Genomic DNA, 57,671 nt, shown 5'->3' with positions numbered 1-57,671 from the left:
TCCGTCAGCTTTCCTTTGAAAAAGTTCATTGCCGGTGATCCGATAAAACCGCCGACAAACACATTTTCAGGGAATTCGTATACATCCTTCGGCGTCCCAATCTGCTGGATTTTTCCGTCTTTCATGACCACGATCCGTGTCGCCATCGTCAGCGCTTCTGTCTGGTCATGCGTCACGTAAATCGTTGTGGTTTGCAGTCTCTGGTGGAGCTTGATGATTTCCGCCCGCATTTGCACCCTCAGCTTCGCGTCAAGGTTTGACAAAGGCTCATCCATCAGGAATACCTTTGCATCCCGCACGATCGCACGGCCTAGCGCGACCCGCTGTCTCTGTCCGCCTGAGAGCGCTTTCGGTTTACGGTGCAAATATTCCTCCAGCCCGAGAATTTTAGCTGCTTCCTCTACCCTTTTTTTGATTTCAGGCTTTGGCATTTTCCGAAGCTTCAGCCCGAATGCGATGTTATCATAGACCGTCATATGCGGATAGAGCGCGTAGTTTTGAAAAACCATCGCGATATCCCTGTCCTTTGGCGCTACATCATTTACCCGTTTTCCTTCAATATAAAAATCGCCTTTTGTAATTTCCTCAAGTCCTGCCACCATCCGCAGCGTCGTTGATTTTCCGCAGCCGGACGGGCCGACGAATACGATAAATTCCTTATCGGCAATGTGAAGGTTAAAGTCATCAACAGCCGCTTCCTTCTGATCATAATATTTAAAAATGTGCTCCATCCGCAATTCAGCCATCTTATATCCCCCTTGTAATTGTAAACGCTTTCTTAATTCGAGTGTAACAGCATTTCCATATCGTTGAAATGGGCAGGGTTCATAAAATCAGCAGCCATTTTTCGTGCAGATTTCCAATTTATTCTGAACCTTCGCTCTGCAAGCAGATAAAATAAACGACTAGCGCGCCTTTATATGTTTTAATGTCTATCCCCGACCGCTCAATAAATCTATCAATTCGATATTGCAGGCTGTTGCGGTGCAGATGCAGCTGTTTCGCCGTTAACGTCACATTTGAGTTGTTTTCAATATAGAGCTTGATGGTCTTTCTCAGCTCAGGCTCATTTTCAAATAAAAGCTCAGCTTCTTCTGAGAGCTGCGTTTTCAGCTTTTCTTTTTCTGTTCCCAATAATAAAATGGGGAAAATGACCTCAAAGGTCATACTCTGCATCTGAGGCAGCCGTTTTTCTGCAAAGAGAAAATACGTCTGTTCGCGGGTGTAATGTGTACGAAGGCTTTCATCCGTTTCATAAAATCTACCAGCGTAAAAACGGACACTGAAGTAGAAATCACTCTCGAGGACCTTAGCAAGCGATTCCAGTTCATCCTTCCCCGCCGCCGCTTCACTTTCCTGCTCGACAATCACGCCTCTGTCCTCATGCATCCACACAATCACAAAAGGCACCGGCCAAAAATGGCGAACCGCTTCCGCAAATGACGTCCGCTCTATTTTGCCGATCAAATGAAAATGAACAAATCTCGTCCGCTTCTTGGTATTCGCCGGCACTTCCCCTCTCGAAAATAGAAATGCTAACCACTTGTTTTCTTCCGGCGACTTCAAAGACATTTGATTGACCTCATCCGCAGGCGTCAAAAATGACTGAAGCAGCAATAACTCTTTTTCGCTAATTTCTGTTTTCGGAATGGAAATATATCTCTGGTTGTTCTCATCAAAAAAACAGAGACAGCCATCCTGTACGCAAAGCTCTTCAGACACAATCGAACCGGGATAAATAGACAGCAGCGATTTCATATGGTCTCCTCTCTTATGTAAGGATCTGTATTTCCAGTATAAGGCGAAACACACAAGTTCTCCAATAAAAAAGCGTATATCCGGCACAGGAAGACGAGAAACTGAAAGGGAAAGCCGATTCGTTTACATATCGGTCTCAACGGAAATAGAATAGTAATGCAGGACAAAAGGAGGATGATCATCAATGGCTTTAGAAGCGTTAAACAAAAGTTTTATCAATGGAAAATGGACAGAAGGGGAAAGCGGACGTACGGAGGATATCTTGAATCCATACGACCAGTCTGTGATTACAACAGCATCTCTGGCAACAAACAAGCAGCTGGAGGATGCGTTTGACATTGCACAGCGATCGCAAAAAGAGTGGGCCAAGAGCACAACGGAAGACCGAAAAGCAGTCCTGAAAAAAGCACGCGGTTATTTAGAGGAAAATCGTGATGACATCATTATGATGATCTCCCGCGAAACGGGCGGAACCATTATTAAAGCGACAATTGAGCTTGAACAAACCATTGCAATTATAGATGAAGCCATCACGTATACCGGTGAATTAGGCGGTATCAAAGAGGTTCCATCTGACATTGAAGGGAAAATCAATAAGATTTACCGCCTTCCGCTCGGCGTGATTTCATCGATTTCTCCATTTAATTTTCCGATGAATTTATCAATGAGAACAATTGCTCCCGCAATCGCGCTAGGAAACAGCATTGTTCACAAGCCTGATATTCAAACCGCTCTTTCCGGCGGAACGATCATTGCGAAAGCGTTCGAACACGCCGGTCTTCCTGCGGGTGTCCTTAACGTCATGTTGACGGACTTAAAAGAAATCGGTGACGGCATGCTGACAAATCCAATCCCTAGATTAATCAGTTTTACGGGATCAACCGCGGTTGGACGCCACATCGGTGAAATCGCCGGGCGTAACTTTAAACGAATGGCCCTTGAGCTCGGCGGCAACAACCCATTTGCCGTCCTTTCAGACGCGGATGTCGATCGTGCTGTAGACGCAGCAATTTTCGGGAAGTTTATTCACCAGGGACAAATCTGCATGATTATCAACAGGATCATCGTTCACCAAGATGTGTATGATGAGTTTGTTGAAAAATTCACCGCCCGTGTCAAACAACTCCCGTACGGCGATCAAACCGATCCGAAAACCGTAGTCGGCCCGCTGATCAACGAGGGCCAAATCGAGAAAGCGCTGGAAATCATTGAACAGGCAAAAGCAGACGGCATCGAGCTTGCGGTTGAAGGCAAACGCGTCGGAAACGTACTCACACCGTATGTTTTCGTCGGTGCTGACAACAACAGCAAAATTGCCCAAACCGAGCTGTTCGCCCCGATCGCCACCATTATCAAAGCCTCCAGCGATCAGGAAGCGATTGATATGGCAAATGATACTGAATACGGGCTCAGCTCGGCGGTCTTCACTTCTGATTTAGAAAAAGGTGAAACATTCGCTCTGCAAATTGACAGCGGCATGACCCATGTCAACGATCAGTCTGTCAATGATTCGCCGAACATCGCCTTTGGCGGAAACAAAGCAAGCGGTGTCGGCCGCTTCGGAAACCCTTGGGTGGTCGAGGAGTTTACCGTGACAAAATGGATTTCGATTCAGAAGCAATACCGCAAGTATCCGTTCTAAACGAACAAATCCCTCTGCTTCACCCGCAGAGGGATTTTCTTTATTTCGATATATCAACAAACCCTTCGCCAAACACATCGCGTACGTCATGAACGATCACAAACGCTTTTTTGTCGCAGCTTCTGATGATTTTCTTCAGCATGGACAGCTCCTGTTTGTTAACGACGATATACAAAATCTCTTTTGACTGGCCCGTATAGCTCCCCTTCCCTGATAAAATCGTCACGCCCCGATCCATCAAGGTATTTACTTGCTCTGAAATCTCACTCTTATGTTCCGAAATGACCGTAATCGCTTTCTTCGTATTCAAGCCTTCAATAATGAAGTCCATCACTTTCGTACCGATATACAGCATCACGATCGTAAACATCATTTTTTCCGCGCCAATAATAAAATAAGAGCTGAATACCACAATTAAATCAAAGAACAAGAGCGCATAGCTGATATTCCAGTCTAAATATTTATTAGCGATTCTCGCCAGAATCGCAGAACCGGCTGTCGTCCCGCCGACACGAATAATCATGCCAATACCGATTCCCGCAAATACACCCGCAAAAATCGCATTGATGATCAATTCATCAGACGGCGTGCTCCACCCATGTGTCAGATGGAGGAATAGCGAATTCGCCGCTACGGCAATGATGGTATAGACAGTGGTTTTACCGTCCAGAAACTTGTAGCCGATTAAAAGCAGAAACGCATTTAAGATAAAGTTTGTTATCCCAGGAGACCATTCAAATACATAATACAAGATCAGCGTAATCCCTGTGACCCCGCCTTCCCCAAGGTCATTGGGAATCGCAAACAAATTCACCGCAAGCGCGAAGAAAAAAGCGCCAATTACAAGCATAAGCACATCCAGTATTCTTTTTTTCATCACGAAAACACTCCTTCTCCAGATAGTATCAACAAAAAAACCCAGGAGTACGCTCTCGCAAAAAGAGCAGAAACTCCTGGGCTTTTATCCCACCGTGTCATAACAGCAAGGCTGTTATGTGTTTTCTCTCGGTCACAGTCCAATATGCATTGCGGAACCCTAGAAAACCACTGTTTTTATCATATCTTCTTTACTTTCCAATATTAGCATTATAAGGGACGGTGTGAATTGGTTCAAGGGGTATTTGCGATGATTTATTCATTAGATTAAGAGAAACAAAAAAGATCATTATCTGTTAATAAATGAAAGATTCGGCCGATATGATAAAAAGTGCCTTTTTAATAAGATATAAATTAAAATATTTTTTCCGATTTATCATTGACTACATGAAAATATATAGGCAAAATAGAACATATGTTTAAAGAAATTAATTACATAGGAGGAAATATAATGTCAGGAAAGCTACTACACTGTAAAGCTTGCGGCCAAGAGATCGCAAAAGGTGTTAAGAAATGTCCCAATTGCGGTAAAGATCAACGCAACTTTTTTATGAGGCATAAAATCATTACATTTATTCTAGCGATAGTAGTCATTATCATTCTTGCAAACATCGGAAACAGCGAAGACTCTCAAGCTTCTACTACAACTGGCTCCGATTCTAAAAAGTCAACAAAAACAGTACAAAAGGCTGATATAGAAAAACTATATACTAATGCCGATCAATTTAAAAATTATAAAGTCGATCTGTATGTAAAGGTTTTTGACGTTGAACAAGACGACGATGGCACATACCTTCAAGGCTATAACAATCCGGAAAAGTTAAGCAAGAATACACTTATTATGAGCGACGACTCTGATTTAGATATTAAAGATGACGATATTATTCATGTAGTCGGTACCGTGAAAGATAAATATGATGGTGAAAACGCATTGGGTGGTTCTGTTTCAGCGCCGAGAATCATTGCCGATTCCATTGAAAAAAGCGACTATGCAACAGCTTTCGCCCCAGCTCAAAAAACAATTAACGTGGATAAAACACAGAACCAGCACGGATTTGCACTTACGCTTCAAAAAGTTGAACTTGCGGAAAAAGAAACTCGTCTTTATGTTAAGATAGAAAACAAATCACAAGATGAAATCAACTTTTATGACTTCAATGCCAAAATCATCGCTGATAATAAACAGCTTGAGCGTAAAGACGACCTATCAAGTTATCCTAAAATTCAAAGTGAAATCTTACCAGGAGTTAACACTGAAGGGGTTATTGTTTTCCCTAAAATTGAAAGCAAAACAGCAAAAATTATGTTAGAAGGATCTTCCGAAAATTACGATATAACAATCAATCCATTTACATTTGAAGTAAACTTAGATCAATAGAAAGAAGGACTGGGGGAACCCCCAGTCCTTTTGTTTATGATTTTACACTCTTATACCCATTCACATTAGAAGACTGCCATCTCCAGGAATCGGCGCACATTTCCTCAAGGCCGCGTTTTGCTTCCCAGCCCAGATCCCGCTTGGCTTTTGCGGGATCTGCGAAGCAGGTCGCAATGTCTCCAGGGCGTCGGTCCGCAAAACGGTACGGAACCTCTTTTCCTGACACTTTTTCAAAGGATTTGACCATTTCTAGCACGCTGTAGCCTGTGCCTGTTCCGAGGTTGTATGCTTCGGCTCCTGTGGTGTTCAATACTTTTTCCAGCGCTTTGACATGGCCTTCTGCGAGGTCAACGACATGAATATAATCGCGTACGCCTGTCCCGTCTTTTGTCGGATAGTCATTTCCGAATACGCTTAATTGCTCCAGCTTGCCTACCGCTACCTGCGCCACATATGGCATGAGGTTATTCGGAATGCCGTTCGGGTCTTCACCGATCCGTCCGCTTGGATGAGCGCCGAACGGATTAAAGTAACGAAGCAACGCAACGCTCCACTCATTGTCGGCTGTATATAGATCACGCAAAATTTGTTCCAGCATAAGCTTTGTCTGTCCATAAGGATTGGTCGCGCCTAACGGAAAGTCCTCCGTAATCGGCGATGTTTCCGGAATGCCGTAGACTGTCGCGGACGAACTGAACACGATTTTCTTAACACCGTATTTCTCCATGACCTCACATAACATAAACGTTCCTGTGAGATTATTATGATAATATTTGAGCGGAATCGCAACAGACTCACCGACCGCTTTTAACCCCGCAAAATGAATCACAGCTTCAATCTCGTTTTCCGCAAAGACTGTTTCTACCGCTTCCCGGTCCAATAAATCCGCTTCATAGAACGTTACATCTTTTCCTGTAATCTCCTTGACGCGGTTCAGCGCCTCAGCCGAACTATTCGACAGATTATCTAGAACGACAATCTCATAGCCGATATTTAATAATTCAACACATGTGTGGCTTCCGATGTAGCCCGCGCCGCCTGTAACAAGTATTGCCATGAAGTATAACCTCCTAAAGAGAATGTATTGTTTACTATTATAAAGTTTTCAGAAGCTTTCCACATCCATTTTCAAGAAGTTTAATCGTTTATTAATCATTTGTTCATATTCTTCTTACACCCTTGCCAGTATTTCAATAGAGATCTCAGCGAGAATGTGCCCCTTCATTTCCTGATAGAGATGATTCATATAAAAGCCCTGCTGAAGATTCAGCTCTGTGTCTAAAGCATAGACCGTCAGCGTGTAAGCATGATCCTTGTCAGGCGGTGTCGGCCCGCAATACTGATGAATCACCTTTGGATTGCAGCTTCCCGCAAGCGGTGAAGCAAAGCTGTTTTGCCCTTGTATCATCAAGTCCTGTCTTTCCTCGCTCGCATGCTCAGGAAGTTCTGCGATGCGCGCCGGAATGTTTGCCGCTGTCCAGTGAATCCAGCTGAATCCGCATACGGGAATGGCGTCATGATCAATGAAAGTAAGCGCGAGCGTCTTTGCGCCGGGCGGGACGTCCTCAAAACGAATCGGAAAGGATACAAATGGATTCCCTTCTCTTTTATATTTTTCATCAGTGTATTTTGAAAACTTGTCATGTAAATACGGATTTGCTTCTACGTATATGTTCATATATGAATCCCTCTCTCTATTTTCTCATTCTATAGGTATACTAAACGAATGGATGTATAATCAGTGAAAAGCAAATGCGTATGTTCACTTAACAATTTGTTATTGATTACTTGCAGTGAAGGAGATAAGTTATGGATTTAAAATGGCTGCAAACCTTTATCGTCGCAGCGGAATCAGAGAACTTCAGAGAAACGGCTGAGCGTCTTTACCTCACCCAGCCGGCTGTTTCTCAACATATACGAAAATTAGAAAATGAACTGGACATGCGGCTGTTTTTGCATCCCGGGAGACGCGTCGTCCTGACTGACGAAGGCAGGCTGTTTCTGCCTTATGCCAAAGAAATGATCCATGTATACCAAGCGGGAAAGCAAAAAGTCAGCCAATGGAAGCAGGGATACAGCCGTTCACTTACACTGGCCGTCCATCCCTACATTGCGTCCTATATCTTGCCTCGTTTTCTCCCGACTTATATCCAAAAACACCCGCATGTTGAACTTTCAACTCATGTGGCTGGATCTGATGAGATCAAAAAAGCGGTGGAACAAAATGAAGCTGATATTGGTTTGTCGCGGAAAGATCCGAACGCAAACACGCTCTATTATCAGCACATATGCGAAGGCACGCTGTGTCTGGCGGCTCCTTTCCAGGAAAACACGACTGCTGATGCTGCTTCTGTCTTCAGCCATTATCGGCTTCTCACGCATGATCATCCTGCATATGAGGATGCTTTTTTATACAACATCCGTTCACATTACCCTCACCTTCAAACGATGGCTGCCGGGCAGATTGATGCGGCTGTCCATATGATAAAAGCGGGAATGGGGGCATCATTCCTCCCCACCTACATCATCAAGCAGGAAGAGGCAGAAAAAAAGCTGATGGCTGTCAGCACGCCCCCGCAACTTAAATTGCCGGCGTCCCAGACGTTTATGATGTGGAAAAGAAACAGCGAGGACATTCAGCACTTTCACGCCATGTTACATGACTTTATGCAGCGCGAACAAGTATAGCATCTGAAAAATCAATCTGCCGGTTGACGTTTTCTTTTCCAATATTCGCTATGCTTCATACAGAAAGGATTTGATGACATGGCGATGAGCCCCTATATTCCAAGACCGGACACAGGCAGTCGTGTTTGCCATTCGTAACGGTATTGTGCAATAGAAATCTCTCGTCCCGCCATGATAAGATAAGACAAAGGAGATGATTGGAAATGAAAGAAGAAATCATGAAACGGTTTACTACATACGTAAAAGTCGACACGCAGTCTGATGAATCGGTCGACACCTGCCCTTCCACACCCGGCCAATTGACGTTAGGAAATATGCTTGTTGATGAATTGAAATCAATCGGCATGCAAGAGGTAACCATTGATGAAAACGGCTATGTCATGGCGACTCTTCCTTCCAATACAAATAAAGACGTGCCGACAATCGGCTTTCTCGCCCATGTTGACACCGCCACAGACTTTACCGGCAAAAATGTCAATCCGCAAATCGTTGAAAGCTATGATGGAAAAGACATCGTTCTGAACGAAAAGCTGAAGGTCATCCTGTCACCTGATCAATACCCAGAGCTAACTGGCTATAAGGGCCACACACTCATCACCACAGACGGCACAACCCTGCTCGGCGCGGACAATAAAGCCGGGATTGCCGAAATCATGACAGCCATGGATTACCTCATCAAACACCCTGAAATCAAACACGGCACCATCAGAGTGGCCTTTACGCCTGATGAAGAAATCGGCAGAGGGCCGCACAAATTTGATGTGAAACGATTCAATGCGTCCTTTGCCTATACAGTTGACGGCGGCCCGCTTGGCGAGCTTGAATACGAAAGCTTCAATGCCGCTGCCGCAAAAATCACAGTTAAAGGCAACAACGTACACCCCGGCACTGCAAAAGGAAAAATGATCAACTCCGCGAAAATCGCGATGAAGCTCAACAGCCTGCTGCCTGCAGACGAAGCACCTGAGTATACAGACGGCTATGAAGGATTCTACCACCTGCTGTCCATTCAAGGAGATGTAGAAGAAACAAAGCTTCACTACATTATCAGAGACTTTGACAAAGAGAACTTCCAAAGCAGAAAACAAACGATGAAGCGTGTCGTTGAGGAATTGCAAAACGAATACGGGCAAGACCGGATTCAGCTTGATATGAACGATCAATACTACAACATGAGAGAGAAAATCGAACCTGTCATCGAAATCGTCAACATTGCAAAGCAAGCGATGGAAAACCTCGGCATCGAACCAAAAATTTCTCCTATCCGCGGCGGAACGGACGGTTCCCAGCTGTCCTATATGGGACTCCCGACGCCAAACATCTTTACCGGCGGAGAAAACTTCCACGGCAAATTCGAATACATTTCAGCCGATAACATGGTCAAAGCCGTCAACGTCATCATTGAGATTGCAAAGCTGTTTGAAGAACAGGCATAATGCCTAATGCCAAAGCCAGTCCAAAAAAGGACTGGTTTTTTACGTGAAAATGAAACATTTCTCATGCGTCCTCCGTAAAACAAATATCAACGGTTGAGGAGGAGAAACAATGACAAAACATGCAATCGCTGCAAAAAGTCTATTAAAAAAATGGTTTATGACCCGTCCGCCTATCATCCAAAAGAAATCAAGCGCATTTCAAAAAATCAGAAAAATGTTCAAACGCTTCTTCTAATCAGTCATCCCATTCCCCAAAACCACTATCTGCGTTTCCTCGTACCACCCAAATGCTCCGTGATTTGGGTTTTTTGTGTTCAATTGCGTAAAATAGGGTATACATCAAACAAGCACGAAAAAAACCATCCAAAAACAGGAATTTTGAATCACATAAATTTAGGTTAAAAGTAATATAAAGGGATTTATTTTTCTGTCGATAGTAACGATAGAACCAATCACCAACAAGAGAAATCACCATGATATAAGACTATTTTCAGGCTATCAGGTTAGACTGTTTTAGAGGGGCAGCTATGTAATACTGGATTTATTTTGAATTTTTTGAATACTTTTTGACCATCTATCCGTACAATAGAGAATACCAAAACTTTTTTGGGAGGTATGTAACATGATCCTAGTTGTTATCATCGCATTATGCGGCTATCTTCTTTTTTCTTTCAGCAAAGACAATCGCCGCAAACCGCAAAAGACAAGCCCTCAGCCAGCAGCCGCACCTCATCAAAACAACCTAATCGACCTTGACGCCATCCGCCAAAAGCGCCGGATGAATCTTTCCTAACACGATATTTCAACTGAAAAGGCTGCTGAATCACGCAGCTTTTTTTCATTTCATGAACAGAGAAAGGATGTCTGTCATTAAAACGCTAATATTCGCGCCAGAAACTTTCAATTTGGCTGAAACAACCCGAGCCATCGAAACCGCTAAACATTGCAGAAATCACTTCCGGTGTATTTTTATGGGGTACTCTACAACATATTCGTATCTCATTGAAGAAGCCGGTTTTACATTTCACCTGTTATCGCCGCATGTAACAGATGCTCAAGTTGAACTCATCATGAAAGCCGATCAAATGAAAACGATCAAAAATCCTTTCACCTTTAAAATGGTGAAGCAGAGAGTTGAAAGTGAGATTGAACTCATTTCTCTATATAAACCTGCCGCCATCGTGATTGGAACGACATTAAGCTTATTTATCTCAGCAAGAGCTTGTGATGTAAAACTCGTTTATATAAAGCCTTTCGCATACACAAGAACCCACCTTTCATACGGCAATGTAAAGTTACCTGGTTTTTTAAGTTGCTTATCAAGATTAATGCCAGAGAAAAGGCTTTTATCGATGTACCGAAATATGATTTTACATATGCGCTACATCCCCCGTTCATTTTCCAAAGTTAGTGCGATGTACAACGTTCAATTCCCAAAATACACGATAGATATGTTAGACGCTGATTATAACTTGATTACAAACATCCCTGAAATCACAGGCGTGAGCAGATTACCGGAAAGCGATCGATACGTTGGCCCCATTTTTGCTAAACTGGACACTGAAATACCGCGCGAACTCACTCGTTTGAATCGAGATAAACCTCTTATCTATTTTGCAATGGGAAGTTCAGGCGGAAAAAAGCTGGTGTCTGCTATCCTTCATATTCTTAGCCATTTAAATGTAACCGCGATTTGTCCTATGAAAAAACTGTTAGGAGATCGTGTAAGAGAATATCAGAACGATCCACATATTTACATTTGTGATTTATTGCCTGCACATGAAGTTTCTAAAATCGTGGATTTATCTATTATTCATGGCGGTGAAGGGACTGTACAAACCGCCTGCTTATCTGGCAAACCATTTATAGGCATTGGTTTGCAGGCTGAACAAGAAGCAAACATTGATGATTGCGTGTCGTTCGGAAATGCAGTGAAGCTACACAAAAATAAAGTAAATAAAAGACATATAGAACAAGCCCTTCATTCGTTATTAAACAACAAAAGTTATCAGGAAGGTGCTGCTGCCATGGAACAATTATTACGCGGAAAAAACGGTGCTAAAAACTCAGCAGCATTTCTGATCAATAAATTTGGAATTTGAAATCCCTTGCCTCTTGTCCGTGATCAGGCAAATTCAAAAGTATTTTTCTGATTGTGCAAACGAGGTGGATGCTGAATTACACGCCCATCGCTAACTGCTAATATCGTATGATGAGCGACAAAGCCGAAAATTTTTTCTGAAAAAGTGTTGACAATTAATCCAAAAGTAATAATATTAAGATAATTGAAATGTAAATATGACGTTTTACCTTATCAAGAGAGGTGGAGGGACTGGCCCTATGATACCCGGCAACCGCTGTTTCAAACAGAATGGTGCTAAATCCTTAAGAACATTGCGTTCTTGCAGATGAGGCGGAGATTTGATTATTCAAGCTCTTCCTTACTCAAAGGAAGAGCTTTTTTCATGCTTACCATATATCAGAAAAGAGGCGAATCACATGGCTCAACAAACAAATGTTGCAGGACAAAAAACAGAAAAACAACGCAAAGCCCCTTTCCGCGCCGATCATGTCGGCAGTTTACTGCGCTCCGCTCCGGTGAAAGAAGCCCGGTTAAAAAAAGCGGCCGGCGAGATCACGGCGGAACAGCTTCGTGAGATCGAAAACAAGGAAATCAGCCGCATTGTGGAAAAACAAAAAGAAATCGGACTCGATGTGGTAACAGACGGTGAATTCCGCCGTTCCTGGTGGCATTATGATTTTCTCGAAGGGCTTGACGGTGTGGAGCCGTTCATCCCGGCTGAAGGGATTCAATTCCATAATGTGAAAACAAAAGCACGTAGCATCAAAGTGACGGGAAAACTCGATTTTACGAACCATCCAGCGCTTGCCGATTATCAATTTTTACATAAGATTGCCGGTGATGCGACACCAAAGCTGACGATTCCGAGCCCGAATATGCTGTTTTTCGGTGAAAAGGCCGATAAAGGAATTTATGACGACCAAGAGGAATACTTTCATGATCTGGCCCAAGCGTACAAAAAAGCAATCAACGCTTTCTATGACGCTGGATGCCGCTACCTTCAGCTAGATGACACGTCATGGTCTCTCTTCTTTGAGGAAAAAGGCAGAGAGGTCGTTCGTGCCCTCGGCGGCGACCCTGAGACATTGCCTGCCTTGTTCGCCAAAACGATTAACGATGCAGTGGCTGACCGGCCTGATGATTTAACAATCACAATGCACATTTGCCGCGGTAACTTCAAGTCGACTTGGGCGGCATCAGGAGGCTATGACGCTGTAGCGGAAACGATTTTGGACGGCTTACACTTAGACGGCCTGTTCTTGGAATATGATGATGACCGCTCAGGAAATTTTGATCCGCTCCGATTCGTGAAACGCAAGGATCTGCAAATTGTGCTCGGCTTGATTACATCAAAATACGGGGAGTTGGAAAATCCCGAGGATGTGAAGCGCCGAATCAATGAAGCGGCGCGCTTTGTCAGCTTGGACCAGCTGTGCCTCAGCCCGCAGTGCGGTTTCGCCTCTACGGAAGAAGGCAATCTGTTGACAGAAGAGCAGCAATGGGCAAAGCTGCGCCACGTCATCGATATCGCCAACGATGTGTGGAGATAATCTTTCATTGACAGAAACAGAAAATGTGTGAATAATAGATATCATCAGAAAATTTCATAAAAAGGTTTTCCTTATCAAGAGAGGTGGAGGGACTGGCCCTGCGATACCCGGCAACCGCTGTTTAACAGAATGGTGCTAAATCCTTTAGAGCAAAGATTGCTCTTGAAGATAAGGTTGAGATTGTCACACAAGCTCTTCCTTATCCCAAGGAAGAGCTTTTTTATATTCAAATGGAAAGAAGGAATGGACAACATGCCACAACAAACAACACACACAGAACAAAATACACTTCAAAGAAAAAAGCCGCCGTTTCGCGCAGATCAAGTTGGAAGCCTGCTGAGGTCTGAGCCCGTCAAAAAAGCGCGTCTGCAAAAAGCGGCCGGCGAGATTACGGCTGAGCAGCTCCGCCAAATTGAAAACGATGAAATCATCCGCATTGTGGAAAAACAGAAGGAAACCGGCCTGAACGTCGTGACTGACGGTGAATTCCGCAGGGCGTGGTGGCATTTCGATTTCTTGGAAAATCTGGATGGGGTTGAGCCGTTTATTCCTGAGCAAGGCATTCAATTCCATAACGTACAGACAAAAGCACGCGGCATTAAAGTCACAGGTGATATCGACTTTTCAACTCACCCAATGCTTGAAGATTACTCTTTCCTCCATAGCATTGCCGGTGACGCGACACCAAAAATGACGATCCCAAGCCCAAATATGCTGTTTTTCCGCGGAAAGCTTGAAAAGGACGCATACAAAAACGACTATCAGCTTTTCCAGCACGATGTATCGAAAGCATATAAAAAAGCCATTCAAGCGTTTTATGACAGAGGCTGCCGCTACCTGCAGCTTGATGATACGGCATGGGCTGTTTTCTTATCAGAAACAGGCTTGAAACAAATCGAAGCATTCGGAACAACACCTGACGAACTTCGCCAGCTGTTTGCAAAATCCATTAACGACGCGATTGCGGACCGCCCGGATGACCTGACGGTGACCATGCACATTTGCCGCGGCAACTTCCAGTCCACTTGGACAGCGGAAGGCGGTTATGACGCAGCAGCTGAAACCATCTTTGACGGCTTGAACCTTGACGGCCTGTTCTTGGAATACGATGATTCACGCTCAGGAGGATTTGAACCACTCCGTTATGTGAAGCGCTCCGATCTTCAGCTTGTCCTTGGCTTAGTAACCTCTAAATTCGGTGAGCTTGAACATCCGGACGATGTGAAACGCCGTATCGAAGAAGCGTCCCGCTATGTGAACTTAGACCAGCTGTGCCTCAGCCCTCAATGCGGATTCGCTTCCACTGAAGAAGGCAATAAGCTGACTGAAGAACAGCAATGGGCGAAGCTGCGCCATGTGGTTGAAATCGCGAACGATGTTTGGAAATAAGCAAAGAAAAACACACTTGATTCCCTGGCGGAGCAAGTGTGTTTTTTCATATCAGGCGTTTGATTTGAGCACAGACTGGCTGACAGCAAAATTGGCTTCTGTTTTTTCATAAACCTCATCCATTGTGACACCTTCCTGAAGTTCAGTCAGTGTCATGCAGCCGTGATCAAAATCAAACACAGCCAAATCCGTAATCAGCCTGTGAACAACTTTCTGCCCCGTCAGCGGAAGAGAGCATGTCTTTTTCACCTTTGGCTCGCCATGCTTATTGACATGCTCCATGATGACAACGATCCGTTTCGCGCCGTTGACGAGATCCATGGCGCCTCCCATCCCTTTGACCATTTTGCCGGGGATCATCCAATTGGCCAAATCCCCCTGCTCAGAAACCTCCATGCCGCCAAGGATAGCCAAATCGATATGCCCGCCTCTTATCATCGCGAATGATTCAGCGCTGTCAAAATAGGAAGCGCCCGTGACTTCAGTGATTGTTTCCTTTCCTGCATTGATCAAATCCGCGTCTTCCGTTCCTTCCACAGGATACGGGCCGATCCCGAGCAAGCCGTTTTCTGACTGAAGCATGACGTGAACGCCAGCTGGTATTTCATTTGCGACAAGCGTCGGCATTCCAATCCCAAGGTTGACGTTCATGCCATCCTTGATTTCTTGTACAGCCCGTTTGACCATTCGTTTTCTCGCCTCTTTCATCTCGCCTCACCCTTTCCCGCCGCTTGTCGAACTGTCCGCTTTTCAATCCGTTTTTCATGGCTCGCGCCAAGCACCACATGCTGTACGTAAATGCCCGGCGTATGGATGTGATCTGAATCGAGCTCTCCCGCTTCCACGATGATTTCCGCCTCGGCAATCGTGATCTTGCCTGCCATGGCGGCAACGGGATTGAAATTTCTCGCCGTTTTCCGAAAAACCAAATTTCCCATAGTGTCTGCTTTCCACGCTTTGACAATCGCCACGTCGCCGGTAATGCCTTGCTCCAGCACATACGTCCGGCCGTCGAACGTCTTGTGTTCTTTTCCCTCAGCTATTGAGGTGCCGACCCCTGTCGCCGTGTAAAACCCCGGTATGCCCGCGCCGCCTGCGCGCATCCTCTCGGCGAGCGTGCCTTGGGGAACGAGCTCGACCTCAAGCTCTCCGCTTAAAAACTGCCGCTCAAAAATTTTATTTTCACCGACATAAGATGAAATCATTTTCTTGATTTGCCTGTTAGCCAAAAGCAAACCGAGCCCCCAGTCATCGACTCCGCAATTATTGCTGACCACGGTTAAATCCTTGACTCCCTGATCTCTGATCGCCAAAATGAGCTGTTCAGGAATGCCGCACAGCCCGAATCCCCCTGCGATCAGTGTATCTCCATCTTGAATCAGTTCCGCGGCTTCCTTGCTTGAAGACAGTACTTTCCCCATATTGATGCTCCTTTCGTTTTCTCCATCAACTTTAGGAACGAAAGCGTTTACAATTTTTCGTTGTTTTCTTCCCCTTTCCATATGTACGGGGAGCCGCGGCCAACTATTCCGAATAAAAAAGGAAAGCTCTTTTTTCGGAGCTTTCCTCTGCCTAATAGGATATCGACATCTACCGTTTCTCTATTTTGCTTCATGGCGTTTCCCGCCCCTGTATAAAATTATTATTCATAAATGGGAAATAGATGTTCAACGATTGCTTGTTCTCCAAATTCATCATGAGTCAGAAAATGAATCAATGCGTCTGCGGTTTCTTCAGGAGACTGTAACCTTCCTGCTTCCTTTAACTGAATGAATTCATCAACATAAGGAAAATCTTCTTTGCGGACCGAGCGGATTTCGGTTTGCAGCTGTGTATCAATCACTCCGGGATAAACCGCTGCGATTTTCACTGGATTCTGCTGATTCTCCTGTTCCAATTTGATGCTTTTCGTAAATGAATCCAAACCAGCTTTTGACGTGCTGTAGCAGCTTTGTGAGGGCAATACATATTTGGCTGAGGCTGACGAGATATTCATGATTCGCTTATCCGTATCGATGAGCTTTGTGTGCTTCACAAATTGGGAGGTCATGACCATCGGAGCAATTAGATTCACCTGCATATGCTGAAGAATGTCCTCCGCTTTATTGTGTTCAATCGGCCCCACAGGAGACAGCATGCCGGCATTATTGATCAAATAAATACCTTCCGGATGTGGATCTCGTTTGATATGTGCAAACAAATTTTGAAAAAGTGCTTCAATTTTGTGAGTCTCTTTGATGTCGAACGAGAAATATTGCATATGGGTATCCTGATCAATCAGATTTTGATTAGGCTGTCTTGATATACAGTACAGCCGATGGTTAGAATCGATGAGCTTTTGGGCTAAGGCTCCGCCAATTCCTCTTGACGTGCCCGTAATGATAATATGCTTCATTTTTCCCCTCCTGATTTCCTAATCATCATTTCAACATAACAATCCAACATGTCCTGCTTTTATTTTCTCATTCCAAAATATAAATTTTATTATTGTGAAAATAGTTAAAAAGGTTGATTTTCAAAAAGTGAAAGGATAAAATACTGCTATCATCTTAGAAATAGACATTCTTGTATATGATCAGAAATATGGTCTGATTGTTTCTACCTAGTAACCGTAAAAAACTAGACTACAAGAAAGTTTGAATAAATTTGAACGAGTTGAAAAGGACATGTTCTTTTCTGTTTGCTCTTATTTTTCACACTTTCTGCATTTCCAGAATTTGTGAAGGATAAGAGCTTTTTTCATTTCCAAAATAAACCTCATAGGAGTTGCTATCATGTACTTTTTATTAAACCTTGTCGGTCTCATTGTGATTATGGCAGTTGTATTCCTATGTTCTCCGCAGAAAAAGAAAATCAAGTGGCGACCGATCATTACGTTAATTGTTCTGGAATTGCTGATTACTTGGTTTATGCTGGGAACAAAAGTCGGAAGCTGGACCATCGGTAAAATTGGCGAGTTCTTCACTTTTCTGATTGCTTGCGCCAGTGATGGTATCGCGTTTGCCTTCCCGTCAGTGATGGCAAATGAAACAGTAGACTTTTTCTTTAGTGCACTTCTTCCAATTATCTTTATCGTCACATTCTTTGATATTTTAACATATTTTGGCATTTTGCCTTGGCTGATTGATAAAATTGGCTGGGTGATTTCAAAGGCTTCCCGCTTGCCGAAATTAGAGAGCTTCTTCTCTATTCAAATGATGTTTTTGGGAAATACAGAAGCACTTGCGGTCATCCGCCAGCAGCTTACGGTATTAAACAACAACCGCCTGCTCACATTCGGCTTAATGAGCATGAGCAGCATCAGCGGCTCCATTATTGGATCTTACCTGTCAATGGTGCCGGCGACATATGTGTTTACAGCGATTCCATTGAACTGCTTAAACGCGCTGATTATCGCAAACCTGCTGAACCCTGTTCACGTGCCGGAAGATGAAGATATCATCTATACGCCGCCTAAAGAAGAGAAGAAAGACTTTTTCTCTACGATTTCTAACAGTATGCTTGTCGGCATGAACATGGTGATCGTCATTTTGGCAATGGTAATCGGATATGTCGCGTTAACGTCAGCGGTCAATGGCATTCTTGGCGTTTTCGTTCACGGCCTGACCATTCAAACGATTTTCGCTTATCTCTTCAGCCCGTTCGCATTCCTGCTTGGGCTGCCGGTACACGATGCGATGTATGTCGCTCAGCTGATGGGAATGAAATTGGCAACGAACGAGTTTGTTGCAATGCTTGATTTAAAAGAAAATCTCACATCCCTTCCGCCTCATACTGTTGCGGTGGCGACGACATTCCTGACGTCATTTGCCAACTTCAGTACGGTCGGCATGATTTACGGCACGTACAACTCGATTCTTGACGGCGAAAAGTCAACGGTCATCGGGAAAAACGTGTGGAAGCTGCTCGTCAGCGGAATTGCGGTATCTTTACTAAGTGCCGCGATTGTCGGCCTGTTTGTGTGGTAAAAATATGGAGCCATATCCCTTTGCGGATATGGCTCTTTGATTATAGATAAATAGAGGAAGGCACATGCACATCCCCGATGCCGGCTGTATATGGCCCTAAGTCCATAGTGGCCGAAGACGATGGGATTCTGTTTTAAACCAAATAAAAAAAGAGACAGGATGCCTCTTTTTTTTACTGTTTACGCCCCAAAATCGCTTCATGAACCGCTTGTGCCAAATCTATATTTCCAAACATCTCTAACACTGCAAGGACGGTCTGGTCCGGGATGTGCTCTGATTCGTGTTTCGGCACGACCAGTTCATCCATGGTTTTTTTCAAACTTTCATTGAGTTTTTGCTGCGGATACGCTTTGGTGTAGAGCTCCAGCGGATCGAGATCATGGTTCACGCACCATTGGGCAAATACCAAAATCATCATATTTTCATCGCGTTCGTAAGCTTCAGCGAGCTGTTTTTCGTTCATCTGTCATGCTCCTTATGAAAAGTATCTTCCTTTAAGATACAGGAGCGGGTCACATTCGTCTATCCCAATGGCGATGAGCGGCGACCGCCTCGATAAATGCCTTGCTGAAGGCAGTATAGTCAGCTTCATCTTGAGCAGTTACGATGCCCGACCCCTCTGTTGTGCCGACAGCTGCTTGGAGAAGATCAATTCCTTCATTTGCCGCACCGACCGCTTTATAGTGATTGTAAGCTTCTTTCATAAACGCCATCGCTTGTTTGTTGTCTTTTAACGCTGGCCCTCCCGCGGCATAGACGGCATCATACAAAACAGAGTCAGCCGTCAGGAACGTGCCGCCGACCTCAAGCTGCTGCCCATTTCCGCCTGTGATGTATCCCAGCGTTTCGCTGATAACATCCGCTGTGATTCCTTCTTGCTTTAAAGCGTCCAGCACCGTTTGCAGCTCTTTTTCATGAAATCCGTTTCCGGCGAGAACAGCGACTTTTCTTGATGATGCTGTTTTCACTGTATGGGCTTGGCTTAACGCAGGTGAGGTCATCATTTCGTTAGACGCTTTACGTTTCGATGGCGGCGCCACACCTACTCCTTTGGCGATTTCCTCCGCCAAGCCTGCATCCACATTGCTGAAGACGTCAACGACTTGCCGCTGCACGTCTTTGCTTGTCACCTTCCCGACCTCGAAGCAAAAAGCGGAAATCATGTGCTTCTTCTCAACCGGGGACATGCTGTTCCAGAACAGCTTCGCCTGTGAGTAATAATCGTTGAAGCTGTCACTCCGCTGGCGGATTTTTTTGCCCTCAACTTTTTCCTGATAATGGACGTAGCCGCCTTCTTCAGCTGTCGCAGGGGACGGGTCGTTGTTTTGCAGAGAGTTTTTATGATAAGCGACCTGCCCCTTATTGATCGTCATCCGGTGATGGCCGTCGTATTGGTTGTTGTGGAACGGACATACCGGACGGTTAATCGGAAGCTCATGGAAGTTCGGGCCGCCAAGACGGATGAGCTGCGTGTCTGTGTAGGAGAAAAGCCGTCCCTGCAAAAGCGGGTCATTTGTAAAATCAATGCCCGGCACGACATTTCCCGGATGGAATGCGACTTGTTCTGTTTCCGCAAACACATTGTCCTGATTGCGGTTCAGCGTCATTTTCCCAATGATTTTCACCGGCACGAGCTCTTCAGGCCATAGCTTGGTTGGATCGAGAATATCAAAATCAAATTTGAATTCATCTTCTTCATCAATCATCTGTACGCCGAGCTCATATTCTACCGTGCCGCCGTTTTCAATTGTTTCCCACAGGTCGCGGCGGTGGAAATCAGGATCTTTCCCGGCAATTTTCTGCGCTTCATCCCATACGAGAGAATGCACACCGAGCACTGGCTTCCAGTGGAATTTCACGAAACGCGCCTTTCCTTGTTCATTGACAAAACGAAACGTGTGAACGCCGAAGCCCTCCATCATTCTGTAGCTGCGAGGGATGCCCCTGTCAGACATCGTCCACATCACCATATGCGCTGACTCAGGATTATTGGCGACAAAATCCCAAAACGTATCATGAGCGGTCGCGGCCTGAGGCATTTCATTGTGAGGTTCAGGCTTAAACGCATGAACCAAATCTGGAAACTTGATCGCGTCCTGAATGAAAAACACCGGGATGTTATTTCCTACAAGATCATAGTTTCCTTCTTCCGTATAAAATTTCGTCGCAAACCCTCTGGCATCCCGCACCGTGTCTGCGGAGCCTTTAGAACCCGCGACTGTAGAAAATCGGACAAATACCGGTGTCTTCACTGAAGGGTCCTGAAGAAATTTGGCCCGCGTGAATTCTGTCATCGGCTCGTAAACCTGAAAAAAACCATGCACGCCAAATCCGCGCGCATGCACAACACGCTCCGGAATCCTCTCATGGTCAAAGTGTGTCATTTTTTCCCGGAAGTGAAAATCCTCCATCAGCGTCGGGCCGCGAACCCCCGCTTTTAACGAGTGCTCATCCTCTGACACCCGCAAGCCTTGGTTGGTCGTCATTTTCTTCCCGCTGTTATCAACCCTGTACTGTTCAAGCTGCTCGTCCTTTGCGTGTTCATTGACACGTTTGTTTTGATCATCACTCATGTCCGTTCCCCCTTTTATTGATTTCCCAAAGTGAAACATTCTACAGCACATTTACCCGCTGCATTCTTCAGATAAACTACTGATTCGGCTCATTAGGATTTTTGGTCTGCCTATTATGATAGGGACATACATATAAGAAATGAGCCTTCCGCCGCTTGGAAGCGCTTACTAAAAATCAATAGAGAGGGAGGTCATATTGTGCTTGCCATACTCGGTTTTGTAATGATCATTGTCTTTATGTACTTGGTTATGTCTAACCGGCTTTCCGCACTTATTGCGTTGATTGTTGTCCCTGTTGTGTTTGCCCTGATCAGCGGATTTGGAAAAGACCTTGGCGAGATGATGATTCAAGGGGTAACAGACCTCGCTCCGACCGGCATCATGCTGTTATTCGCCATTCTCTATTTCGGGATTATGATTGACTCAGGTTTGTTTGATCCTCTCATTGTAAAAATATTATCAATTGTTAAAGGAGACCCGTTAAAAATCACCATCGGCACAGCGGTTTTAACGATGACCATTTCGCTGGACGGGGATGGAACAACCACCTACATGATGACCATTGCGGCGATGCTTCCTCTGTACAAACGGCTTGGCATGAACCGTTTGGTATTAGCGGGCATTGCGATGCTTGGTTCGGGGGTGATGAACATTATTCCGTGGGGCGGGCCGACGGCGAGGGTTTTGTCTTCTTTAAAATTGGACACATCGGAGGTTTTCACGCCGCTGATTCCCGCTATGATTGCCGGCATTCTTTGGGTGATCGCCGTTGCTTATATCCTTGGAAGAAAAGAGCGAAAGCGTCTCGGCGTCATGTCGATTGAACACGCGCCGTCCTCCGATTCAGATGCAGCACCGCTCAAGCGTCCCGCTCTACAATGGTTTAATCTTCTTCTGACTGTCGCTCTCATGGCTGCACTGATCACCAGCCTGCTTCCGCTCCCTGTTCTTTTTATGACGGCCTTCGCCATCGCCTTGATGATCAACTATCCAAATATGAAAGAGCAGCAAAAACAGATCTCTGCTCATGCGGGAAATGCGCTAAACGTTGTCTCGATGGTGTTTGCGGCAGGTATATTCACAGGCATTCTTTCAGGCACGAAAATGGTGGATGCGATGGCCCATTCTCTCGTATCACTCATCCCCGATGCTTTGGGCCCGCACCTGCCATTGATCACAGCTATCGCCAGCATGCCATTCACCTTTTTCATGTCGAATGACGCCTTTTATTTCGGTGTCCTTCCCATCATCGCAGAAGCCGCCTCCGCTTACGGAATAGACGCAGCCGAGATCGGCAGGGCCTCATTGCTGGGCCAGCCAGTGCATCTGCTCAGCCCGCTTGTGCCTTCCACCTATCTATTAGTCGGTATGGCAGGGGTCAGCTTTGGCGACCATCAAAAATTCACCATCAAATGGGCAGTGGGGACAACGATTGTGATGACGATTGCGGCGCTTTTGATTGGGATTATTTCGTTTTAATGAGAAAACGATTCCGCTGGCTGATTCCCTTTTCTCCTGTATAATCCGAGACCTTAAGATCATACTATGAAAAAATCAAAACAAAAAGGTGATCGCATGAATTTTGCTTGGCAAGCACTCATTTTAATTGTATCCGGCATCATATTACTCAGAATTTCAGGGAGAAAGTCAATCTCTCAAATGACGTTGGCACAAACTGTGGTGATGATTTCCATTGGTACAATTATTGTCCAGCCAATAATAGAGACAAGTCTATGGAAAACCCTTGTGGCAGCCAGTATTTTTACTGTTGCTCTCATCCTCATGGAATGGTTCCAGGTGAAGGCCAATTGGATGGAAAAGTTCTTAACCGGCAAAGCGAAATTAGTGATTGAAGATGGCAAACTCCATGTAGAAAACATGAAAAAACTGCGGCTGACCGTTGACCAGCTTGAAATGCGAATCAGGATTCATGGAGTTTCCAGCATAAAGGACATTAAGCATGCAACGATTGAAGCAAACGGCCAAATCGGATATGAATTACAAGATGACAAGAAACCGCTCACGATGGGCGATTTTAAGAAACTGATGAACATGCCGGCCGAGACCACAGTTCAACAGCCTGAATCAGAACAACAAGAAAACATTTTTCAAGAAATTAAAAACGGCCATTCCACGCCATCTGGCAAACTAAAATAAGGCTGTTCCTTGTGCAGAAACAGCCTGAGTGATTGAACTTATTGGATATATGAAATGACCGGCAAGCTTTCTACACCCGATGCATAGTAGTAATTTAAAACACTGAAAAAATCGATTGCTTTGCCGGTTTTTGTATCTACGATTAAAATATGGTCTCCGTAAGTTTGATCATCCGCATCTAGCCTTCTAGGGGTTTTTTTGCCCAATGTATCAAGAAAAGAGTCTTCGTAACCTCCCCCTGACTGATACGCTGATACATGGTGCATGAACAAAGTGCCTGTATCTAAGTAAACCATTATTGCCGAATTTGAACTTGCATAACTTGATTGATAGGTAACAGGAGCCGAAACACTTTTCACTTTGACATCCGAAATAGAGTGGGTACGCTGATTATACCCGCCGCCATGCGAAAAATAATATTCTCTTTCCCAGCTTAATGAAGATGTTTTTGTGCCGGTATTGTATAACAATGACCCGTTTGCATAAACAGAACCGTCTGCGTACTCAGCTACAAAGGTTTGCAGATTAGAGGTGATCGACTGCACGCTCGTGTAATTTGCAGGGTTTTTTGCATTTAACTGAATGTCATATGAATCGCCCAGCGTTCCTTTAGAATACACCCGAATCATATAATCGCCGGCCGGAAGCTCTTTTAAAAGCACTAGGTTCCCCGCATCCATTTCGATTGTAGTCGGCTGTGCTTCACCCGTATCCCAATTGACCACATACAATGTTAAATGATACTGGCTGTTGGCAGACAAAATTCGTGTAATCAGCGTTCGGTCTGACGACGTACTGAAAAAGTACATATCGTCCGGGTTACTTTCGTTAAGTACAGAGGAAGTATCAAATACCTGGTCTTCGGAGTTGTACATGGAAGCTGTCTTAAACACATTCTCATTAGCCGGTTTCTTTACTTTCATGGTTTCTTCATGTTGATCCATTTTAAGGCTTCCTGCATCTGCTTGCTTTAAAGAAACATCCTTCATTTCCTTATGGTTTTTCAATGTTTCCTGCTGCTTCATGATCGCCTTCTCTTTTGGAACACTTTGTGCAGCAGCATGTGAATTCAGGCAAAAGCTAAAGGCCACAATCAAGACCGTACACAAAAAGGGCAATGACAATCTTTTTTTGTTCTTCATATACAAACTCCTTCCAGATTTTATACAGTACATATCGGCAGGGAATGTTAACTTATTTACATTTATAACTCAATATTCATAATTTGTATACAATTAACTATTTTTCAGTGCCTCGCCATTTGAAGCAATCAGCTCTTTATACCAATAAAAGCTTTTCTTGCGGATGCGGCGCAGGTCCTTCAGGTCAAATTCGTCCCGGTTGACATAAATGAAGCCGTAGCGTTTCGAACAGCCTTGGTGTGTAGAAATCAAGTCAATAGCTGACCATGGAGAGTAGCCAAATACATCGACGCCGTCTGTGATCGCCCATTGAATTTGTTCGATGTGCTGTTTTAAGTAGTCAATGCGGTACTCGTCATTGACCGTATCATTTTCTTCCAATTGATCAAAAGCGCCAAGCCCATTTTCTGTGATGATCAATGGCAGCTGGTAACGGTCATAGATTTCTCGAAGTGTGGATCGGAAACCGACCGGATCAATCTCCCAGCCGAAGTCATTTTTCTTTAAATGCGGGTTGCTGCTGCCGCGGTAAACGCCGTCTTCTCCCGTTTTCAAATGCTGGTCTCCTCCGCGTGTCGATTCATCCGATCCGTCGCCTTTGCTTGCTTCCGCTGTTTGGGAGGTGTAGTAGTTAAAAGCGATAAAATCAGGCTTCGCGGATTGCAGAATCTCCATGTCACCATCTTCAATAACTGGCGTATAGCCTTTTTCTTTCATATAAGCCCACGCCGTCGTATTGTAGCGCCCGTGAACGGCCATATCTAAATAGAGCCAGTTTCGAATCGCGTTATAATTGAAAGCAGCCATAATATCCTTCGGTTTCGAAGACGCCGGGTAGATGAGCGCGATATTTGGGGCAGGGCCGATTTTCGCGCCCGGCAGCATGTCGTGGCAGAGATTCATGGCCTTTGCCTGCGCCACCAGCATATGATGGTTTTGCTGATACAGCTCTTTTTTCGGGTTTTTGAGATTCGGGTCAAGTGTGCCTAAAGCGCTGCCGTGCAGGATCATCATGTTTTGTTCGTTGATAGTCAGCCAGTACTTCACACGGTCGCCGAAGTGCTCAAACAATACCTTGGCATACCGTTCAAACGCGTCAATTGTCGCCCTTTGCGACCAGCCTCCTTTTTTCTGCAGGGCATTCGGCAGATCAAAGTGATACATCGTGACGATCGGCTCAATCTTATATTTGAGAAGCTCATCAATCAGATTGCTGTAAAACTCAATTCCCTTTTGATTGATGTCACCGTCGCCGTCAGGAATAATTCGCGTCCACGCGATGGAAAAACGGTACGCTTTAAAGCCCATTTCAGCAAACAAGGCAACGTCTTCTTTATAGCGATGGTAATGGTCACTGGCGACTTTAAAGTCAGTCGTTCCCTCAGGATAGCTGTCGCGCGCGTCAATCACTGACGGACCTTTCCCCTCTTCGTTCCACGCCCCTTCCACTTGATAGGCTGAAGTCGATGCCCCCCACAAAAAATGCTCTGGAAATGCTGCAAGTGTTTGATAATTCATCGTCTATTCCTCCAATGGTTTTAGATTAAAGAGAAAATTCGTTCTTCTATTTTGACATGCTTTTGATCTGTTTGAATGACGTCAGTATCATGCTCTGCGTTTGTGATGACGATCGGCGTATTCATATCAAATCCCGCCTTTAACAAGTCATCAAGGTCAAACTCAGCAAGCAAATCACCTTGTTTGACGGCTTGCCCCTGCACGACTTTAGGATAAAAATGTTTTCCTTCCAGCTTTACCGTATCAAATCCGAGGTGAATAAGGATTTCTGTACCCTGATCAGTCACCATGCCGTATGCGTGGCCAGTCGGGAAAACGGTTGATATTGCGCCATCCGCTGGCGCGACAAGTCTGCCTTTTACCGGCAATATCGCGATTCCCTTTCCGAGTGTCTCAGATGAAAACACTTTATCCTTCACTTCTGTTAACGGAACCACTTTTCCTTCTAACGGGCTGCTGATCTCTTCACGGCGAATGGAAGGTACAGATGGTTCCGCTCTGGTTTCTGTTTGCTCCGCGGGATCGTCAAACCCGACAATGTACGTGAGGATGATTGATAGAATAAAAGATACTGAGATTCCCAAGATAAACCCGGCAAAGCCCTGTCCGTAGAAAATGGGAATTGTCAACAGACCCGGTGCTCCAGAAGCAATGGCGACGCTGTGGGCCTGCCCGATAATCGCTCCGCCAACGGCTGCGCTAATGACACCGCATACAAAAGGTTTTTTTAGTCTGAGCGTCACGCCGTACACGGCCGGTTCTGTAATGCCAAAAATCCCTGTAACAGCGGCGGAACCGGCAAGCGCCTTTAATTTTTTGTTTTTCGTTTTCAGCATGACACCGAGAGCCGCTCCTGTTTGTGCAAATACGGCCGCGGCAGTAGCCGGTTTGATCGAATCCTGCCCATTGACCGCAATGTTATTTAAAATAACCGGCACAATCCCCCAGTGGATGCCGAAGATGACAAGAATCTGCCAGAGTGCCGCGATCACAGCACCGGCCAGCATCGGGTTAAAGCTGAAGATGGCCAGAATCGCAGACGCGATGGCATTTCCCGCGTTTACACCAACCGGGCCAAAGACGATTAGTGTGAGCGGCACAATGGTTACCAGACAAATCAGCGGGGTGATGAAGGTTTTCACACTGTCATGAATCACCCGGTTCAAATACTTCTCAACATAACTCATCACAAAAATCGCCAGAATGATCGGTATCACAGTTGAGGTGTAGTTCATTAACACGACTGGAATTCCGAAAAAGTCCGTTTCCGCATTGCCGTTCTTCAGCTCAATGATCGTTGGATAAATAAGCGCTCCGGCAACTGTGACAGAAACAAAGAGATTCGCGCCAAACTTTCGGGCAGCGGTGACAGCCAGCAAGAGCGGAAGAAAGTAAAACAGGCTGTCCGCAGCGGCATACAGGATGGTATACGTCGTTTCCTCTGTTTTAAGCCAGCCGGCATTTGTGCATATCATCAGCAGGCCCTTTAAAATTCCCGCTCCCGCCATCACGCCAAGCAAAGGAGTGAAAATGCTTGATACGATGTCCACAAGCCGCCCGAACAGATTCCCTTTCTGGGCAGAACGTTCATCTCGGTCGTCATTCAGCAGGTTAGATATTCTTCCAATCTCTTGATATACCTCTGAAACACGATTGCCGATCACGACCTGAAACTGCCCGCCGCTTTCCACGACCGTTACGACATCGTCCAAAGCTTCAATTTTATCTTTGTCTGCTTTCGACCGATCGTTTAACGTAAACCGCAGGCGTGTCGCACAATGTACAAGAGAACGCACATTTTCTTCCCCGCCGACCATATGTAAAATGTCTTTTGCCGCTGCTTGAACCCCCATTTCCCTCTCATCCCTTCTGTTAAAAAATAAAAAACCTAAACTACCCCTACCGCAATAGGAACAAGTAGTTTAGGTTTTGCCTGCCTGACCAGTAACAATCCTATGATACACTCTCATTCGTTTTTTTCTGTAAAACGCTATGATCACCATCCCTCCGAAAAAAATAAAAACCTAAATTACATCAGCACAGACAGAGATCATCCGCACTTATTGTAATTTAGGTTTTGCCTGCTTATCAGTAACAATCCTAATAACATCATATAAGAATGTAAGAAAAAATTAACATAAGGAAATAAAATTGTCAACGCTTTCATTATGCTTGTTTGACGACCCTTTCTATGTGAATCGTTACATACAGCAGCTCGTCACTGGTGAGTTTGTGTTTGTACTCCCGCTCAATATAAGTTTGAATTTTCTTCGTGCATTCATACGCGCGATGGTACTTTTCTTTTACTGTCTCCAGCAAAAAATCATCCTGGCTTTCGATGTGTGTGCCGTTAAAAAGACGTTGGGCGAAAAACTTTAAGTGGGTGACAAACCGATAATAGTGAAGCGATTCTTCGTTGAATTCAATCTTAAAATGGTATTTTACAATACTCAAAATCTCTTGCATGACTTTTGTAATGTTGATGATATTAGGCATCTCTTCATTGAGCTCGGCGTTTACGATATGCAGTGCGATAAAGCCTGCTTCATCCTCCGGCAGAGACACGCCAGTCTTGTTTTTCACCATCTTCAGCGCTTCTTTGCCGATCGCAAATTCGTCTTTATACAGCCGCTTTGTTTCCCACAGCAAGGCGTTTTTGATATCAAGCCCTTTCTGATTGCGCTGGATCGCGAAGTTAATATGGTCGGTCAGCGACACATAGATGCTGTCATTGAGCTTTTTGCCAAGCTTTAATTTCGCATAGCTGATAATCTCTTCGGATACTTCCATACACTCGATCGGTATATCATACAAAAGGGTTTTGAATTTTTCTGATACATCTTTGTTATCGAGCGTGAACACCTTTTCAATGCGGGCCTCATCGACATCATCGCCGGTCTTTTTCTGGAATGCGAGCCCCCTACCCATAATGACCAATTCTTTTCCCTGTTCATTGACCACGCTGATGACATTATTGTTGATCACCTTCGCAATTTTCATGATATGTTCCTCCAATCAACTAAGAACAGACTACACCTTGATTGTACATTCTTTTTGTACTAGGTCAATATCATCAGGGAAAGAGTCGGGTTGGTCAATACAATCCACTCAGCACCGGCTGTCCGGGGTGTTTCTGAAGCAGCTCCTCTAGATGGCGCTCAAATGACGCCTTGTCTGCTCCCTGCTTTTCGACAATGCTGTTCATGATTTTCACGCTTTCAGCGCTGTATTGCGTATATTGTGTTTTCAGCTGATCCAGCTGCCGTCTTGTCTTCTTCGCGTTTTTCGATGTGACTTGGCTGATAAGTGTGATCATACTGTCTGTGACCTCAAAAAAAGCGGCTCGGTTTTCTTTCAGCCGCTGCACTTCTTTGCGGCTCATTTCTTGATTGCGGCTTTTTTGAATCAAAGCGATTGACTCGCTATTTTGTTGTTTGAGCGATTTATTTTCGAGTTGAATCGATTCAAGATTCTGCCTCGCAATGTTTGCTTCTTCCTCCGTCATGCCGCTCCGGACGAAGTATTCAGGATTGCCGATTCCATAATCAAATGCTTCGCTTACACGTATCATGGAACTGAATACAATGGCCAGCTGCATATCGTTTGGGAGGGTCTGGAAGTCCCGCTTATTCTTATTGCTCATCGGTTTGGTTGTGGTTTGTTTTACTGTCTCTTGACCACAATCGGCAAACGTCTGAGCCTCATCTTCACTTTCGCATGCGCTCATCACAAGAACTGTGATCAGCAGGCTTATGCATAAGCCTATTCGCCTCATGCTCTGTCTCCTCTCTGATGAATCCCTGCTGGAAAATACGGCAAAATATAGTTAAATGGTACCAGATACACCTACACCCAGCAATAAACCAAAAGTATGATTTAAAGCACAAAAACATAAATATTTTGTAAAAATTGACGTGCATTCCATTCTTTTCTGTCCCATTTCTCGTACAATAGAAATATCGTTACCGGAGAGGGGCTCTGATGATGAAACGTTTTACGAAACAAGAAAACAGCTGGATGTTATATGACTGGGCAAATTCCGCTTACTCGATTGTCGTAACCACCGCGGTGTTTCCGTTGTTTTATAAAGCAGCGGTTGCACAAAGCGGCGTCGGAGCCGCTCAATCGACTGCCTATTTAGGATACACCATTGCGATTTCAACATTTATTCTTGCCATGCTCGGACCGATTTTAGGCACGATCGCCGACTATGAAGGATGCAAAAAAAAGTTCTTCGGTTTCTTTGTGTCAGCCGGTGTCGCCAGCACCGCGGCGCTTGCCTTTATTCCAAGTGAACATTGGCTGCTTTTATTGCTGTTTTATACGATATCGGCGATCGGTTTTTCCGGCGCCAACGTGTTTTATGATGCCTTTCTCGTTGACGTCACGTCGGAAAAACGGATGAATGTCGTCTCTGCGCGGGGTTTTGGTTTGGGTTACATAGGAAGCACGATTCCATTTATCATCAGCATTGCTGTAATCCTGCTTGCACAATCAGAGAAGATACCGATGTCTGTATCTGCCGCAAGCCAGCTATCCTTTTTCATAACGGCTGCCTGGTGGGGGCTGTTTACCATTCCGATGCTTAAACATGTCCATCAGCGCTATTCCATCAAAAGAGAGCCGCATATCGTCCTCAACAGCTTTAAGCGGCTCGGCCAAACGATGATGCGGATTAGGCAGTATCGGGCGTTATTCCTTTTTTTGCTTGCTTATTTCTTTTATATCGACGGAGTCGGCACGATTATTACGATGTCGACCTCCTATGGGTCTGATTTAGGGATCAGTCCCACCAGCCTCCTGATCATCCTGTTTGTCACCCAGGTGGTCGCCGCGCCGTTTTCTATTGTATACGGGAGGCTTGCGGAACGCTTTACAGGGAAAACAATGCTGTACGTTGGGATCGTCATTTATATGATCGTCTGTGTATATGCTTACTTTATGGAAACAACGCTTGATTTCTGGATACTGGCTATGCTTGTCGCTACCTCACAGGGCGGCATTCAAGCCCTGAGCCGATCCTATTTCGCCAAGCTCGTGCCAAAGCGCCACGCTAATGAATTCTTCGGCTTCTACAACATTTTCGGTAAATTCGCCTCCATTATGGGGCCGCTGCTCATCGCCGTTACCGCTCAGCTGACTGGAAAATCGTCAACCGCGGTATTCAGCCTGATTGTTTTATTTGTGATCGGCATTGTGATCCTTGCTTTCGTTCCGGAGGAGACTGGCGCCGATGTCAGCCAGCAAAAAAATGACCTGCCCCTTTAACTGGGAGCAGGTCACTTTATCATTTATTCGCTTTATTCACCTTGAGCTTTTTCCCTTTGACGGTTGTATCCTTCATCACTTTGAGAACATGAGGGCCTTTTCCGTTTAAAATCTCCACGTAGGAGGCGTTATCCATGATCGTGATAATGCCGATGTCATCAGCTGACACACCATCAATTTTGGCAATCGTTCCTACAAAATCAACGGCTCTGATTTTCTTTTTCTTTCCGCCGTTAAAATATAGCTTCATAATCTCTTTATTCAGCTCTTCGCTTTTTTCCTTTTTGAATGCCGGACGGTCATTTAGTTTAGCTAGGAAATCAGGTTTCTTCTTGGCCACTTCTTCTTGAGAAGGGGCTTTTATTTTTTGAATCTCAAACCCGATATACCCTTCAATGTCAGCTAAAAACCGTTTTTCAAAAGCTGTGACAAATGAAATGGCCTTTCCTTTGTTCCCTGCGCGCCCCGTCCGGCCCGTACGGTGGACGTAGCTTTCCTTTTCAAGCGGCAGATCATAGTTGATGACAAGGGAGATATTTTCAATATCAATCCCGCGCGCGGCGACATCTGTCGCGACGAGGTACCGATATTCGCCCCGTTTGAATTCATTCATGACATCGAACCGGTCCTCCTGAATCATTCCGCCGTGAATTTTATCGCATGGATATCCTAAGTCATCCAATTCATCGGTCAGCTGATTGACATGCTCTTTCGTCCGGCAGAAGATGATGCAGCTGTCGGGGTTCTCCGTTATCAGCACATCCTTCAGCAAAGAAAACTTATTCTCTTCTCTTGCTTGAATTACCGCATGTTCAATATTCCTTGTCGTTAGCCCGGCCGCTTTAATTTCGATATGCTCGGGGTTTTGCATGTATTGACGGCTTAATTTCTCAATATCTTCCGGCAGCGTCGCCGAAAACAGCATTGTCGTGCGCTCAGTCGGCAGATGCTTGATGATCGCCTCTACTTGCTCGATGAAGCCCATATTCAGCATCTCATCTGCTTCATCAATGACCAAATAGGAGAGACGGTCTAACGGCAGCGTGCCCTTTTCAATATGATCCAGAACACGCCCCGGCGTGCCAACAACGATGTGGCTTTTTTGCTTCAGTTCAGCTTTTTGTTTGTCAAAGGATGACTTTCCAAACACAGCGGTCGCTTTGATCCGTTTAAAGCGTCCGATGTTTGTGATATCCTCTTGTACTTGCACCGCAAGCTCCCGGGTCGGTGTTAAAATAAGCGCCTGCGGCTTGTTTTCATCCCAATCCGCCAGCTCACAAAGAGGAATCCCGAATGAAGCCGTTTTTCCGCTTCCCGTCTGTGATTTGACGACAAGATCTTTTCGTTCAAGGGCTGCGGGGATCACGCTCTGCTGCACCTTGGTCGGTTCTGTATATCCCAGTCCATCTAATGCTCGTAAAATGTCATGGCTGATTTGATAGTTTGTAAAATGACTCATGTATAAACTCCTGTCTCTTGCAGATGTTCTCATTATACTCTAATTGGCGAGGGCATATGTGTTTTGTCGAAAAATCACGTATTAAAAGCCATCGATTCCCTGACGTTTTAACTCCTGAACGGCTAATCGCGCCAGTGCGTCGGCTCCCGCGCGGTTTGGATGCAGCGTATCTCCGTCCATGTATAGCGCGAGAGTTTTTTCCGGGCCGATTGATGTAAAGTAAGCCGAGCTGAGGACATTTAAGTCAATGAGGTGTGTGTTTTCCTCTTCGGCCAAGGCCAAAATAGAAGCCCTGTACCAGCGGTTGACAGACGAATGGATGCCTTCAGGCGTAAAATCTGTCGCCCGTCCCTGTGGTGCGGAAAGGATGACTTCCGCCCCCTTTGCTTTCACCTGGCGGATCATATCACGCATCAACTCCTTAAATTCCGCTTCAGATTCATTATGCTTCGGATTTGTGTCATTAATGCCAAGCTGCAACATAAAATAATCCCCTGGCTTGATATACTTCAAGATCGCCTCAAGCTGTCCGTCATTTCTGAATCCTCTCGCGATCTGCCCGCCAGACGCCATGTTTCTCACTTGAAAGGTATGTTTATCGATATAGTGAGGCAGCATCTGCCCCCAGCCCGCCTGCTTGCTGCTGTTGAGCGGATAATAATTGCACACCGTCGAATCACCGCCGACATAAATGGTTCGATTCGTCACAGGCTGATCAGACAATTTCTTGATTTTCAAGGCGCTGAGCGTAAAAGCGGTGCCTGCTTTCCCCTCTGTCACCAGCAGATTCAACTGCCCGTCAGTGACAGGGATTTGGAACGTATCCTCCGCGCCGTCCCCCGTCATATTGATGACCTGAAACACACCCTCCGCCGCCACACTGGCCCTTGCTGTATTGCCAAGCGTCACCTTCACCTCATAAAGGCCGTTCGGAAGATCCACGTTAAACGTATTGTCGCTTTTCGTCCCATACGCCAAAAACTGAACCGCATCACTCTTCACACCAATCCCGGATGCCGCCACATCCTTCATATTCTCCGGTGTTTGAAAACCGTAACCCTTTGACCGGTCATACCGATCAGACGCCCTGACACCAATGTAACCAGGCTCAACCGAACCGCTCCCAAAGTCAAACTGATACACCTTCGGCTCCGCGGCCTTCACACTCTTAACCCCGCCCAAACCAAGCATCAACATCATCATAAAAACCGCAGCCATCCATTTTTTCATTAAGATTCCCCCTCTATGAAAACGCATACATTAATGCATACTCGGTGATTGTTTCTTTATGATGATTGTAGGGAGAAAAAAATTGCGTTGACAAATAAAATTGATGTGCCATTTTTCAAAAAGGTGGGTCTCAAGCAAAAAAGGCGAAAATCAGTGTGACTTCTTGCCACACTTGATCACATCCCATCCTCCGCAATAGAAACTCATTTGGTTTTCTTGATCATACACATAATAGCGGAGCCTTTCCCATTGATCATCAGTCGGTTCAATCTCCAACTCAACCCCATCGATGGATTCAAGATCATCCAGCTTCGATGCACTGATGTCTTCAAACCGCAGATGAATGTCACAGGTTTGAGCTGATAGTTTTAATTCAAACACAGGAATTTGAATATAACGTTCATCAGCTTTCATATAGAAAGTAAACTCATTGAATGTAAATGGGCCTGTATGCTTTTTCACTATATTGTGTGATATTCATATGGTACCCCTTTATCGTTAGGATAGTACGCTGCAAATCTCTTGTCTGACTTGCTCATACAAGAGAATGTGATGATGCAGAGCGATATCGTTTTTGATCATATCCGGCGGGATTTCAGGATACAGCTCAAAAAAGCTTTTCCCCAACAAACGTCGCTGATGCCGGGGCATCCTTTTATTCGCCATCACATAACCCAAACTGCCGGCGATAAGCATAAAAAACTCATACACTTCCGCTTCAAAGCCGTACAAGTCATCAGGATATGGCGTTTCTTCAAGCTCTTGCTTTCTTTTTCTCAGTTTTTGAAGCACGCTGATCCTCTCCCTTAGCGATCTTGAAACAGGATAGACGGATATTTATCAATCGCCTCTAACAGCTCTTTCCCAAACACAGGATTGTACATTTCTACGGATCACCCAAAAGCCCCCAAGAAAAATCCTGATAAAAAAAGAAATAATAGTCTCCATTTGGAAATACGGGAACAGGCCATTCGCCAAATTCATCCTTAGGCATTGCCTGGTGAGGGCTAAAGGTATATCCGTCATGCTGCCAATCTAAAGCGTACATCACATCGTTCTTTCCAGTACATGATTGAAATGCTTTTAAAATAGAAGTCTTTAAATCACTCAGCTCTCCGCTCACATCATTAAGATCAGCTTTACTGCTCATCCAGTTTGAGATATCAAACACTCGATAAGGTTCAGGCGGGATGATATGATGACATCTGCTTCCGGGTTTCCATTTTATGAGCTTGTTCACTTCTAACCAGATGCGGTCTTGTTTTGTCTGACTTAAAACACGCCAATTCATCATCATCCCACCCCTACACATTATTGGATATCCTGCTTATAAACACCAGAAGAGGTCACTGCGTAAACAGCGTTACTTGTCAGTTTCAGCTGTTGAACGTCTAGGGCTTCATCGTTCGAATCACAGCATGTGATCTCTTCCATCTCTTGACTCACATCGGCAGAAATCAAACAAAGAGACGGCTTAAGGTCTGCACTGTAACAGTTGACCGTCCCGATCCAAAAACCTTCTTTTGATACTATAAGCTGATCAAATGCTTCTAATTCAGGTGCTTCATCCGACTCAGCATGGAAAAAATAATCTTGGGTGTCCATGTTGATGATTTTATTCATTTTTAATTTTTTTCATTTGTTACGCTTCCAGGTTAGAAATGAAGTGATAAGAATAAGCCATTTATTAGCTATTAGTAACGGACAGCCTAGTTTATTAATCGTTTTGATATAAAGCTACTTTCCAATTCAGTCTTAAATCCCGATGACGTTGTGTTTTACATTTCGTCTGGCTGCTGTTATGTTCTATAGGAAAAGAGAGGCTGACAACCTCTCTTTTCTTATTTAGTGTTTAATTGGTATGCATAAAACGATTGATCATCAAAGCGAACTGTTTCAGCTTCTATAGCAATCAGCATTCTGTTCATGTCAATGAGAAAGTTAGCATTTGATTGATACTCTGGAATTTCAGGATTTGATAGATTCCCGATTCCTTCTGGATGATAACTCATCTCAAATACTTGCCAATTGTATTCTTCCGGATCTATTTTTTCCAATCTCATGTCACCAACATCTGCACTATAATAAGTGGATGCCACATTTTGAAATAATATCTTATGCGCATATTCACCTTCACCATCAAAAACCTTGATATTAAGTGTGAGCTCTTTTTTAAACACATTAAAATCTAAATGAAGGACACTGCACCCCTCATCTATATAATCAACCCAATCATTAATTGTTTTGTACATTGTCATCTCCTACCTCGTTTTAATCAATAACGCCTTGCAACAAGCAGAAAAATTAATTACTCCGTATATGGTTTGATCCAATCATTTAAATCATCTGTTGAATGCAAATAAGCATCAGGAGAATCTTTCAAATCAATCCCGCTTAGAAGGATTAACATATCCCAGACTCTATCGTCTTCTACCTCGGGATCATCAGCATAAACATAAGTGCCCGCCCAATCTGACACTTCTTCTCTTGTTGTTTGTCCATTTAAGACACTTTTGATTTTATTTATGCATTTTAGCTCGCTCAATTTGATCACCACGTATTCAAAGACTGTATGACATTTGTTAACAGGATTCGGTCACCGTACGTAGATTTTGACTTTATTATCTGTGTGTTGTTTCATAAAATATAATCATCAAACCCGTCTCTAAACTATAAGCTAAGTACTATCCTAAATACTCCTCAACGGTTTTTACATTTGGTAATAGCCTTTTTAGAGTACCTATGAAATCGGGGCATCCAGTGAATACAATATCTGACGAGTCAAAAAATCCGATTTCAAATACAGCTCCTTCAACTGGTGAGCAATAGTTCTTATTCCAGTAAGCCGCATTCTCATTTATGAGAGGTATCGAGGATAAAGACACCTTCTCCAATGATTGTGGGACAGCTGTAAATACTCCAAAAGCGGGAATGATGTCATAAATACTGAGTATTTCCTTTAGATTTTGACCTTTTATGTACATGAATTCTATTTGTCTCGTGAATAATTCATGCTCAATGTAATCTTTGTTTTTGAAAACTGCTACATCAGATAGATCACTGATCAGCCAGTTATACTCCTCAACCTTCAACTCGATCCTGTCAAACAAGAGTTTTACATTAAAGAATTGATCATTATGTTCTAAGACAAGTCTCATTTTCCCCACCTCCTTATACAGTCATAAGCCGTAAACCAGCATTATTCGCTAGCCATACCCATGCCGATATGCTTTCAAAAGCGTGCCCCTTCTGACAACATGGACATGACAAAGCAACCGGGCTGATACCAACATGAAATTACATCGCACTGCCCTTCAGATATTTTTGTAACTCGCCCAAATATTGACCTGATACAATGTCTAACTGAATAGCATGGATAGCCGTGAGCGGCTGCATTCGCCAGATGGACGTCTGAGCCAGCAATTTTCAAGAAAATCCAATTTGAAATTCCTTCTTCTATAAAATGGCCGGGCAAATCGATCGGCAAAGCTTCCCCCTCAAAAGCCCGGCTGTTTTGCATGAGCATTTGAACCAGTACTTCTGTATCAATAAGAGGATGATTCTTAAATCGCAGCACATATGCCTGATGCAGGTAAATGTTCAAATCATATTCGTGTTCGAGGGAGTCCATTTCAATGTACATTGTCTCCTTCAAGATGTTCAGCGGGGCAATGTCGATTCCGGTTTCATTACCTTGCAGTACGCTTAAGAAAATGTAAATTTCTTCAACATATTTTTCGCTGGCTATCAATTGAAACTGATCGTTTTCCCCCAATCATCCACAGCGCTTTCAGCAAGTCAGAGCGACGGATTTTCATAAGGCCAAAAAAATGATGGAGCTCACCCGTTTTATAAACATGTTCAGCCCCTTTTTCTGCATCTGCAAAATCAATACCTTGTAGTCCATTCCACAGCTTGCGATGCAATTGAACACGGGTCGGGGATTCATAGGTGATCTGGGCAAACAGATAGATACCGGCCTCTCCGGGCAGGATCTTATAGATAAATTGGCAAGCACGTTTAAGGTATGCCTCATATTCACAGTCCATAAAAATTCTCGAACCGCGCAAACACACTTTAGGATGGGTGCCGTCAAGCACAAAATCAGACCAAACGTCCATTTTCCACTCTCCTTCAAAAACACGTTTAAATGCTTTGAGCTTCAACTTTAAGAATATGACATGCCCCGCATAGGGAAAAATAAAGGATCATCTCTCCAAAAAACAAGTCGCCATATTTTCCATCGAAGTCATTCTCACCGGTTATCAAAGCGACAAATGTCATGTCTTGTCCGCATTCACAGCATGTCAAATCAAGCTCATTTTCTGCGAGCAAAGGCTTGCCAAATACGCGGCCAAAATATGCGGTTCCGAGTGCTGTAAAAATCTCATCGTACCTTTCTTCAGACGTAGGATAATCTTCAGCTTCCATCTCGACAAGCGAAACCGGGACGAGCCGCAACGGAACCGGAATTTGATCTTCGGCATCAGCCTTTTCAAACTCTTCCTGTTCTTGTTTGATGACAGCCGCAGAGCGGTTTCGAAAGTCGATCTTAAAGAATTGCTCCTCCCAGAGCATTGAGCAATTTAAGCATGAAAACAAAACCAGTTCTTCACAGTGCTCCCCTCTCAACACGCTCAGCCGGTCATCCTTTACATCAAGACAAACAAGCTGATGCATTGGAGTCCCGCAAAGCCTGCAATTCGGCAGAATCCACTCATCCCCTCCGACATGATGATGATCCTCTCCCGGTGACTCTTCAAACATAATTTTATAGCCGATCGGTTTGATTGAAGCTTTTTCCGTAAAAAATATGTTCCAAAAGGTTTCCTCCTCAGAAAGCAATCTACCAATAAACAAGCTCGCACCCGTATTCCGTGTGCACTATACATAATCCAAACTGACCCTTAGGCTCAACCAAAATAAAACTATGATTGAGTAGCCCTTCGTCGAACTCAATACATTTCAATAAGCCATCAAGGTGCTCGAGACATTTTCCAAAGGTACAAACTAACGCACCAATTTCGCTGCTGTATTGATGAAACAGCAGAACGTCCCTATCATCATAGGCAACATAGGACTAAGATGTTTTCAAGATCAGCTGTTTCGCCTCCGTTTTTCCGAGAGCTTCAACCTCACGGGTGTTGGCTGGTATTGAATTTGATAAAAACAGCTCAAGCAACTGCTTGCTTTTCGCCAGATCAGCAAAACGATAAGTGAAGCCTCTTTCTGCACAAGGGACTAGTTTTTCTTTGGTTTCACTCTTCAACAAACGTCTTTTATTCACGGCGAGTTTTTCGATCAATCTGTTTTGCATGAGTCGCATTCCCTTCGCCGTTAATTTCTCAAGTTCTATTAAATTGTTTCATCATTCTCTTGTCTTCTTTGTCATGTATCCTTCAGATTTGTTCTAAAAAAGCTTGTATCGCTTATTGATACAAGCTTCATATTCTATACTACTTAAAACTCACCCAGCGGATTTTCCTCAAAACGCTCCCACAGTTTTGGAAACCTTTGAGGCAAATCTTCCTCTTCCCAATCCAATTCAATACCGTCCGATTCAGCAACTCCCTTTTGTTCAAGCGCATCTAAAAGCTCGTCGTGTACTTCATCATCCCATTCATCGTCGCCAGTCTTCATATATGTCAACGCCTCAATTGCCACTGACAGCAAGTCTTCATTTTGTGGATAACCTTCCTCGTCAAGCGTTTCCTCCGCGATGTATGCTGCCAAATACTCGTGATCATCCAGCACTTTTTCGAATGTCTCTTTGCCCTGGGCAATCAGCCATCCGCGGAAATAATCAAATGTATCGTCCGAACAACCGTCCATTAGGATGTATGCTGCCGCCCATAGTGAGGACAGATAGCTTTTTTGCATGAATGTCTGAAGCATAAATTCAAAATCAACGATCTCATTGATTTCTTTTTTCAATAATGCATCACGCAGCCACTCATTAGGTTCTTCCTGGCTGCCAGCTTGGTCAATAAGCTGCCAAAAAGATGTTTCATTCATTTGTTTTCCCCCCTCTGATATCCCTCTTATAGATCCCTGAGTCTGATAGTGCATAAATAGCATTACTTGTTAGTTTCAGCTGTTGTATGGAGAGCTCCCGCCCGTCTTGATCACAGCATTTCATCTTTTGCACCGGCATCTGACATCAGCCGGAAGGAGGGACAGTGAATGTTCATCTTTGCATATCCAAAACCCGTCATCTGAAATCGCAAGCTGGTCATATACCCCCGAACATTCTTTATCAGAAACAATCCACACTCGTCTCACGTCCGTCTCATCAAAGGCAGCAATGACTGTATAAGAGTAATACAGCATGTATATCAGTCCGTCTTTTTCTGCAAGTGCATAGCAGTCATCTACCACGGGCGCATATATTTCTGAAAGCTGTTGATCAAAGTGAGTTTCCTTTAGTTGTCCGTCTAAAGTGAAGCACAGCACACTTTGTCCATTCGAGTTTTCATCATCATAAATGCCTTCATCACTTAAACCGACCCATAGGTTTTGTTTCCCATCCAAAAGACAGCAGGAAACCCCGGAAGGCAAGTGAAAAACACTTTTCTCCCTTCCCTCTTCTGAAAAAACCTTTACTTTCGGCTCATACGATTCGTAATAAACCAAAACATAGCAATTTACACTTTGTTGAAAGAGCTGAATATCGCTGTATGCAATCTGCTCTTTTACTTTAAAATCCTTAACAATCACCAGAAGGATCATAGATTGAAACAGTGATATCACCTTTCACACCTTTTCCAATGTAGACACGTCCCTGTGCATCGGCATGAAAAAAACAATCGTGGGTTTTCGTGTTGATGATTTTATTCATTTTTAAGTTTTTCATTGATCATGCTCCCGAGTTAGGAGTTAGAAATGGCTGAAATTTGTTCTCTTACTCGTTAACCTTATACGCATAAAATTGTTTTGAATCAAAAGAAACAGTCTCAGCCTCTACAGCTATCAATCTTCTGTTTATGTCAATGAGAAAATTAGCATTTGAATGATACTCTGGAATTACAGGATTTGATAGGTTTCCGATTCCTTCCGGGTGATAACTAATCTCGTAAATTTGCCAATTGAACTCCTCCGGTACAACCTTTTCCAATCTGATATCACCATCACCTCCATTAAAATAAACAGAAGCTACATTTTGAAATATAATATTATGCGTATATTCAGCTTTATTTTGAACAACCTGAATCTCAAGTAAGAGTTCTAGTTTAAAGAACTGATAATCGATCTTTAAAACATTGCAACCCCCGTCAATATAATCTATCCATTGTTCAATTGTTTTGTACATTCTTCCTCTCCTGACTAATCTCTGTTTATATACCAACAAATCCGTATATAAAAGGGGCTTGATGATAATCATAATTTCTCATCAAGCCGAAAAAGTATATACCTTTTATCCAATCATTAAATCATCTGTTGAAAACAAATAAGTACATGAGAGTCCTTAAAATCAATCTCGCTTTTGATTTTAATTATGCATTCTATTAGCTTTACCGCGGTTAAATTGATCACCACGTATTCAAAGTTACTAAGAGGATGGTTCTTGCAAAATAAAGCTAATAGAAAGTAATTGACCTTCAAATTCAATAAAATTAATAAACAGTCTAGATGCGCAATTTCTTTCAGGGTACTCTTGATAGCTCCCACTTCATCACTATGTGGATTAAATAGATAGACAATATCATTTATGCTCTAAAACCCAAGATAAAAACGGTTTCTTTTAATAACTGTTCAGCCTCCTTTTTGCTATTCACCTTGAATTTTCGCGCAACATACATTCAATAGAATTTGATAAGACTACTTCCAACAAATCGCGGCTTTGCCCTACATCAGCGAATTGGTAGGCAAAACCTCTTGCCGTATTTTTTTTAATAGACTTTCTATGATTTCCATTTAGTTTTTCAGATATTTTTTCATAAAACACTACCTTTTTTAGTTATTGATAGAAAAACTCCTTTCACAGTTAATTAAATTAAGAGAGAGCGAAGATTGTCTGTCTTAAAAAGTGTTTAATTAATAGTTTTCTAATTCATCCTCGATATCAGAGTGAACTTGAGGAATTGGTATTGAAATTGAATCATTATTATTGAAAAAAATAGAAATGCCGACTTTATCTTCAAGCATACCAGGAAGCCAGTTCTCTACAAAATCCTCTAAACTTATTGATTCCGGGTTTGTATCTTTCCACTTCTCAATTGCACAATATTTTGCATGCTCTTTTGTTGGCCAAAAATGAAGTTGTATTTTTCCATTATCGTCTTCAGATGTAACCCATCCTTTCTCATTACTTAATGACCAGACTTCTTCATAATCAACAACTTTCTTAATAAAATAACGATATCTTTTATTAGGATCTAACCTTAACGTCATTTCAAGTTCTTTTTCATTCATTTTTTATTCTCCTTATTATCTTCTATATTTCCATCGAGTACTTTTATTTTTTCTACCTTTACCGTAACCATCGTGAAAATGCTGCAACCTATGATTTCTTATTACTTGTAAATTAGAATGCTTATAGCTCGAACCTTTTCTTGCCTCATATCCTCTTTTGTGAGCTAGTTCATATCCTTTTGGGACACGTATAGATTTCCTATTTTTGTATTTTTTATGCCTGATTTCATTTTTTATCCACCCTCTAACATGCCTAGGTTGTTTAGGATCCTTTAATAAAGATTTTAACTTAGCTTGTTTTCCTTGTCTGCCTGCAATTTTTGCAAAACTATAAACCCTCTTAGCACCCTTAAATATCTTCCCAGGACCAAAGTTAGAAGCAGCTGCCCAAGCAACACCTTTCCATCCTTTACCTGATTTATATGCCTTATACCCATCATAGGCTGCAAATCCGGCATTTACCACAAGCCATACCCAATGCCCATCCGGATCAACATTCATCACCGGGTTATTATTTCCATAAGCATACCCATTTTGATCCAATGAGTCGCCGTCGCTGCCCGGGTCTGGGTCGAGCGATAGGAACACGCCGTTTCTTAGCTCGTAGTAGCGGGCCATGAGATAGTACAGGCCGGTTTCTTCGTCGTATTGGTAGCCTGCGTAGCGGTAGCGGTTGTCTTTTACTTCGTCGCTTGCTTCGGTTTTTGTTGGATTTCCCCATGCGTCATATTGATACTTGGCAACGGTTTTTCCCGTGCTATCTGAGATTGCAATGACGTCACCTTGTGCGTTGTAGTGATAGAAATATTTCTTGCCATTTTGCGTGAATGCTAGCAGTTGTCCACTATCACCGTATGTGTATGCTTTTGTGACTTTGTTGTCCGCGTCCGTTTCATACAAGACGTTCAGGCTGTCTCCGTCGTAGAAGTAGTTCGTGACGTTTCCGTTGACGGTTTTTTGGATTCTGTTTCCTTTTTCATCAAATTTGTATGTTGCGAACGGCTTGTCTTCGCCTTTTTTTGTAACGGCAGTCAGGTTATCCTCTGCATCCCACGTATATGTGAATTTGCCGTCGGATGTGCGGTTGCCGTTTTTATCGTAAGAGATGCTTTCATCATTGACTTTTGTCAGCTGGTTCATGATGTTGAAGGAAGCATTCACCGTTTTGCTTGTACCGTCTTTTACAGTTGTAACGGTTTTCCGGTTCCCGAATCCATCATATGTGTATTCAATGACAGTACCGTCTTCATGGGTTTCTTTGACAAGCTGATTCAGCTTCCCATACTCATATTTCACCTTGTCGCTTGCTGAGCTGTTTATCGTTGTGCGGTTGCCGTTCGCATCGTATTCATAGCTTTCTGTCAGAATGCTTCCGCCATTTTTGTCGCCGATATGCAGCGAGCTTACAAGGTTTCTTTCGTCATATGAAAAACTTGTTCCGCCGCCGTTGCCCGTAATAAAGGTTTGGACGTTGCCATTTTCATCATAATCAAATGAATATGCAGATGTGCTGTCTTTCATCTCAACCATTTGATCAAGTTTGTTATACGTAAATTGATTCGTTCCTTTTTGGTCCCCATGAGTCCACGAGAAGGTTTTCAGCTTATCGGAGTCACTAGGATATGTCCAAGTTTGGCTGCCGCCGCGGTCGGTCAATTCGGTTAAACGGTTTTTGTTGTCAAATGTCCGTTTCTTTGTGGTGTTCTGCTCTTTATTGACGACCGACGTTTCATTTCCATTTTTGTCATACGTGAAATTGTACTTTTCTGTACCGTTATACGATTTTGATTTTACCCGGTCTGTTCCATCATAAGAAAGAGACACTTCGTTGCCATTCGGTGAAATGGTTCTGGTCAGGTTGCTGTTGGCGTCATATTCGCTTGCTAGCACATTGCCCAGAGGGTCAGTTGTTTTGACAAGCTTGCCCATCACATCATATTCGTATTGATAGGTTTGATCTGCTCCCGCCCGGATGGTTTTGCTTACCTCATTGCCTTCCTTATCATAGCTGTGAAGGAGAGACGTGCCGTTGGAGAGCGTCATGTTTGTCAATTGGTCTGCCTGATCATACGTATAGGTTGTTTTGTCGCCTTTTGCATCCGTTTCAGCTGTTTTCTTACCCGTTTCATCGTAATCAGTTGAAGTGGCGTAACCTAGTTCGTCCTCTTCCTTGGTCACATAGTTACCATTGCTGTCATACGTGCTTTTGGTTAAAAGGCTTCCTTCAATCAGGCGGATATCATCAAACCAGACTGTGCCTGTCGCACTCTTTTGAAACAGAATGCTGATATCGACTTTATTGATCGGTTTTGTTTTTGGTATAACAACAGCTGCGCGGTTCCATTCCTGTGTTCCAGAAGGGAATTTCGCATTGTATACACCTGTGCTGCCGTCCGCGTAAGTGACATTCGCTTGCAGAGAATAGTCTTTTTCATCTGTAAACTTGACGCTGCTGGCTTTCGACATTCCTGTCAGTGTGAGATAAACCGGTTTGTCGTTTGCGCTTTGCCCTAAGACAACGGTTTGTTTTGTTACTGATCCGGCTTGGGACGCACTGGTTCGGGCAGCTTTTAATGATACATCATCATTAAATCCTTCCTCAGAATCAACGGATGCCCCGCTTACGCTCCAGTTTTCCGTTGCCGATGTGAAACTGCTGTTTTGAACTGGGTTATAGCTTGACGATACTTCGCCTTTTTCCAGCTGGACTTCATCAAACCATGCTTTTCCTTTGCCATCTTTATCTCTATGATCGACTTCCATGTACACTACAGCTTTTCCTGCATGAGCTGGAGTCGTAAAAGTGATTTGCCGTTTGGTCCAATCATTTTTCCCAGCTAATGCACTGTATTCATTGTGAATCCATTGAATTCGTTTTTGATCTTTGTCTCGCAAATCAATGTTAAAATAGGCTCTTGATTTCGATAGATCTGTTTTGATTTTCCCGCTTAATGTATAGGTTGTATTCGGCTCCAGTTCCACTGTTTGTGTCGCTGACGAATACCCGAGATCTGTTCCGGCAGTCGTTGATTGGCTCAAGACTTCCAATGCCTTTGATCCGGAAAGGACTCCGCTTTTAGCGGCGACGACTGAGATTTTGCCGCTGTCTTTAGATGCAGTCAAACTCCAGGCGGATTTTTGCGCTTCAAAGCTTCCGTCTTTTAGAATATTGGTTGAGGCTGATAAATCTTTGCTAGATTGAATCTGATTTCCGTATTGATCATAAACAGCTGCTGAAGATGATTTTCCGCTCTGATCGGTTTCGGATACAGCATCCAGTCCGTCATAGGCAATATCAGTGACATTCCCCTCGGTATCCTTCACCTTTGTGACATCGTTGTTTTTGTTGTATTCGTATGTCTCTGTTCCATATGCGTCTTTAATCGATGTAACGTTGCCATCTTTGTCATATTGATAGCTTTCTGTTGCTTTTCCGGTTCCAACGTCGTTTGGATCTACATCTTCTACGACATTATTGCCTTCATATTTTGTATTCGTTGTAATTTTGAGCCCTTCCGCATCATCAATGACCTGAATGGGATTTCCCGCTTCATTATAGCCGTACTGTACTTTCCGGCCATTCGGCTGTGTCATGAGAAGCGTCTTTTTATCAGCATCATAGCTGTAGACATATGTTTCTTTCTTAGCATTGATCGCCTTATCAAGACGATGTCCGCTATACTGATATTCGGTAAAGACAGGCTTTGCTTCGGTACTATTGGCTGAATACTGTTTGACCAGGCGCCCTTCCGCATCATAGTCATAGCTTGTGACAGTCCCGTCTGTATCCGTAACCTTCTTCAGCAAATCATTTTCATATGAGTAGGTGACTTTCTTATTCTTAGGTCCGGTGATGGAAGTCACATGGCCATTTTCATCATATGTGAATGTGAGCTTGCGGCCTGATACGTCTGTAATGGCTGTCAGTTGATTTTTGTCATTGTAAGTGTAGACAGTTGCATTGTTATGGCCATCCACTACCTTTTGGAGTTTGCCGCCTTTTTTATTGAAATAAGCGTTGGTTTGATCCTTTGTTTTTAATATGAACTGATCAGCTGTTTCTGTTAATTCAAGATAGACACCGGTCGGCGGCTGATACGTGCCATCGGCTTTTTTCGTAAAGCGATGAGTCGTAGCATCTTCATCAATATACATTGCCCCGCCGCCCATTGAGATGACAGATGTTTCTGCATCAGCATACCAGCCTTGTCCAAATAAGTGATCGGAGCTGTCAAGACTGTTGTAGGTTCTCGATAAGCCAAGTCCCGGCCCTCGTCCGTCAATTGATAAATCTTCTTCATTTACAATGACGTTGCCTGTCGCACCATTTAACTGGCCGCTTGGGATATCAATGATAGACCAGTATTCTTCTGTTCCAAGGAATTCTGCGCCTTCATGGAACGTTGGGTTAAAGGGTGCCGTCGGAATCGTTTCACCATTCGCATCATAGGCGGAAAGAGTGAAAGAATAATTCTTCCTCCCTTTGTCATTCCCATTCGCATTGTTATAGACAGGTGACGGATCAAGTGCCAATTCACGGCCTTTTCCGTCTGTATGTAGCTTGTAGCTTCCGGCTTTTATTTCCTCAGACGTCGGCCAGATGTTTTTATTTTGGGTTGTCCAATGATCCACGTCCCCAACATCATAGGACTGATATTCTTTTCCGTTATAGATATTAATTTTATAGCCTTTCGCATGTTGTACCTTTTCCCATATCAAATTCACATAGCCGGTTTGGCTTGATTTTGTGTTTGTATACACATAACCGGATAAGTTCTTTGGTTTAGCGATATCAGGAAGTGAAGGGTTGGCAGCCGGTGATGCAATGGCTTCGCCATCTTTGTTATAGGCGATGATTTTAAATGAGTAATTTTTTTTGGCTGCATCCCCACCGGCGTTTTTATAGGTTGGCCCGGGATTGATCGGCAGCTCTGCTCCGTTGCCGTCCTTTAGATGAAGAGCATACTTTCCCGCTTTGATTTCTGCACTTGTCGGCCAGATCTTTTTCCCCTTGGTGGTCCAAGACGTCTGATTTCCCAGATCAAGTGTCTCAAAGCCTTTTCCATTGAACACCTGAACCTTATAGCCGGTTGCACCAGATACAGCTTTCCAAGAAAGATCGAAGTACCCTGTGGCATTCCCATTATTAAAGCCCTTTGTTGACGGTGCTTGCGCTTTTCCTACATGAGGGATAACAGGCTTTGCCGGTGCGGACATTGCTCCTTCTCCCTGGTCAAAGATCACACTGACGCCAATCCAATAGTTTTTGCTTGTGGCATAGCTTCCGCCGGAGTTCTTATACACGGGAGATGGATCTAGCGCTAATTCAGTTCCGCCTTTACCATCAAGGTGAAGCTTGTACTTACCGGATGAAATTTCTGCATTTGTCGGCCAAATGTTTTTCCCTTTTGAGCTCCAGGATGTCGTGTTGCCGACTGAGATCGCTTGATATTCTTTCCCATTATAAATCCACACCTTATAGCCTTTTGCACCATCGGCCTTTTTCCAGCTGATATTGAAAAAGCCAGTGCTGTTCCCGTTACTGTATGCTTTAACAGCAGGTGTGTTTCCCTTTGGTATGGTGTATGTCACTTCAATATACGGTTTATTGGCGGAGTTCGCTGATGAAATCAGTTTTTTCCAATATTCTTTGCCGTTTCCGTTTGCATGAAGCTTAAATCCATAGTTGGCCCCGCCGGAATTCCATGACTTTACAGCCGCCGTCACATCGTAGCTCGCCCACTGTCCTTTATGGACGTCTGCTTTTCCGATATTTTTAGATGCCGGTTTCGTGTTCCAAGTTACTTTTGCATGATCATAATTGCTGTTGACTGTATCCAGCCAGAGACCGGTTGCCTTTGTTCCATAATAGGAATGGGCAACGTATGTTTTTAATGTCGCTTTGGTGACAGTCATATTTTGAATCGGTTTTAGGTTGTTAAATTTCATGAACGCATAGTTTGTGCCTGTTGTTTTGTCATAGTAGCCCGTTTTCAGCACGTAAGATTTTAGATTGGCATCCCATTTTTGTGAGGATGCCGAGTAATTCGTCGTCGGATAGGCGCTCATGACAAACGTATCTGATGAAACAGATACAGACGTTGACGGGTCGATAGAAACTGGGTATACCCGTTCAGGGTCTTTCAGCCAATTCTCGTCCGCTGTGAGGTGAAGCAAATACCCTTGTTCATTCTTTTCCAGCTTGTAGCTGACTTTGTCCGACCGTTCAACCTCACCGGAAAGCTCATCTAACTTTGAATCCGTCATAAAAGGTCTAGGCACAGAAAAAACAACTTTTCCTTTTTCATCAGAAAAATCAATGGATCCATCCTCTTGTTCTTTAGCCTGTAAATCGGTTTTGACCTGAAATGTAAATGTGTTGTATCCATCATACTGATGGAGGACTACATCTTCTTTGATGTTTTCGTTGAATGTGAAAGTCTGAAGATCAATATTCGGAAACACATCCGGATACACAATCTCATTACTGTCGGTCTTATAGTCTGCTGAGGGTATCTTTCGGAGTAAGTGAAGGTTTATTTGGGCCTTTCGCTTCTACAAGTGAATATGTAAGTTTGTGGTCATTGTACTCAAAAGTCGCATAAAGCCCGTTGTTCATTTGCTTTTGAAAATCTGAATTCAGGATGGCATTTTCTGTCTCGACTTGTTTGCTTGTCGACTCTTTTAACTCAGGAGAAATGTCTTCCCAGTCAGCATTCGGTGTTTCCTTTGTATGAATAGGCTCAGGATATACTTCCTGTTTATAAACACCGTCTCCTTCATAATAAAGCTTTGTATTTTCTGTTCTTTCTGAGGTGATCTCTCCCTCTTTGTTTATATCTTGTTGAGGAAAAGGCACCGCTTGTTCTGTTTGTTCATTCTGAAGCGTTTCTTCTGGATCATCAGCAACGATACGATTTCCAGCCTCTTCTTCTGTGGTTTTTGCCAGTACATCTGCCGGAAATATTGAAATCATTAGAGCCAATACTAAAAAAACTGCAATGAACCTATTAAAGGCCCGCCTCTTTCTTTTTTTCATTTCCTCTCTCCTTTTGTAATAAACGTAATATTTACCCAATAATCTTAACTAGAATGAAATATTATTACAATATTTTTCTAGAAAGTTTATGTTATTTTAAGGAATAGCGAGAGTCAATTGACCTAAAACAAAAAAAGGCCCATTAGGCCTTTTCACACTCTTCCTGTCATTATTGAACTTGTTCAACATCCTTACCCTCAGCAACCAACTCCGCCTTCCCCCGCTTCCTGACAAGCGTCAAAGCCATGCCCGCAAAGATCATCACGATGCCTAGTGTTTGGTAGAGGTCTGGGCGAAAGCCTGTGAAGACGGTATCCAGCACGATCGCGACAGCTGGGTCGAGGAAGACAATGATGGAAATAAATTTCGTTGATAAAAATCGTAAACTATCAAAAAACAGCAAATAGACAATACCCGTATGGATGATTCCGGTAGACACCACCATGATCCAGTTGCCTTGAGACAGTCCGGCAAAAGCGCCGAAGTGAATAAACGGAATCAGAATGATGATGCCTAAACCCGTTTGCAGGAAGGTGGTCGTGTAAGGGCTGAGGTTTTGAATGCCTTTTCCCAATAAAGTGGTAAACGCATAAAACAACGCGGCGAGAACGGCCCAAATGATTCCTGATCCCATTAGCTGTGTTAGTGATGTGCTGCCATTAATCCCGGAAATCAGCGCCGTACCCAGAAAACAGATGATGATGGAGCTGACGGAGATGACGTTTAATTTTTCTCTGTAGATGATGCTCCCCAGGAGAAGAACTAGCACTGGCGCAAGGTGATAAACAGAGATGGCGATGGTGACAGATGTTTCTTCAAAAGACTTAAATAAGAACACCCAATTGAATACAAGAAAGAAACCGCACGCCAATGTTTGCAACACTTCTCTCTTGCTCCACTTTTCGGTTTTATACTGGCCGGATACCAGCCAGCAAAAGCTTAAAAATAGCGTTGCGCAAAGACAGCGGACGAATACCAATTCGAATGACGGCAGATTGGTGTTCTCTGAGAAAAAACCGATGGAACCGAAAATCACCATAGAGATGACCATTTTCAGCACGGCTGTTGATTTTTGTTTTGACGAAATGGAAAAATCCTGTTGCATCAAGCGTATTCTACCTCCAGTTATGTATAGGGAAAGCACCCCAACTGTAAGGTGCTTTTCCCTTTATTATAGTTTCTTGCCGGCTGTCCAGCCGCCGTCTATGACAAAGTTTGAGCCTGTAATAAAGTGCGCCTCATCAGAAGCTAAATACTTCATACAGGAAACGATATCACTCGGCTGTCCCCAGGTATGGAGGGCATGGTTATCTTTGATTAGCTGAACCATTTCATCATCTTGAAAATATTCTTCCGTTAATTCTGTTTGGATCACGCCGGGTGAAATGCTATTCACTCTGATTCCCTTTGATCCGAACTCCATAGCAAGCTGCTTCGTCAGTCCAATGACCGCATGCTTGGAAGACACATAAGCGGCCCGCGCAGGCTCTGCCATCAGCCCGGACACAGAAGCGATATTGATCATACAGCCTCGTTTCTCCAGCTTAGACCACAGCCTTGCCGCGTCCCGGGAAAGAATAAAAGCTGCTGTCAGATTAATGTCTATGACCTTTTTGAATGATTCTGCTGATAGCTCAAGAACAGAGGTGATTTCCCTTATTCCTGCTGCATTGATTAAGATGTCAGGAATCACTTGGCTTTGTTCAAGCTTTGGCATCAAAGATTCCGCCTGCTGAACATCAGACAAGTCTGCTTCTACCATGTGAAAGTCGCTGTTTACTATAAATTCTGACATTTTATTTGTTTGAATATCTACCCCAACGACCCGAAAACCGTCCGCTAGAAATTGCTTTACGGCTGCAAAGCCGATTCCACTATTTGCCCCAGTGATTATTATATTCTTTTTTTTCACCATTTCACATTCTGCCTTTTTTCATTTTGGTAATTCGCAATTATCTGAATAATAGTTTGACAAAAAATTACAACCAGTTTAGTATCGCACTATATCCTCTATTTTCCACATTATCTATTATACAGGAAATTTCTAAAAAAATCATCTGCTTTTAAGGAGAGATTCATATGGTTCCAGTTTCAAAAGTACAAAAAGAGTTAACATCTGACATTTCAAACTATGCTTCTTTTTTAAAGGAAAACGGCTATTCGTATATTCCAGCAGCTTTCTACCAGCAAAAAACTACAGACGACGCTGTCCGCGAATTACAGCTTACATATGAGGCTTTGAAGGCTGATCCTAAAGGAGGCGGCCGTTACAGAGCGCATTCCCGCTATATTCTGGCTCCTCACTCTGACACCCTTGAATTAGATTCTGATAACGGATATTTCCAATCAAAAGAATATAATTACGATGACGGCGGTATTGTCAGAGAATTCGATAGAATACCAGATGAGTTTCTACAGCATCCTGTGACGCAGCAAATGATACATTCAAATCTAGAAATGGCCCGCCAAACCGATTTTGTCGATTGGGAGAAAGAAGTGATCGTCGGCCTCCACCAAATCAGATATCATGTCACACCTGATGCGCCTTCATACAGTTCTCCCATTTGGCTGCATCGTGATGATGAACCGCTTGTATTCGTGCATCTGTTTCAACTGAGCGAGGATGCCATCGGCGGGGATAACTTGATTGCTCCGTCTGTCAAACAAATTGATAAAGTGCTGCGGCTTAAGGCCCCGCTAGAAACACTCGCTCTCGGGCAAAAGGTCTTTCATGCGGTAACACCGGTCGGCACTGTAAATGAAGATGGCGCACATCGCGATATACTATTGGTTACATTTTCCAATAAATAAAATGATAGAGATTCTTAGAGCAAACTATATTCTAGAGGCAGAAAGAACATACCAAGAGCTTTATGAAAAAGAAAGATATCCACAATGAAATGATCAGATGATTTTTCACATTTGTAAATTTAAATTGTTTCAAAAACACCCCCCGCTATCTCTGAGAGCCGGGGTGTTTTTTGCTAACGCGAAGATCTCCCAATAAATACCAACCTGCTCAATTGGGTTAACGATAGATGAGAAGGGGAATGCTGTTGATATCGCACCTTTTACAGCACACTTTACGTTTTAGAAAGGAAAGATGTTGATGGAGTCTATCTGGTTGGAATATGCTTGGACGTTACTCATTTTAATTGGATTAGAAGGACTGCTGTCGGCTGATAATGCCCTTGTACTGGCAGTGATCGCCAAGCATTTACCCGATGATCAGAAAAAAAGAGCGATAAATTATGGAATCATTATGGCATTTGTCTTCCGGTTTGGGGCGCTTTTTGCCATTTCGTTTATCGCAAATGTCTGGCAGATTCAGGCGATAGGAGCAGCGTATCTCCTTTACCTGGGGTTAAAGCATGTGATAAAGGCCCGTTTCGGGAAAAAAAATGAGAACATTCATGAGGAAGCCAAAGAAAAGGCTGCCGGAAAAGGTTTTTGGCCTACAGTCGGAAAGATTGCTTTAGCGGACCTTGCTTTTGCCATTGATTCGATTCTGGCTGCGGTTGCTTTAGCGCTCGGTCTTCCGGATTCACCGCTTGATGATTTCGGCGGCATGGATGGAGGCCAATTTATTGTTGTTGTCCTTGGCGGGATTGCCGGGCTTATCCTGATTAAGTTTGCAGCAACCTGGTTTGTCAAGCTCCTTAATCAGCGCCCTGCACTGGAAACAACCGCTTATGCCATTGTGGCCTGGGTCGGGGTCAAACTGGTGGTCATTACCCTTGCCCATGAGGATATCGGGATTTTAGATCACCACTTTCCGCACAGCACCACCTGGACGCTGATCTTCTACGGCGTCTTAATAGCCATTGCATTATTCGGTTGGTTTGCGCCGGCCAATAAAGCAGCAAAGAAATAGCATACGGGACTATTATGTGAACAAGGCCGCTACACGCATTGAAAACAAAAAGAGGCGTCCATCCCTTAGGTATCAATGGGAGTCGCCTCTTTTGGTAAAGATTCGCATCAAAAAACATCTTGTATTTTTAGTTGTGTTTTCTTGGAACATAAAAATAACAGTTACAAAATTACAGAAAATACAAACTCTACTCTTCTTCAAACAGTGTTCACTTATACAGCCATTTAATTAAGTCTACCATTGAATCACTCAAGTGTGATTTTCGGACGTCAGTTAGTCACTATAAATTTAGCAATACAAAAATTCAAACGAGTAGTTTTTGGAAAATGAAGATATGTATCGCTAACTGTCTAAGAAACACACTAGTCATATTAAAAATCAAAATTGGCGCTTTCATCAAGCAATTAAACACCATAAACTTTTGTCCAGAATAATGGTCACAATAGGTTATATCTTCTATGGTTTACCGGCTAGGGAAAATAACTCTGTTCTTTTGATTGCATATTGTGTATAAATTCTCAGATTTTTTCCTTAGACTAGATTACATTGAATGAAGTCATTTATTTGATTTGAAAGTATGGAACTACAATAAATAAAGAAGCAAGTAAGACTAAAGCAATTATTATGACTGTATATATGCTTTTTATTAAAACGCCAAAAACCATAAGTAACAAAGGCATTAATATAGTGAATACTCCAATTATAAATAGTATAATCCCCATTCTTTTTGATAACTTATCCTTATCACCTAAAAAAGTAAAGTCATTGTAATTTATTAATAGAACTAATATTTTTTTTACACCAATTAAATAGGCAAATAATAAGCATATAATCCCGCCAATAATATAGTTCATCAATCTCTTTCACCCTTTATAATGGCTTCTAAAAATTGCTTTGAATCAAATCCTAACTCTGCATCGGCTTGTTTTTTTATTTCTGTTTGATTGTCTAAAAAGAGCTTATACTTAGAACTTATTTTATATAACATATCACTAAATTTACTTCCTTCTTTTAATTGTGGAAGGTCATTTCCGCTATTTACTTGTTTAATAAAATTCTCTTTAAACTCTTCACTTGTTTTAACATTTTTAACCAAGTCTATTATTGCTCGTTTTTGTTGCTCAATTAGTTCAGGGTCTTTATTAATTATTTTATTTACAGTATCATAATTGCTCTTCTTAAGTCTTTCCAACTCTTGCTCATTTTCCATAATTAACTTCATAATCGGATGATTATCCTCTACCTCTTCAATGTCATCCAAATAACTAACTAAATTTAACCAATCCAAGCGTTTACTCTCATTATCAATAGTAACTTCTAAAAAAGGCTCAAACATAACAACAACAAATTCACCAAATTTACCCGGGAATATTCTCAAGATTTTATCCAGTATATATTCTTTCTTTTCTTGATCTTTTAACTGCAAAGTGTCTTCTAAAATTTTAATCTTATCACTAAAATCGTCTATTTCATTTATATTTTGTATGAGAGTCTCTGTTAATAATCTTTGTTGCTCAAGCTGCTTTAAATTTATATTAATTTGATTTAACTGTTCATTTAGTAATTCTGAAAGCCTTCTTTCTCCAATTAGAAGAGATTTAATTTCTTTTATAGGCATATGAAGCAATCGAAGGGACGCAATTAAGTTCAACTGAGAAACTTCTTTTTCGGAATATTCTCTGTACTGATTCGTTGGGTTTTTATTAACTTCAATTAATCCTTCAGATTCATAATACTTAATCGCTTTTTTAGTTAAACCTGTTAATTCAGATACTTGTTTAATATTCATTACATTCACCCCTTAGAGTTTTCACTTTTATCTTAAAGGTGTCCGTGAGGGATATGTCAATAAAAAAATGGATCTTAACTTTTTAAAATTAAGATCCATTTTAGAGTTTAATTTAATCTCTCCACCATGTTTTTAGTAAGCATTTCATTCATCAAAGAGGTTTTATCATTAGTCACAGTGGAAGCTACAACAACTGCTCCGGCCACAACAGCTACCCATATAGCAGCTACTGCCGTCCACGTAACAAATGTGACACAAGCTCCTTCGGCAGAGTCAACTTGAGTATTTTCAGAAATATTTGGATCAACTTTTTTTAGAATTTTTCCGCTTCTTGTGAGAAGTTCCTTGACTTCTTTTGGATCCTTTTTTTCATAAATGGCTTTCTCTAAATTATTGAAGTAGTCTGGATCTACTTCCTTCATTTCTGCGATTAACTTAAGTGCTTTTCTCTTCGATTCTTTTGTAGACAATTTTTTCAAATTCTCTTTGCTCCAAACTTCCGGAAAAAGTTTTGCTACATCTCCTTGCCCAAAGGCTACACCAGCATAAATTTCTTCACCAGAAAATTTATGGCCTTCGATAGCCTCAGCAGAGTTAAAATGACATGTAATTGATGAAACTAACAATACAAAAAGAATGAATATTAAGTTTTTTTTGTTGATGAAATTCCCTTTCATTTCTTTTCCCCTTTCTTATTTAATAATTCAGAACCTTTTGTTTATCCCCCCTTTCTAATAAGCCTTTTTTAAGATTCATTTTTTTAAACTTGAAAGGTTTGTCTAAAGGTCTTAAATATAAAATTAAAATACTGCACATAATCATAGAAAAACTAATCAAACCAAACATAATTGCAAAAATATCATGCATGAGCAGTCCTATATAGAATAAAAGATTCCAACTTTTTTTCGGTGCCAGTATAGCTGCAAATAATAAAAACTGAATGAGCAATGTTCCCCAAGTAGCTACCACAATATATTTACTAGTGATTATAAATTGAAACACATGAAGTATCGGCTCTGGAAATCCCAACATTAAATGTTGAGAATAGTAATAAACTGCTGTTCCATTAATCCAGTCTTCCTCACCTAACTTAGCTATAAATGAATTAAAATATAATATAGAAACTTGTACTCTTATTACAACAAAAGAGACCAACGCTATCATCCTAGCATAAAACTCTCCGTTGCTTTTAATGTCACTTACTTTATTATTACACCAATGCCATTTCCTACCGTCGGTTAATGTTATAGGTAAGAGCAATAGAGTAAATACCGCATTCACCTGTTCGCCACCATCAATCGTAAGTGCAGAAACTTGCAAACTATAACAGATCCACCAATGGAAAAACCCAGTGATTCTCGGTCGCCAGCCAGTTGCTATAATTATCAATAACAATACACAAATCCACCGTACTATATTCAGATGAGAATAATCATTTGAGGTAAGGCAAAAAACACTTGGAATAGTTTTTGGACAATAAGGATAAGTATCTATTCCGCTAGCTGGTCTAAAAAACACACTGGCATCATTAAAAATAAGCGTTAGAGCTGTCGACAAAGCCATTAAACTTCTTGCTAATCCATAAACATTTGTCCAGGGATAGTTACAATTAACCCAATTAAAAGTTTTTTCATTGAATGTCTTATAAACACCTCCATTTAAGAACATTTAACTTCAACTCTCAATACTTTAGATTCTTTTGAAATATTACTTCTACTTTTATTGCTCCATGCCCAAGGTATAAGTGTTTCTCTGGATAAACCTAAGTTTCCGCACAAAGATGGATTAGGTGTTTTATTTTTTATAGCAAATAAAGTATCAGTCTTTTTTAAACAAGCTCTTGATCCGTCATGACAGTTCTTCCATTCTATAGAGCTTGGAATCTGTTCGATTAAATATCCCAACTCAATCCCTTGCGCTCTTCCATGTCTGTCTAACCCGAAAATGTTCTTAAAGCTATTATTTGGCCAAGAAACTGCCTGTGTATAATTTTTAGTTTCATAGACATTTACCATTTCTTCTCTAGGATTTTTACTGAAAAACCCCCAACCCTGAGGATATAGAGTTTTCATGAAACTTTGTTCATCTAAATTTGAAGACCATGGATTTGCGGGTAAAACGGCAATGATCGACTTACCTATAAAAACCATCCACACAGCAGAAATGACTACTAACATTAGAAAACTCTTGTTTTTTATCGAACTTTTATTCATATCGAATCTCCTGTATATTTGTTAATGGTTATTATACATATATTTACATAAAAGAAAAAGGTAAAATAGAACTGTATTTATTTGGTTGTTTTATTCTTTAATAAATTTAATTTCCTTTTTGTTTTTCTGTATGTTTATTTTTATTTTCTATTATTCAATATATTAGTAACCCGTTTTTACTCACTATACATTCAAGTTTTTTTGATAAAAAAAAGAGAGCTTATTAGCT

48 protein-coding genes, 8 pseudogenes and 4 riboswitches (1 of these 60 running past the window's edge) are annotated in these 57,671 nt (G+C 42.8%); of the genes and pseudogenes, 15 read left to right on the top strand and 41 right to left on the bottom strand.

Going from position 1 to position 57,671, the window contains the following annotated elements; all coding sequences use genetic code 11:
• A protein-coding gene (gene msmX / locus SC79_RS10885) for a maltodextrin ABC transporter ATP-binding protein MsmX (protein ID WP_039075051.1) crosses the window boundary here: on the bottom strand, window positions 1-746 show its 5' portion. Its footprint begins 352 nt before the window's first position; the window shows 746 of its 1,098 coding nt (coding positions 1-746); its start codon is at window positions 744-746; its stop codon lies beyond the left edge, outside the window.
• Between the two features lie 118 nt (window positions 747-864).
• Entirely contained in the window at window positions 865-1,758 is an 894-nt protein-coding gene (locus tag SC79_RS10880) for a PucR family transcriptional regulator (protein ID WP_039075050.1), read from the bottom strand.
• A 184-nt stretch (window positions 1,759-1,942) separates the two neighbouring features.
• On the opposite strand from SC79_RS10880, the gene SC79_RS10875 reads away from it, so the two are divergent.
• Entirely contained in the window at window positions 1,943-3,400 is a 1,458-nt protein-coding gene (locus SC79_RS10875; protein WP_039075049.1) for an aldehyde dehydrogenase family protein, read from the top strand.
• A 40-nt stretch (window positions 3,401-3,440) separates the two neighbouring features.
• On the opposite strand, the gene SC79_RS10870 is transcribed toward SC79_RS10875, so the two are convergent.
• Window positions 3,441-4,277, bottom strand: coding sequence for a YitT family protein (locus SC79_RS10870; protein WP_039075048.1), 837 nt, complete (start codon window positions 4,275-4,277; stop codon window positions 3,441-3,443).
• Window positions 4,278-4,348: 71 nt separating this feature from the next.
• A riboswitch (guanidine-I (ykkC/yxkD leader) is annotated at window positions 4,349-4,451 on the bottom strand.
• A 276-nt stretch (window positions 4,452-4,727) separates the two neighbouring features.
• Between SC79_RS10870 and SC79_RS21660 the strand changes: the two are divergent.
• Window positions 4,728-5,066 (top strand): annotated as a pseudogene (locus SC79_RS21660) (DUF4352 domain-containing protein); the annotation flags it as partial.
• A gap of 622 nt (window positions 5,067-5,688) precedes the next feature.
• Here SC79_RS21660 and galE read toward each other — a convergent pair.
• Together galE and SC79_RS10855 are read right to left on the bottom strand one after the other, a co-directional pair.
• The gene (gene galE, locus SC79_RS10860) at window positions 5,689-6,711 is read right to left on the bottom strand and encodes a UDP-glucose 4-epimerase GalE (RefSeq protein WP_039075047.1); all 1,023 of its coding nucleotides are present in this window, start codon (window positions 6,709-6,711) and stop codon (window positions 5,689-5,691) included.
• A gap of 114 nt (window positions 6,712-6,825) precedes the next feature.
• The gene (locus SC79_RS10855) at window positions 6,826-7,332 is read right to left on the bottom strand and encodes a YbhB/YbcL family Raf kinase inhibitor-like protein (RefSeq protein ID WP_039075046.1); all 507 of its coding nucleotides are present in this window, start codon (window positions 7,330-7,332) and stop codon (window positions 6,826-6,828) included.
• Window positions 7,333-7,463: 131 nt separating this feature from the next.
• Between SC79_RS10855 and SC79_RS10850 the strand changes: the two genes are divergently transcribed.
• The 7 genes and pseudogenes from SC79_RS10850 to SC79_RS10830 all read left to right on the top strand — a co-directional run bounded on the left by SC79_RS10850 (window position 7,464) and on the right by SC79_RS10830 (window position 14,800).
• The gene (locus tag SC79_RS10850) at window positions 7,464-8,342 is read left to right on the top strand and encodes a LysR family transcriptional regulator (RefSeq protein WP_039075045.1); all 879 of its coding nucleotides are present in this window, start codon (window positions 7,464-7,466) and stop codon (window positions 8,340-8,342) included.
• Window positions 8,343-8,545: 203 nt separating this feature from the next.
• Complete coding sequence (gene pepT / locus SC79_RS10845) at window positions 8,546-9,778, top strand: peptidase T (protein WP_039075044.1); 1,233 nt, start codon at window positions 8,546-8,548, stop codon at window positions 9,776-9,778.
• A 109-nt stretch (window positions 9,779-9,887) separates the two neighbouring features.
• Window positions 9,888-10,013, top strand: coding sequence for a hypothetical protein (locus SC79_RS21535; protein ID WP_052245596.1), 126 nt, complete (start codon window positions 9,888-9,890; stop codon window positions 10,011-10,013).
• Between the two features lie 304 nt (window positions 10,014-10,317).
• A pseudogene (locus SC79_RS21150) lies at window positions 10,318-10,571 on the top strand (hypothetical protein).
• Window positions 10,572-10,638: 67 nt separating this feature from the next.
• On the top strand, window positions 10,639-11,880 hold the full coding sequence (locus SC79_RS10840) for a glycosyltransferase (protein ID WP_039075043.1): 1,242 nt from the start codon (window positions 10,639-10,641) through the stop codon (window positions 11,878-11,880).
• A 206-nt stretch (window positions 11,881-12,086) separates the two neighbouring features.
• A riboswitch (SAM riboswitch) is annotated at window positions 12,087-12,193 on the top strand.
• A gap of 84 nt (window positions 12,194-12,277) precedes the next feature.
• On the top strand, window positions 12,278-13,411 hold the full coding sequence (locus SC79_RS10835) for a 5-methyltetrahydropteroyltriglutamate--homocysteine S-methyltransferase (protein ID WP_039075283.1): 1,134 nt from the start codon (window positions 12,278-12,280) through the stop codon (window positions 13,409-13,411).
• A 68-nt stretch (window positions 13,412-13,479) separates the two neighbouring features.
• Window positions 13,480-13,586: riboswitch (SAM riboswitch) on the top strand.
• Between the two features lie 77 nt (window positions 13,587-13,663).
• Window positions 13,664-14,800: a 5-methyltetrahydropteroyltriglutamate--homocysteine S-methyltransferase gene (locus SC79_RS10830; RefSeq protein WP_039075042.1), complete on the top strand. Its 1,137-nt coding sequence runs from the start codon at window positions 13,664-13,666 to the stop codon at window positions 14,798-14,800.
• A gap of 51 nt (window positions 14,801-14,851) precedes the next feature.
• Here the strand turns inward: SC79_RS10830 and SC79_RS10825 are convergent, their stop codons facing one another.
• The 4 genes from SC79_RS10825 to SC79_RS10815 are packed head-to-tail and all read right to left on the bottom strand — an operon-like array spanning window position 14,852 to window position 17,195.
• The gene (locus tag SC79_RS10825) at window positions 14,852-15,508 is read right to left on the bottom strand and encodes a 3-oxoacid CoA-transferase subunit B (protein WP_039075041.1); all 657 of its coding nucleotides are present in this window, start codon (window positions 15,506-15,508) and stop codon (window positions 14,852-14,854) included.
• Window positions 15,505-16,221 carry a CoA transferase subunit A gene (locus SC79_RS10820; RefSeq protein ID WP_039075040.1) on the bottom strand — a complete coding sequence of 239 codons (717 nt, stop codon included), beginning with the start codon at window positions 16,219-16,221 and terminating at the stop codon, window positions 15,505-15,507. The genes SC79_RS10825 and SC79_RS10820 overlap by 4 nt, the downstream gene beginning before the upstream one ends.
• Before the next feature lie 47 nt (window positions 16,222-16,268).
• Window positions 16,269-16,415: a hypothetical protein gene (locus SC79_RS21145; RefSeq protein WP_180298661.1), complete on the bottom strand. Its 147-nt coding sequence runs from the start codon at window positions 16,413-16,415 to the stop codon at window positions 16,269-16,271.
• Between the two features lie 27 nt (window positions 16,416-16,442).
• Window positions 16,443-17,195, bottom strand: coding sequence for a (S)-benzoin forming benzil reductase (locus SC79_RS10815; protein WP_039075039.1), 753 nt, complete (start codon window positions 17,193-17,195; stop codon window positions 16,443-16,445).
• Window positions 17,196-17,345: 150 nt separating this feature from the next.
• Window positions 17,346-17,447: riboswitch (purine riboswitch) on the top strand.
• A gap of 127 nt (window positions 17,448-17,574) precedes the next feature.
• Between SC79_RS10815 and SC79_RS10810 the strand changes: the two genes are divergently transcribed.
• Window positions 17,575-18,768 carry a NupC/NupG family nucleoside CNT transporter gene (locus SC79_RS10810; RefSeq protein ID WP_039075038.1) on the top strand — a complete coding sequence of 398 codons (1,194 nt, stop codon included), beginning with the start codon at window positions 17,575-17,577 and terminating at the stop codon, window positions 18,766-18,768.
• A 172-nt stretch (window positions 18,769-18,940) separates the two neighbouring features.
• Here the strand turns inward: SC79_RS10810 and SC79_RS10805 are convergent, their stop codons facing one another.
• Together SC79_RS10805 and SC79_RS10800 are read right to left on the bottom strand one after the other, a co-directional pair.
• Entirely contained in the window at window positions 18,941-19,231 is a 291-nt protein-coding gene (locus SC79_RS10805; protein WP_039075037.1) for a hypothetical protein, read from the bottom strand.
• A 49-nt stretch (window positions 19,232-19,280) separates the two neighbouring features.
• Window positions 19,281-21,341: a catalase gene (locus tag SC79_RS10800; protein WP_039075036.1), complete on the bottom strand. Its 2,061-nt coding sequence runs from the start codon at window positions 21,339-21,341 to the stop codon at window positions 19,281-19,283.
• 198 nt (window positions 21,342-21,539) lie between these two features.
• Here SC79_RS10800 and citH point away from each other — a divergent pair, with 198 nt between their 5' ends.
• Window positions 21,540-22,820, top strand: coding sequence for a citrate transporter CitH (gene citH, locus SC79_RS10795; protein ID WP_039075035.1), 1,281 nt, complete (start codon window positions 21,540-21,542; stop codon window positions 22,818-22,820).
• Window positions 22,821-22,916: 96 nt separating this feature from the next.
• Complete coding sequence (locus SC79_RS10790; RefSeq protein WP_039075282.1) at window positions 22,917-23,498, top strand: DUF421 domain-containing protein; 582 nt, start codon at window positions 22,917-22,919, stop codon at window positions 23,496-23,498.
• 38 nt (window positions 23,499-23,536) lie between these two features.
• Here SC79_RS10790 and SC79_RS10785 read toward each other — a convergent pair whose 3' ends face one another.
• From SC79_RS10785 to SC79_RS10765, 5 genes are all read right to left on the bottom strand, one after another.
• Window positions 23,537-24,640, bottom strand: a complete 1,104-nt coding sequence (locus SC79_RS10785; RefSeq protein ID WP_039075034.1) for a hypothetical protein — start codon at window positions 24,638-24,640, stop codon at window positions 23,537-23,539.
• 93 nt (window positions 24,641-24,733) lie between these two features.
• Window positions 24,734-26,158 (bottom strand): glycoside hydrolase family 1 protein, encoded by a 1,425-nt coding sequence (locus SC79_RS10780; protein ID WP_039075033.1) that lies wholly within the window; start codon window positions 26,156-26,158, stop codon window positions 24,734-24,736.
• A 20-nt stretch (window positions 26,159-26,178) separates the two neighbouring features.
• Window positions 26,179-28,011 carry a beta-glucoside-specific PTS transporter subunit IIABC gene (locus SC79_RS10775; RefSeq protein WP_039075032.1) on the bottom strand — a complete coding sequence of 611 codons (1,833 nt, stop codon included), beginning with the start codon at window positions 28,009-28,011 and terminating at the stop codon, window positions 26,179-26,181.
• A gap of 313 nt (window positions 28,012-28,324) precedes the next feature.
• Window positions 28,325-29,158, bottom strand: coding sequence for a transcriptional antiterminator LicT (gene licT / locus SC79_RS10770; RefSeq protein WP_039075031.1), 834 nt, complete (start codon window positions 29,156-29,158; stop codon window positions 28,325-28,327).
• 94 nt (window positions 29,159-29,252) lie between these two features.
• Window positions 29,253-29,933 (bottom strand): hypothetical protein, encoded by a 681-nt coding sequence (locus SC79_RS10765; RefSeq protein ID WP_039075030.1) that lies wholly within the window; start codon window positions 29,931-29,933, stop codon window positions 29,253-29,255.
• Window positions 29,934-30,139: 206 nt separating this feature from the next.
• Between SC79_RS10765 and SC79_RS10760 the strand changes: the two genes are divergently transcribed.
• Window positions 30,140-31,426: an MFS transporter gene (locus tag SC79_RS10760; protein WP_082022667.1), complete on the top strand. Its 1,287-nt coding sequence runs from the start codon at window positions 30,140-30,142 to the stop codon at window positions 31,424-31,426.
• A gap of 19 nt (window positions 31,427-31,445) precedes the next feature.
• Here the strand turns inward: SC79_RS10760 and dbpA are convergent, their stop codons facing one another.
• The 20 genes and pseudogenes from dbpA to SC79_RS10660 all read right to left on the bottom strand — a co-directional run bounded on the left by dbpA (window position 31,446) and on the right by SC79_RS10660 (window position 51,481).
• On the bottom strand, window positions 31,446-32,885 hold the full coding sequence (dbpA, locus tag SC79_RS10755) for an ATP-dependent RNA helicase DbpA (protein WP_039075029.1): 1,440 nt from the start codon (window positions 32,883-32,885) through the stop codon (window positions 31,446-31,448).
• Window positions 32,886-32,966: 81 nt separating this feature from the next.
• Window positions 32,967-34,115: a rhamnogalacturonan acetylesterase gene (locus SC79_RS10750; RefSeq protein WP_039075028.1), complete on the bottom strand. Its 1,149-nt coding sequence runs from the start codon at window positions 34,113-34,115 to the stop codon at window positions 32,967-32,969.
• 372 nt (window positions 34,116-34,487) lie between these two features.
• Window positions 34,488-34,568 (bottom strand): annotated as a pseudogene (locus tag SC79_RS21300) (hypothetical protein); the annotation flags it as partial.
• 45 nt (window positions 34,569-34,613) lie between these two features.
• On the bottom strand, window positions 34,614-34,907 hold the full coding sequence (locus SC79_RS10740) for a YxiJ family protein (RefSeq protein WP_039075027.1): 294 nt from the start codon (window positions 34,905-34,907) through the stop codon (window positions 34,614-34,616).
• Window positions 34,908-34,921: 14 nt separating this feature from the next.
• Window positions 34,922-35,409, bottom strand: a pseudogene (locus tag SC79_RS10735) (DUF2716 domain-containing protein).
• A gap of 17 nt (window positions 35,410-35,426) precedes the next feature.
• Window positions 35,427-35,687: pseudogene (locus tag SC79_RS10730) on the bottom strand (DNA-binding protein); the annotation flags it as partial.
• A gap of 269 nt (window positions 35,688-35,956) precedes the next feature.
• Complete coding sequence (locus SC79_RS10725; RefSeq protein WP_039075026.1) at window positions 35,957-36,373, bottom strand: YxiG family protein; 417 nt, start codon at window positions 36,371-36,373, stop codon at window positions 35,957-35,959.
• A 50-nt stretch (window positions 36,374-36,423) separates the two neighbouring features.
• On the bottom strand, window positions 36,424-36,672 hold the full coding sequence (locus SC79_RS10720) for a DNA-binding protein (protein WP_039075025.1): 249 nt from the start codon (window positions 36,670-36,672) through the stop codon (window positions 36,424-36,426).
• A gap of 127 nt (window positions 36,673-36,799) precedes the next feature.
• Entirely contained in the window at window positions 36,800-37,273 is a 474-nt protein-coding gene (locus tag SC79_RS10715; protein WP_052245594.1) for a hypothetical protein, read from the bottom strand.
• Window positions 37,274-37,347: 74 nt separating this feature from the next.
• Window positions 37,348-37,890: a hypothetical protein gene (locus SC79_RS10710; protein WP_156122669.1), complete on the bottom strand. Its 543-nt coding sequence runs from the start codon at window positions 37,888-37,890 to the stop codon at window positions 37,348-37,350.
• Complete coding sequence (locus SC79_RS10705) at window positions 37,841-38,236, bottom strand: hypothetical protein (protein WP_039075023.1); 396 nt, start codon at window positions 38,234-38,236, stop codon at window positions 37,841-37,843. The genes SC79_RS10710 and SC79_RS10705 overlap by 50 nt, the downstream gene beginning before the upstream one ends.
• A 25-nt stretch (window positions 38,237-38,261) precedes the next feature.
• Window positions 38,262-38,975 carry a hypothetical protein gene (locus tag SC79_RS10700; protein WP_052245593.1) on the bottom strand — a complete coding sequence of 238 codons (714 nt, stop codon included), beginning with the start codon at window positions 38,973-38,975 and terminating at the stop codon, window positions 38,262-38,264.
• Window positions 38,962-39,432 (bottom strand): annotated as a pseudogene (locus tag SC79_RS10695) (YxiF family protein). The gene SC79_RS10700 and the pseudogene SC79_RS10695 overlap by 14 nt, the downstream one beginning before the upstream one ends.
• A gap of 143 nt (window positions 39,433-39,575) precedes the next feature.
• The gene (locus tag SC79_RS10690) at window positions 39,576-40,130 is read right to left on the bottom strand and encodes a DUF4240 domain-containing protein (protein WP_039075022.1); all 555 of its coding nucleotides are present in this window, start codon (window positions 40,128-40,130) and stop codon (window positions 39,576-39,578) included.
• 510 nt (window positions 40,131-40,640) lie between these two features.
• Window positions 40,641-40,968: pseudogene (locus SC79_RS21295) on the bottom strand (DNA-binding protein); the annotation flags it as partial.
• Window positions 40,969-41,016: 48 nt separating this feature from the next.
• Window positions 41,017-41,424 (bottom strand): YxiG family protein, encoded by a 408-nt coding sequence (locus SC79_RS10680; RefSeq protein WP_039075021.1) that lies wholly within the window; start codon window positions 41,422-41,424, stop codon window positions 41,017-41,019.
• A gap of 725 nt (window positions 41,425-42,149) precedes the next feature.
• Complete coding sequence (locus SC79_RS10675; RefSeq protein ID WP_039075020.1) at window positions 42,150-42,527, bottom strand: DUF2750 domain-containing protein; 378 nt, start codon at window positions 42,525-42,527, stop codon at window positions 42,150-42,152.
• Window positions 42,528-42,542: 15 nt separating this feature from the next.
• Window positions 42,543-49,566: pseudogene (locus tag SC79_RS10670) on the bottom strand (DNRLRE domain-containing protein).
• Window positions 49,567-49,735: 169 nt separating this feature from the next.
• Window positions 49,736-50,671, bottom strand: coding sequence for a DMT family transporter (locus SC79_RS10665; protein ID WP_039075019.1), 936 nt, complete (start codon window positions 50,669-50,671; stop codon window positions 49,736-49,738).
• Between the two features lie 66 nt (window positions 50,672-50,737).
• On the bottom strand, window positions 50,738-51,481 hold the full coding sequence (locus SC79_RS10660; protein ID WP_039075018.1) for an SDR family NAD(P)-dependent oxidoreductase: 744 nt from the start codon (window positions 51,479-51,481) through the stop codon (window positions 50,738-50,740).
• 164 nt (window positions 51,482-51,645) lie between these two features.
• Between SC79_RS10660 and SC79_RS10655 the strand changes: the two genes are divergently transcribed.
• Window positions 51,646-52,377, top strand: coding sequence for a 2OG-Fe dioxygenase family protein (locus SC79_RS10655; RefSeq protein WP_039075017.1), 732 nt, complete (start codon window positions 51,646-51,648; stop codon window positions 52,375-52,377).
• A gap of 298 nt (window positions 52,378-52,675) precedes the next feature.
• Window positions 52,676-53,440, top strand: a complete 765-nt coding sequence (locus SC79_RS10650) for a TerC family protein (protein WP_039075016.1) — start codon at window positions 52,676-52,678, stop codon at window positions 53,438-53,440.
• A 560-nt stretch (window positions 53,441-54,000) separates the two neighbouring features.
• Here the strand turns inward: SC79_RS10650 and SC79_RS10645 are convergent.
• The 5 genes from SC79_RS10645 to SC79_RS10625 all read right to left on the bottom strand — a co-directional run bounded on the left by SC79_RS10645 (window position 54,001) and on the right by SC79_RS10625 (window position 57,442).
• Window positions 54,001-54,294, bottom strand: a complete 294-nt coding sequence (locus tag SC79_RS10645; RefSeq protein ID WP_231559193.1) for a hypothetical protein — start codon at window positions 54,292-54,294, stop codon at window positions 54,001-54,003.
• Window positions 54,294-55,229: a MerR family transcriptional regulator gene (locus SC79_RS20585; RefSeq protein WP_039075014.1), complete on the bottom strand. Its 936-nt coding sequence runs from the start codon at window positions 55,227-55,229 to the stop codon at window positions 54,294-54,296. The genes SC79_RS10645 and SC79_RS20585 overlap by 1 nt, the downstream gene beginning before the upstream one ends.
• Window positions 55,230-55,336: 107 nt before the next feature.
• Window positions 55,337-55,906 carry a sporulation delaying protein family toxin gene (locus SC79_RS10635; RefSeq protein ID WP_039075013.1) on the bottom strand — a complete coding sequence of 190 codons (570 nt, stop codon included), beginning with the start codon at window positions 55,904-55,906 and terminating at the stop codon, window positions 55,337-55,339.
• Between the two features lie 19 nt (window positions 55,907-55,925).
• A complete protein-coding gene (locus SC79_RS10630) occupies window positions 55,926-56,897 on the bottom strand; it encodes a sporulation-delaying protein SdpB family protein (RefSeq protein ID WP_039075012.1) in 972 nt (323 codons plus the stop codon).
• Window positions 56,888-57,442 carry an SdpA family antimicrobial peptide system protein gene (locus SC79_RS10625; RefSeq protein ID WP_039075011.1) on the bottom strand — a complete coding sequence of 185 codons (555 nt, stop codon included), beginning with the start codon at window positions 57,440-57,442 and terminating at the stop codon, window positions 56,888-56,890. Before SC79_RS10625 ends, SC79_RS10630 begins: the two co-directional genes overlap by 10 nt.
• Window positions 57,443-57,671 lie beyond the last annotated feature (229 nt).

The organism is Bacillus sp. MSP13 (genome assembly GCF_000815295.1).
Classification (GTDB): Bacteria; Bacillota; Bacilli; order Bacillales; family Bacillaceae; genus Bacillus; species Bacillus vallismortis.
The sequence above is the reverse complement of the archived record's forward strand: the minus strand, read 5'-3'. Positions and strand labels throughout refer to the sequence as shown.

Excerpts from the sequence above, each read along its gene's own strand:
- SC79_RS10880 (WP_039075050.1), bottom strand. The coding sequence starts at position 1,758 with ATGAAATCGCTGCTGTCTATTTATCCCGGTTCGATTGTGTCTGAAGAG.
- SC79_RS10875 (WP_039075049.1), top strand. The coding sequence starts at position 1,943 with ATGGCTTTAGAAGCGTTAAACAAAAGTTTTATCAATGGAAAATGGACA.
- SC79_RS10870 (WP_039075048.1), bottom strand. The coding sequence starts at position 4,277 with ATGAAAAAAAGAATACTGGATGTGCTTATGCTTGTAATTGGCGCTTTT.
- galE (WP_039075047.1), bottom strand. The coding sequence starts at position 6,711 with ATGGCAATACTTGTTACAGGCGGCGCGGGCTACATCGGAAGCCACACA.
- SC79_RS10855 (WP_039075046.1), bottom strand. The coding sequence starts at position 7,332 with ATGAACATATACGTAGAAGCAAATCCGTATTTACATGACAAGTTTTCA.
- SC79_RS10850 (WP_039075045.1), top strand. The coding sequence starts at position 7,464 with ATGGATTTAAAATGGCTGCAAACCTTTATCGTCGCAGCGGAATCAGAG.
- pepT (WP_039075044.1), top strand. The coding sequence starts at position 8,546 with ATGAAAGAAGAAATCATGAAACGGTTTACTACATACGTAAAAGTCGAC.
- SC79_RS21535 (WP_052245596.1), top strand. The coding sequence starts at position 9,888 with ATGACAAAACATGCAATCGCTGCAAAAAGTCTATTAAAAAAATGGTTT.
- SC79_RS10840 (WP_039075043.1), top strand. The coding sequence starts at position 10,639 with ATGTCTGTCATTAAAACGCTAATATTCGCGCCAGAAACTTTCAATTTG.
- SC79_RS10835 (WP_039075283.1), top strand. The coding sequence starts at position 12,278 with ATGGCTCAACAAACAAATGTTGCAGGACAAAAAACAGAAAAACAACGC.
- SC79_RS10830 (WP_039075042.1), top strand. The coding sequence starts at position 13,664 with ATGCCACAACAAACAACACACACAGAACAAAATACACTTCAAAGAAAA.
- SC79_RS10825 (WP_039075041.1), bottom strand. The coding sequence starts at position 15,508 with ATGAAAGAGGCGAGAAAACGAATGGTCAAACGGGCTGTACAAGAAATC.
- SC79_RS10820 (WP_039075040.1), bottom strand. The coding sequence starts at position 16,221 with ATGGGGAAAGTACTGTCTTCAAGCAAGGAAGCCGCGGAACTGATTCAA.
- SC79_RS21145 (WP_180298661.1), bottom strand. The coding sequence starts at position 16,415 with ATGAAGCAAAATAGAGAAACGGTAGATGTCGATATCCTATTAGGCAGA.
- SC79_RS10815 (WP_039075039.1), bottom strand. The coding sequence starts at position 17,195 with ATGAAGCATATTATCATTACGGGCACGTCAAGAGGAATTGGCGGAGCC.
- SC79_RS10810 (WP_039075038.1), top strand. The coding sequence starts at position 17,575 with ATGTACTTTTTATTAAACCTTGTCGGTCTCATTGTGATTATGGCAGTT.
- SC79_RS10805 (WP_039075037.1), bottom strand. The coding sequence starts at position 19,231 with ATGAACGAAAAACAGCTCGCTGAAGCTTACGAACGCGATGAAAATATG.
- SC79_RS10800 (WP_039075036.1), bottom strand. The coding sequence starts at position 21,341 with ATGAGTGATGATCAAAACAAACGTGTCAATGAACACGCAAAGGACGAG.
- SC79_RS10790 (WP_039075282.1), top strand. The coding sequence starts at position 22,917 with ATGAATTTTGCTTGGCAAGCACTCATTTTAATTGTATCCGGCATCATA.
- SC79_RS10785 (WP_039075034.1), bottom strand. The coding sequence starts at position 24,640 with ATGAAGAACAAAAAAAGATTGTCATTGCCCTTTTTGTGTACGGTCTTG.
- SC79_RS10780 (WP_039075033.1), bottom strand. The coding sequence starts at position 26,158 with ATGAATTATCAAACACTTGCAGCATTTCCAGAGCATTTTTTGTGGGGG.
- SC79_RS10775 (WP_039075032.1), bottom strand. The coding sequence starts at position 28,011 with ATGGGGGTTCAAGCAGCGGCAAAAGACATTTTACATATGGTCGGCGGG.
- licT (WP_039075031.1), bottom strand. The coding sequence starts at position 29,158 with ATGAAAATTGCGAAGGTGATCAACAATAATGTCATCAGCGTGGTCAAT.
- SC79_RS10765 (WP_039075030.1), bottom strand. The coding sequence starts at position 29,933 with ATGAGGCGAATAGGCTTATGCATAAGCCTGCTGATCACAGTTCTTGTG.
- SC79_RS10760 (WP_082022667.1), top strand. The coding sequence starts at position 30,140 with ATGATGAAACGTTTTACGAAACAAGAAAACAGCTGGATGTTATATGAC.
- dbpA (WP_039075029.1), bottom strand. The coding sequence starts at position 32,885 with ATGAGTCATTTTACAAACTATCAAATCAGCCATGACATTTTACGAGCA.
- SC79_RS10750 (WP_039075028.1), bottom strand. The coding sequence starts at position 34,115 with ATGAAAAAATGGATGGCTGCGGTTTTTATGATGATGTTGATGCTTGGT.
- SC79_RS10725 (WP_039075026.1), bottom strand. The coding sequence starts at position 36,373 with ATGACAATGTACAAAACAATTAATGATTGGGTTGATTATATAGATGAG.
- SC79_RS10715 (WP_052245594.1), bottom strand. The coding sequence starts at position 37,273 with ATGAGACTTGTCTTAGAACATAATGATCAATTCTTTAATGTAAAACTC.
- SC79_RS10705 (WP_039075023.1), bottom strand. The coding sequence starts at position 38,236 with ATGGACGTTTGGTCTGATTTTGTGCTTGACGGCACCCATCCTAAAGTG.
- SC79_RS10690 (WP_039075022.1), bottom strand. The coding sequence starts at position 40,130 with ATGAATGAAACATCTTTTTGGCAGCTTATTGACCAAGCTGGCAGCCAG.
- SC79_RS10680 (WP_039075021.1), bottom strand. The coding sequence starts at position 41,424 with ATGTACAAAACAATTGAACAATGGATAGATTATATTGACGGGGGTTGC.
- SC79_RS10675 (WP_039075020.1), bottom strand. The coding sequence starts at position 42,527 with ATGAATGAAAAAGAACTTGAAATGACGTTAAGGTTAGATCCTAATAAA.
- SC79_RS10665 (WP_039075019.1), bottom strand. The coding sequence starts at position 50,671 with ATGCAACAGGATTTTTCCATTTCGTCAAAACAAAAATCAACAGCCGTG.
- SC79_RS10660 (WP_039075018.1), bottom strand. The coding sequence starts at position 51,481 with ATGGTGAAAAAAAAGAATATAATAATCACTGGGGCAAATAGTGGAATC.
- SC79_RS10655 (WP_039075017.1), top strand. The coding sequence starts at position 51,646 with ATGGTTCCAGTTTCAAAAGTACAAAAAGAGTTAACATCTGACATTTCA.
- SC79_RS10650 (WP_039075016.1), top strand. The coding sequence starts at position 52,676 with ATGGAGTCTATCTGGTTGGAATATGCTTGGACGTTACTCATTTTAATT.
- SC79_RS10645 (WP_231559193.1), bottom strand. The coding sequence starts at position 54,294 with ATGAACTATATTATTGGCGGGATTATATGCTTATTATTTGCCTATTTA.
- SC79_RS20585 (WP_039075014.1), bottom strand. The coding sequence starts at position 55,229 with ATGAATATTAAACAAGTATCTGAATTAACAGGTTTAACTAAAAAAGCG.
- SC79_RS10635 (WP_039075013.1), bottom strand. The coding sequence starts at position 55,906 with ATGAAAGGGAATTTCATCAACAAAAAAAACTTAATATTCATTCTTTTT.
- SC79_RS10630 (WP_039075012.1), bottom strand. The coding sequence starts at position 56,897 with ATGTTCTTAAATGGAGGTGTTTATAAGACATTCAATGAAAAAACTTTT.
- SC79_RS10625 (WP_039075011.1), bottom strand. The coding sequence starts at position 57,442 with ATGAATAAAAGTTCGATAAAAAACAAGAGTTTTCTAATGTTAGTAGTC.